Genomic DNA, 56,558 nt, shown 5'->3' with positions numbered 1-56,558 from the left:
ATCACGCCGACGTTGCCCTTGCGATAGCGGCCCGCATCGTCAATCAAACCAGCCATTAACACCTGGTGTGCCTGCAATAACTGCTTTTCGTTGGCCGGCTGCCAGCTTTCAAATTGTTCGTAGGCTTTAATGGCATTGCGGGCTTCCTGAATTTCCTTGGGTGGAGCGATAACCCGCTTGCCTTCCAAAATGGCGGTGATCTGATCTTCGCTTAAGGTGTTGCCCTCAATGGCAAGTGAGCCTTGAATGGTGCGAATGCGGTTTATACGGCGAAGGCGGAGGTTTTTTTCACCCTCCAACACTGACAATCGCCCGAGCTGTTCGCTGATGTCGGAGATCAGGCGAATGATGGCTGGGGTGATGGTGTAAGGGGGCTGGTAGCTTTTAGCCATCGCGCGAACCCAAATGCACGATGTTATTTTTGACATTTGCCGAATCAACTCCCCTGCCTGCTTCGGTTAACAGCGCCAGCATCGCTTTCTCAGGCCAGATACAGTCTTTTTGGCCTTTCAGCGTACAGGGTCGATCCGCCAGCCAGACCCCGGTACGGTAGCTGCAAATATCGTCTAGTTTGGTATGGTCAAACCGCAGCATATGCTCAATGTCGCCCGCCATCTGGTTCATGGTGCCTTGTACCGAGCGGTTGCAATCGGTGTCGAACCGGCACGGGGCCAGCAACGCCGACGCGCTATCCATTTGCGTTTGATTCGCGCCCAATTTGAGCAAGGTGTTCATCAGGGTGTCGGCAAACAGTCGGTCGAAGTTGGCAAAATCGGCTTTGACCAAGCCTTTCATAAACAGCGGGAAGCGGGTGGCATCGTGTACCAGCACAACACACAGGCGACGTTGCAGGGTAAGCAGATTGGCATGCCAGCCGCTTAATGGATTGTCAGCGGAATCGGGAGGGGTGGCCGCAGAATCATCGCTTGGAGGTGGATTCATCGTGGCTGCCACTGGCAAATGAGCATAGAGTTTTTTGGTGGCGTGGATCGTAATCATGCGGGTTTGCTCCGCTTGTTCTTAACCGGCGGCTGCGCGTTGCGTTCGGCCTGAATGCGTTTTAGCAATTCGGCGGCGGGTTCGTCGTTGGGGTCTTGCGGCACCAGTTCGCCGCGGAAGGCTTTGGCTAGTAACGACTGGGTTAAACGGTCGAGGCGTTTTTTGGTTTCGAGGTATTGTTTTTCGACCGTGTCGGCCAGGGTGAACAGGGATTCTACACGGCGGACGATTTCTTGTTGCTCTGGGATTGATGGCAATGAAATTGGCATATTTTTCATTGATCCCACATTAAAGTGTTGTTGAGCCACTCCAACCTGATTTGCTATTACATTTTGCTGTGCTACAGATGAATTCATATAGACACATCCATACTCTGGCAAAAGTTGATCGTTTGGCCTAACTATCACGAGGTCAGAACAATTCGCGTCTCCCAATTCTTCGGGAATAACACAGGTTGTTCCTGGAGCCCCAGATCTCACAATGGCTAAATCACCTGCTTCAAGTCTGGATTTATAGATTTCCTTGTGAAAATCTTCTGATATGTAGAGTAAATTCTCAGGGTTAAATCTAAATGCTCTAACATTTTGAGAGCGTAAAAACTTTACTCCCAACTCTTGATATTTGTCGGACATTTTTCCGACAAATCCAACCGTTATTTCCCTGCTTATTTCTGAAAAAATAGTTTGCTTCCAGTCTGTTAGACCTATGCCGTTTTGTACTCGCCACTCCCTCGTCAACTCCCCCGAAGTGGCGGCGGCGAGGACGGATTGGCGGAAGCGCTTGAGCAGGGTGGGGATTTTTTCCAGGCGCGCCTGGGCCGCATCGACTTTGGCGAGCACGCTGTCGAGTTTGTCGGCGATGCGGATTTGTTCGTTTAGGGGCGCAATTGGAACTGTGTATTTTTCGACCTTTTTTGGCTGCGCTCTGGTTAATGAGCCTCCAACACCAGCAACTTCCGAACAAAGAAGTTCTCTAAAATCCTTTTTCGAAAAAGCGTATTTCAAATAATTCGCGCATATCAGCGGATTCCTAATATTAATCCATTCTGATGAAGCAATTTGGCGCAGATTTGCTTTTTCGCCAACAGTCCAAACTCGGTTTATTCTGGGATTGATTTTGCAAAGCAAAACATCACCCGGGGAAACTACTTGTTTTGAAGAGCCAATATCTTTGCCCAATAAATTTTCCGGCTTCCCTGTCGGAAAAATAGGGACTGAAAAAAGCTCAAACTCTTCTTCTGGGAAGTCGCTTGGCGTTATGTTCTGAGATTTATGAAGATTGATTTCATTAATCGTGGCTTCAATCCAACCTTGAGGTAATTCATTGCTCACTGAATCAACTCCTCACCCTCTTCCGCCGCCCCCAGCTCAACCAAAATTGCCTGCAATTCCTGCATCGCCCCGGCCATTTCTTCCAGTGCTTCGGTAATCAACACATCCGGCTCCGGCAGCTTGGCGCTGTCTTCGACGCTGTCGTCGCGAATCCAGGACAAGTCCAGCGAGTCGTCTTTCTGGCGGATTTGCTCGCGGCTAAAACAGCGCAGGCGGCAGTCTCCTGGATTGCCGTTGTTGCGGGTATGACGCTCGATAAAGGCCTGACGGGCGGCTTCGTCCACCGTGGTCAGGTCGCGGCCGACCGCGTCGTAAAATTCCTGCAAATGCTGAGCAGTGAACAAGGTGCGTTTGCCGAATTGCGGCATGTTGGCGCGCAAGTCGTAGACCCAGACGTTTTGGGTGTTGCCTTTGTCCTTATTCGCGTCTTTGGATTTGCTGAAAAACAGCACGTTGGTTTTAACCCCGGCGGCGTAAAAAATGCCGGTGGGCAGGCGCAGGATGGTGTGCAGGTTGCACTTTTCCATCAGGTCCTGGCGGATGGTTCTGCCGGTGCTGCCTTCGAACAAGACGTTATCCGGCAACACCACGGCAGCACGGCCGCCGGGTTTGAGCATGACGTGGTACATCAAATGCAGAAAAGCCAGTTGTTTGTTGCTGGTGTAGTGCACCAGATCGTCGCGGGTGGGAATGCCGCCGCCCTGCTTGGTGCCGAACGGCGGGTTGGCCAGAATCAGCGTGGCGGGCGGCAGTTGTTTGCCTTCGTTGCTGAGGGTATCGCCGAACAGAATGCCGGCGTTCCGGTCGTCGATAGCCAGATCGTGCAGCATCAGGTTCATCATCGCCAGACGGCGGGTATCGGGCACCAGCTCCATGCCGTAGAAGGTTTTATGCTGGTATTTGTCGTAGGCCGCTTCGTTGAGGGCGTTGATGTCGTTGTGTTGCTTGATATAGTGGTGAGCGCTGATCAAAAAGCCGCCGGTGCCCGCAGTCGGGTCGACGATGACGTCGTCCAACGTGGGTTTCATCAATTCCACCATGGCGTTAATCAGTACCCGCGGCGTGAAGTACTGGCCGGCGCCGGATTTTTTCTCGGTGGCGTTGATTTCCAGCAGGCCTTCGTACATGTCGCCGAGGCCTTCGGTTTTGGCGTTGTACCAGTCCAGCTTGTCGATCTCGGTGACCAGTTTGTTGAGGGTGGCGGGTTTGCGGATCACGGTGCTGGCGTTGTTGTAAATGGCCTGGGTAATCAGCGAGCCGTGGGAGCCTAAATCCACCAGCATTTTTTTGTAGGCTTCCAGGCGCGTGGCAGAATTCATGGCTTCCAGATCGGCCCAGCGGCAGCCAGAGGGAATCAGTTCATCCTGGCCGGTTTCTTCGACCATTTTCAGGAACACCAGAAAGGTCAGCTCGTTGATGTATTCGTGATAGGTGACGCCGTCATCCCGTAACAAGTTGCAGAGGTTCCAGAGTTTGGCGACGAGGTCTTGGGTGCTCATAAGTAGTTAGGTTTAGTTAAAGTTTTCGTAGGTCGGGTTAGGCGCAGCCGTAACCCGACATTTCGATGCGACTGGTCATCCGATACGTCGGGTTACGGCTGCGCCTAACCCGACCTACGCTTAAATTATTGCCATAGGATAATTGTTCGATTTTAACATAGGCCTGGCTTCATCCCGGCACGGGATGCCGGGATACAGTTTTTGTAGGTCGGGTTAGGCGCAGCCGTAACCCGACATTTCGATGCGGATTGGTCATCCGATACGTCGGGTTACGGCTACGCCTAACCCGACCTACGCTTTGAATTATTGCCATAACGCTCGATTGAATCGCTCCAATACGTCGGTCACCGGCTGTTCAAATAATTTGTCGGCGCGCTTAATGCCGCCCTGATGCTTGAAAATGCCCTGGTTTAGCGCCGCTTCGTCGACGATGGTAGCGGCTTTCATTTGTTGGGCAATCAGTTGCAGCCATTCCCGTTGCGGGGTTTTCCACGGCTGGCTATTGAGGATTTTTTCCAGGGCTTTATCAACACGCTGCTCCCACGGAATCAGCGCTTCGCCCAGCGCGGCCTGGCGGATAAAGCCGATAATGCGGGCGGCGATTTCTTCCTGTTTGACTTCACGCCAGGCGGTTTGCAGGTCTTGCTCGCGAAAGCGGTTGCGATCCAGCTCGACGGCCAGTTCCTTCAGGCTTTGCCGGCTTAAGGCCCAGGGCTTGTTGATGACGGTCTGTATCGCCAGCAGACGGTTGCTGTTGGCGTTGATAAAGTCTTTAAAGGCATTGAGGTAGTCTTGCGGTTTTTGGCCTTCGCCGTAGCCGGTGGTGATTTGGGTGATTTTATCTTCACCCTCATGAATCACGATGGGCGGGAGAAAGCCGTCAGCGCCTGTCAGTTTGGCGTCCAGCAGTTCGCCCAGTCCCGGATGGTTGGTAAACCATTGCGCCACTTGTTGCAGCGGCATGGTTTTCAGGTCTTTGGCAAAGTCGGCGGGCGGCTTGCCGACGAGGGTCTCAAATTTGCTGACCTGTTCGTCGGTTAAGAAATTCTTTTTTACCTGCAGCTTGGCGATAAATTGCTTTTTCGCCAGGTCTTGCAGGTCGGGGGCGGTCGTTTGCGTCATTTCCGCTTCAAGGTCGCTGAAGCTGATATCCACGTTGGTGACCACCGGTTTCATGGTGTTCACTTTTTCCAGTTGTTTGTAGATGTCCACCGCATCGTAAACGCGGAACGGGCCTTTGCCGATTTCCGGGCACAGGCGAGTGGCGCGGCCGAGCATTTGCTCGAACAGAATACGGCTGTTGACCCGGCGCAAAAACACCAGATTGCAGATTTTCGGCACATCGACGCCGGTGGTCAGCAGGTCCACGGTGACGGCGATGTTGGGCAGGCGGTCGTTTTTGTAGCTGCGGATTTTGTCTAATGGCTTGTCGGTGGTGCCGGTGATTTTTTGCACGGCATCGTCTTCCACTTCGCCGTGATAGGTTTCGATGGCGGCTTTAAAGGCTTCCACCACATCGTCGGCGTGTTTGTCGGTCACGCAGAACACCAGGGTTTTCGCCGGCGAATAGGGGTTGATGGCGTCGCTTTCGATCAGCCATTGGGTGACGACTTTGGTGAACTCCGGCGCGATGACTTTGCGGTTGAAGTCGGCAACATCGAAGTTGAGTTCATCCGGCGTGTTGTAGGTTTCGATGCTGTTGTTCTCGGCGTCGTAGACTTTGACCGGCTCGTTGACGGCATATTTGATGCCTTGTTCCGCCAGCTTGGTATGAATGCGGATCGGCGGCAGGTGGTCGTTCAGGTAGCCATCGAGTACCGCTTCGGTATAGCTGTAGGTGAATACCGGCGGGCCGAAGATTTCGGTGGTATGCAGCGCGGGCGTGGCGGTGAGGCCGATTTTGAAGGCGTCAAAATAGTCAATCGCCGCGCGGTATTTGGATTGGTAGTCTTTTTGATCGCGGAACAGGATTTCGGTGTCGCTGAGTTCGCGGTCAAGCAAATAACCCCGGTGGCATTCGTCCACGACGATGCAATCGTACTGGCCGACGCCGGGTTTGTTTTCATTATCGCCGGGGTAAAGGATACGCTTCACCACTCCTTGTACGGTGGCGATGTGCACCTTGGTATCGTCCTCCGGATTAGGTTTGGGGGGCTTGTTTTGCTCCATTCCCATGACATCAAACGTGTCGGCAAAAGTGTTGAGGTTTTCCAGGCGCACTTCGCAGAAATCACCGGTGGCTTGTACGCCGAGCGCCGAGCGGTCGACCAGAAACAGGATGCGGCGAAAGCGTTCGGATTTGAGCAGGCGGTACACCATGGCAATAGCGGTTTTGGTTTTGCCGGTGCCGGTGGCCATGGCGATTAGCGCGGTGTTTTTGCCCTGCTTGATGCTGCTCTCGACGGCTTTGATGGCGTTGACCTGGTAGTCGCGCAGTTTCAGATTGTAGTCGAACGCCATCTCGTCCAGCTCGGCTTCCGCCTGCTGGGGCGTTTGTCTGAGGTAGGTTTTGATTTCCTGCGGTGTGTACCAGCCTTTCAGGACTTTGCGGCGGTTGCTGTTGTCGCGCACATCCAGAAACCAGATGCCGCTTTCCTTTTCCAGTTGTTTTAAATAAGGCCGGCCATTGGTGGCGAAAGTAAGGGGAACTTTGAACTCGCCATAGTTGGTTTCAAGAGTGAATGCACCTTGTTCCTGCAAACCTTTGGCGTAGCGTTTGGCTTGCCCGATATCGTCGTAGACATTCTTCGCGCTCTTTTTGGCTTCAACCACGGCAACGGGGGTTAAGCCCATGAAGAGGACATAGTCGGCGGGGCCAGAATCGGTTGGCCATTCGGCAATGGCGCGGTTGGCGTTGGCTATCGGGCGGGCGCCTTTGGAATATCGGAGATTGACGCTATCGGCTTCCCAGCCTGCTTCGATAAGCTGTTCATCGATCAGAATACGGGTTTCGGCTTCGTTCAGGTGTAGTGTGGATTTTTCGACACGGCGAATTTGCTCGGCCTGTTGTTGTTTTTCGAGTCCGGTAAAAAACTTGAAGTATTCAATGTTGGCCACATCCATTTTGGCGCGGAATTGTGTCAGCTTGGCCTCGTGCTCTGTGGCGATTTGTTCCCAGACCTGGCTCTCGCTCGCCATCTGTTCGGCACGTTGCTTTTCGGCTTCGGCTTTTTGGGCTTCGATTTTTTGCTGTTGTTCGGCGCGGCTTAACCGGTCTTCCGCCGTTTTCGTTTGTTTTTGCAGTTCCTGTAGTGCCTGTTCGAGTTGGCGCACTTTTTCGGAAGGGTCTTGCGGTTTTACAAACGGCTCCAGTTTGAAACCTTTGGCTTTATCGCCACCGAATTGAGTATGAAACCAGGCGCTGAGCGCATGGCCTACCTGTAAAGCTTTAAGGGCATCACGGTGGGAGGATGAGGTAATGTCGTGGGTCGCAGGGTTGCCGAGTTTTCTTAAGGCATGGAAAGCATCTTTGACTTGTTTGTCCAGCCTGAGGGTGTAGTCCAGATCTCTTAACAGGTCGACCTGTTTGACTTCGCAACCGGAGTTTACTCCCACGCGGGAGGCGATGGTTTTGGCAAGTTCCTCGCCCAGTTGACGCATTTTGATCAGCGTGGTGTTGGGGTCGGGCACGAAACAGGCTTCGGCGGTTTGGGCCAATCGCACCAGTAACTCATCATGGTGTTTAAGAAAGTCAAAATTGCTAAGGATTGGATTCAAAATAACATCCCGATGTCGATTTTTTATGAGCCCCTGTGGACATGGGCATCGCTCCCACAGCCGTCCAATCCAGTGTGCAGGCAATCCTTTACGATCAATCCAGAGACATACCGCACGCAGACACCCAGGTGCTCTGCAATCCAATCGACGGATACCCAAGGTTCAAGCATGGTAGAACTCTGTGGATCAGCATAAGTTTCAATCGCCATAATTTAGCAGGTCAGCAAGGGCTTATCAATGTTCGGCAAACACCGCCTAATCTGATATGGCCGCACTAAACCGGACACACCATTTAAAATAATAGGCAAAAATACCGCTCGGGAATATTGAATTGTTATACGGTTAACTTATCCCATAAAATTGCCGAGCGGTAATATCATCTCGGCAAAGGACGCAGGCCGAATCGTTGCCGCCCATAGAAAAGCCCAAACCCTCACCCAAGCCGATCTTGCCGGGCTGGGACAAACCGGTACCCGTTTTATCAGTGACCTGGAAAACGGCAAAGGCACGGTGCAATTCGACAAAGTCATGCATATCTTGGATTTACTCGGCCTCGATGTCGTGATTGTGGATCGTAACCGATGAAGCGCCTGTCCGTTTATGCTGGAGAACATTTAGTCGTCCATAGCACTCAACCCGCGCTCGATAAAAAGCGCCTGATCGAATGGGTGATATTCAATGTCCTGGTCGGCAATATGGATGGCCATGCTAAAAATTTATCACTGATCACCATCGGCAAGCGAACCCGACTGGCCCCGTTTTACGATCTGGTTTGTACCACCGTATATCCCAGCTTAAGTCAGAAGCTGGCGTTCAGGATTGGCGGTGAAAACCGGCCACGATGGCTGATGCCCCGCCATTGGGATCGTTTCGCTGAAGAGATCGCAGCCAAACCGCAGTTTGTCCGCAGAATCATGGCTGACCTGATTCAGCGCGTCGAGTTAGCCTTACCGAATACGGTAACCCTGCTTCGATCGGCAGCCTCAACGCCCGACGAATGGCTGATGATTGAGCAAATCCAAGAACGGGTGCTTTCCTCTGTCGTACAGATGAAAACAAGGCTTGGCGTAAAACACTGAAGCGAGCCGGCATCAAAGATTTTCGCCGATATGATTTGCGCCATACTTGGGCTAGCGGGCCTGTAAAACAGGGGCGCCCGTTACATGGGCTAAAGGAATTAGGCGTTTGGAAGGATGTGAAGATGATAATGCGTTATGCGCATTTGTCTCCTGAACATCTTGCTTAGCATGCCAGTAAGATAGAAAATTTTGTGACAAATTTACTACACTGACATTTCAGGCACAAAAAAACCAGTTGCTCGAAAAAGCTAACTGGTTGATTCATTTAGTTTTGTTGGTGGGTCGTGTGCGATTCGAACGCACGACCATCGCATTAAAAGAGGCTTGGTTTCAGCTTAAAACGGCTGTATTCAGCGTAAATAAAGGGCTGGGAAAAAATCAAAAGCCGTTTAAAGCTAATAAAAACGGGTTAGAGTGGAAAGAAAGTGGAAAGAATGTATTAATTGGCTGCGTTTTCAAAAGCCTTCCTGGCTCTTATGTAATCGTTGGCGCAATCTACCCTTGTTTCGTTGTCTTGTACGTTATAGCACTTTTCCGGTTTTCTATATTGTGCTTTAAATCGTGCTTTTTCCTGTTCTGCTTCCCTGATTTCAGTTTCTCTTATTGCTCTGGCTATTGCTTCTTGTTTCTTTTGATTGATTAATGTTAGTTGTTGCTTTTCTATTCTTTTATTTATTACATCCGTTGTTCGATCTATAAACCATATATATGTTGGGATCATAAATGCTAATGTTATTAATCCCTTTATTGCTGCTTTATACAATTTCCTTTTTAACATTGCTGTTCTGCTCATTCCTAATACTGTCCTTTTCCCTGTTTTTCGCAAATTTGCCATTTTTTTAAAACCTTCCCTGCGGTTAACCAACCTGACCTAGTTTTTTTCTGGCTTCCTCCAGTTCCGGGCTGATTTGTCCGGCTTCTGGAATGGTCTGGCCTGTTGCTAACCAATAAGCGTATTCCTGCCATATTTTGGATATAGCCTGAATTTGCCAGCCATAAACCTTTTGTCTCTTGTTTTCAATATTGCTGATTTGTCCACTTTTTATCCCTGTTTTTAATGAGAAATCATCTACTGTTAACCCTAGATGATTTCTTAAATCCTTAAACCTTATATTTATTTCAAACTCGTCTATCATATATGTAAATAATACTTGTATTTTATTCATGTACATGTATATAATACATGTAATATTTAACCAGCCGTAACCAGCCACAGCAGGCTAAGGGGCCATCATGGAACAACAACAAATAATAGTCAACATAGAATCCGGGGTGCCTCTGATGCATCCAGACAAGTTTGCAGAGCAGATAGGCCGGACTCCGGGCGTTATTGGTGGATGGATAGATGCGGGTTATTTACCGACTGTAAAAGTTGGCCGCTACCAGCTTATCAACCTTGCCTTATTGACAGAAAACTTAAAGAAAGGGTTCGTTCTATGAATGCAATAACAAACACCAATCCTGAACAACTAATTATTGGCGTTATCGTTGATCATGTGTCCCGTAATCTAGTTGATGTTGAATGGCATATCTGCCAATCCGATACCTTGACTGGTGATTATCTCTTGGAACAGATAAAAGCATTTGTTTATCAATCTGAGCTTGCTTATCAGCTTGTATTTCCTTTGGTGGATCAAATATTGGAGTATGTTCGTAGCCTTCTTTTTAGGGCTTCCTTTAACTTTGGTGACGATCATTTTCTACTGGTTCTACGCTACATCCGGTCTGAAATTTCAGCTTTAAATAACCAATCCACTTTATTAGGCGCAGCATAAATGACGGAACAAAACTCAAATCATTCGTTAGGACCAATTTTGCCCAAACGTGGCAGTTCTGGTGATAACTCAGAACGTATTTACCGCACTGCCCTGGGTCCAAAGGATTACCTTCGGCTTGAAATAGAAGCAATGGACCGGGGCTTGAAGCCGTATGGCCTGACTAAATCAGTCATGACCTTATACCTTCATAAACAACTAATTTACATAAGAGACTTGCCTGAAGAACTCCAGAAACAAATAAACGCACACATTAAAGCAACACAACCAACGCGCGTAATTTAAAAAATGAAAGTGTTTGGAAGCGGTTTGAATCAAGCCAGTCGGAGCCGTCGTATGGGGTGCGGCGTCATCGTCACGAGATCCCGAAGCCTGTCAAGGGTTGAGCGTAGCGATCCCTTGACAGGCTTCGGGGCCGTGAAACGATAGCCGCTATCCATACGACGGCTCCGACTGGCGTGGTTGATGCAAGCCGGTTGGTGAGTCGGTGGGGCCATTAAAACAAGCGCGTAGCACATTACAGCAAGCAGAGCGCGCAGGCGAAAGGGATTGTAGTGAAAATCAATGATTAAAGCTGAATTACGGAGACTTAGCTAAAAATCTATGTAGCTTTAGCGGAATAGCATTTTTAGCTTAGTCGGAGTTATCAGCTTTAAACATTGATTGGAACGGAAAGCCCGGCCCGTAGGGTTCGCACATAAACGTAATTCAAAATTAATAACAAACTAATTCAGCCGTTTGAGCAACGGCCTTTAAATGCTCGAAACAATAAACAAAACCATTAAAAGAATAGGAAAAAATATCATGTCACAAGGCTTTTTAGGCGAAATGCAAACAACAGTCATAGGCAAAGTGGAATCACTAACTCGCTATGAAATAGATCCCTCCAGCAAAGGTGGTTCTATCTGGGTAACAAAACCCAACTCCGGTAGAAACCCAAACGTCCTGGGTAATGAAATTATCAAAATCAAAATGCCCTTTGAGATGTTCGACCAACTCAAAGCAAAGCAAGATGCCGGCGAGATCCAGTTCCCTACCATGATGGAAATACTCTGCAACATCGATATGGGCGGTCAAAACCGCGCGGTACTGTCTGCAGTTAGCATCAGAAAATATGTGGCCGATCCGCTGCCGGAACCCTCCAAGAAACCTGATACAAAAACGGCGGCTTAAACCATGAGCTGCGCTGAATTCGGTCCGACTGGTCCAGCTTACGAGCAGATCATCAGACCTAATACCCTGCCAGTGATGGCAACAATGCCGGTCAAGAAAACCGGTTCTTTTAAACAAAATAAAATGGTGTTTACGATGAAAAATCTAATGACAAAAATCCGTTCAAACAAATTTGCCCGTAAAGCTGCCGCTTTGGGTGCTACTGCGGTAGCGGGTATCGATTCGGCCTCTGCAGCGGTTCCTGCTGAAATTACCGCTGCTTTGGATGAAGCGAAGACTGACGGTGCGGCTATTGCCGCCGGATTTCTACTTGTTGTGATCATTATTGCTGTCGCTAAACTGTCTCGCCGCGCGGCTTAATCCCGAAAGGATAAGGGGTCATCAATGGCCCCTTTTTTAATATGTATCTATTTGACGGTTATTGCTACGAAACATTACAGGAAGCTGTAGACGCTGAACTTTCAGCTCCTGTTCGCGCGACGGAAACGGGTGCTGCAGTTCCTGTATCTTATGATTCTGGCAATCTTACCTTTGCCACTTCTAACGGCGGCACTTTCACCGTTGCCCGTCCTTATCCTGTCTGCTCTGCTGTCGGTTACCAACATAACTTCACGGGTATTTCTTTAGCTGATGCTAATGAAACATCATGGCTCGTTGTTGCTGTCTGGTGCGTTGTCTGGGCTGTTAAAAATGTTAAGCGAGGTATTTAAATGATCTCTGATTTTTACATTATTGAATTGGCTATATGTATTTTGGGGGTTGGATGGATACTATTCGGTACGTATTGATTTTCTTTATTATCTTTTCCATACCGACTTACGCCGATACTTATCCGGCAACGCAAACACATCGTTGCGGTTCTTCGCCCGGTTCTTCATATGGAGATGCTTGTCAAGCCGCTGCTGAATCACTAGGTGATAATTACGGAACTGTTAATGGCGAAGTTTGTACAGTTAGGCGAAATTCTGACAATGTTCTTTTGTCGTCGTTTTCGTGTTTTATACTATACACCTGTCCTTATGGCGGCACTTTATCGGGTTCGGAATGTATTAATGCATCTCCTTGTGAATCTGGATTTGAGCGTAATACAACTACGGGTCAGTGTGTACCGCCGCCGCCAACTTGCCCACCGCAAGGCGAAAAGCGTTCTATTGCTGTTTGCAAAACTGAAATTCAAGAAACTGGCGGTATATTGAATATTGATATAGATGGCGGCGGTTATCAGCATACTGCTAATTATAACGGTTGTGTTTATCATTATTCAGATGCCGATTATGTGCCAGAAAACGGCACACAACAGAGCGGTTGTTATGTGCCATCAGGTCAGACGCCGATAAATGGTCAATATAATATTTGCTGCTCTTACGATGCCACATCGTCTGGCGAGTCTACTACTGCGCCAGATAGCGCTCAAGATTCAACTCAAAAGACAGGTTCCACGCCTGTTGATGCAAATTCGGATGCGACATGTAAGACCGATTCAAAAGGTAATCAGGTTTGCAAAGATGCTCCAGTTACACCTACGCAACAATGCGGAAGCGTGAATGGAACCAAGGTCTGCGTTGATTCTGTGGATACAACGAAGCCGCCTACTATTAATGGCAAGCCTATTGATTTGCAGGGTAAGAATTGCGGTTGGGTTAATGGCGTTCTTAAGTGTGTAGGTGATACACCTTCTTCTCCAACGGTCGAGGGTTGCGTTACTGGTACTGATGGCCGTACATATTGCGTTAATCGTGATACCAAAACCACTACTGAAGAAACTACTACCACCAATCCTGACGGTACGATTACAAAGACCGTTACCACTAAAACTAATACGATTGGTGAAGATGACAAAACCACGACGACCACCACCAATCCCGACGGAACTAAAACCACGACCACAACGGGCGGCGACGGATCGGGCGACGGTAAAACGGATTGCGATAAATACCCAAACTCAATAGGCTGTCAGGATATATCAAAGGGCGACGCTCCTAAAGCTGACACTATACCAACTATTGATGTGCCTATTGTTTTTAATCCTGTCTCTTGGGGCGGTTCTGGATCGTGTCCCGCTCCCGGGACTATTAATCTTCACGGTTCTACGGTTGAAATATCCTATCAGCCATACTGTGATATTGCGTCAGCCATAAGGCCTATTGTTATAGCGCTGGCGTTTATGAGTGCAGCTTATATTGTCTTTGGTGGAGTGAAGGAATAATGGGATCTTTAGCAGGATTTTTATTATCAATTACTGGTTCTGTTGCCGCGCGTGTCTTGACCTCTTTAGGGATAGGCATATTCAGTTATGCTGCACTGACAACGTTTGCCTCTAGTTTAATCGCGTCCGCGCAATCTGCTTATGGTGGTCTATCTGGTCCTGCGCTTGAGATTGTGAATTTGTCAGGTGTGGGCGAGGCATTCGGTATCATTGCGGCCGGTTTCACTACCAGGGCTTCTTTATCTGCTATAAAAAGGATGAGGCCATTATGATTACATTAATAACTGGTGGTCCAGGTACTGGTAAAACTGCTTGGTTAATTGCCGAGCTGCTTAAGCATCGAGCAGAAAATCCTTATCGCGATTTTTATATACATGGTGTTCGCAATCTTCGCGGCATAACTCACGAAACAATTTATTGCCGGTCTCAGCATTGCGATATATGCCGTTCTCAGGATGAAAAAATAAATGACAGCCTGAAAGAAGGCAATCAGCCTGTTAAATTCGTTGAGGACTGGATGAAATGGAAAACACCAGGCTGTTTAATTATTGTCGATGAAGTTCAACGGATCTGGCGCCCAAGAACCGGCGGCAATCCTCCGGAATCTGTGGTTTATTTAGAAACTCATAGACATTATGGTCTGGATTTTTGGTTGATTTCTCAGGGGCCGCACCTTTTCGATAATTTCATACGGTTGCTTGTAGGCCGGCATATTCATCTGGTCGCTAAATGGTCAGGCCGCGCTCAGTATGAATGGCCTGAATGTCAACAGAATGTTCAAAGCCGATCTGATGCCGTTGTCAGGCCGTATTCATTGCCTAAACATGTATACAATTTGTATGACAGTGCCGAGATTCATACAAAGCAAAATAAGCGCGTTCCTTTGTCTCTCTATGTCTTGGGTGTCGCGATCCCCGCGGCTCTTTATCTTTTCTGGACTGTTTTTGCTTCTATTTCTGCGCGTATTGATCCTCCTGTGCCTGTTGCGTCTGCAGCATCTGTGACGAGTGCAAAATCTCCATTATTGAGTGATTTAAAACCGTCCAGTTCTTTAAATCTTGTTAATCAAAAAATCCCAGACTTTCCAGACTTCAAACCACGTATAGCCGGCGTTCCTGAATCAGCGCCGGCCTATGCGTCTTTGATTAAAGTCACGACTGTACCTATGTTGTCCGGCTGCATTAAGACTAAAACAGAGTGTAAATGTTACACCCAGCAGGCTACGCCTTATCCTACAACTGCTGAGTATTGTGCCGAAGTGGTAGCTGGTCATCGTTTTAATCCTTATCTTGAGCCTGAGCAAGCTTACCAGGTTAAACACTTTGATAAACCTGAAGCTGAACTTGATATGGTTAAACAGCAAGATAATAAATCGTCTTAATAAGCTGTAACGTCCTTGTATCACGTTACATAGAACAAAATAACAACTCTCATTAAAGCTGATAAAAGATGGAATATTCAGAACGTTACTCAATTGAATCGTTGTCTGCCGGATCTGCCCAAGATCCTCATGGTCGATTATTTATAAACAATCAGGGCATGACTGATTTAACTGATGTTGATATCGTCGGGGCGTCGGTCGATACCGTTAGACAATTGTTTTATGGATTGCCATTGCCGGCAATGGTGGAAAAACTGGAGCGTCATGCTGAAAATAAGGATGAAATTATAACGTTAACGGATAATCCTCTGTCCATGAAATGGCATTTTACCCGTATGGGTAAAGTGGCTCGTTACCGCTACAAGCTGCAGAACAATGATGAAGGCTTGGTGGTCCTGTTTGGTTCATACTTCGGCAAACTTGATGATGAAGGGCAACATCTGAAAGTAGAATTGTCCCCGCACTTTATTTCTCAACGGTCTGTTAAAAAAATATGGCAGCGGTTGCATGGTGAGTATGCTGGTCTTTCCCGTCTGTTTCTTTCTAATCCTGTGCCAAAAGGTGTTGCGGTTCATCTGGCGTGTGACTATCAAGGCTTTGATTTGCCCAGTGATTTTATTCAACACTTTTCCACTTATTCCCGAACGTTCCGGGCTTATGATGGGTTGGCTGAAATAGATCTATCGGATATTTCCGAAGCGATCGCAACCTATGGCGGCAAACACCAGGCGAAAAATTACCTGATCGGCAAAGCGGCCAGTGTGCAAATGTGCTTGTATGATAAAAGCTATGAGATCAAAAAATCCGACAAGGTGGATTATTTCACCCGTGAATGGGGAATCTACAGTCTGGGAACCTTTGATCCAGATAAGGTAGTTCGTCGCGTAGAAGCCCGGCTCCATCATCAGATTATCAGGGAAATCGGTCTGGGCTTAGGTGTTGAGCTGGAATCGTTCGAGCAGGTCGAGCAATATTTAACCGATATCTGGCGTTATGCCCTGGAGCGGAACCGGTTAATGATGGATCAGAAAATCTTACATCCGTTCTGGCAACTGCTCATGCAAGATGTTTATTTCTATGTGCCGGCAAAGGATCTCGCTATCTGCAGAAAAAAAAAGCAAGCCGTTGATCCGATCGCTCGGAATATATCTTCAGTGATCGGTAATCTGGTGTCTATTTATGCTCGTCAGGGATTAAAAACGGGAACCGTGATGGCTCAACTAAAACTGCTGCGCTGTTATCCTGAAATAGTCCGTTACTATCGATCCCGCGGGCTTAATGAGGATGATCTCCGGCAAACGGTAGAACGGGGGCTTAATTTGCGCCGTCTTGTTGGGAAGGCGGCGTAAATGTCGATTAGAAAGACCGATGGCAAATACAAGCTTGATATCCGTCCTAATGGCATAAAAGGCAAACGGATCATTAAACTGTTCGATACTAAAGCCCAAGCCATGCAGTATCAAAATCAGCTTCTTTCAGGTCGATTGGATACCCAGGGCGAACAGCCCTTTGTTGATAATCGACAATTAAATGAATTAATCCATATTTGGTATGACTTGCATGGTAGAAGTCTGAAATCGGCATCCGATACTAAAAACCGGCTTTTGAAGCTGTCGGAACTCTTGGGTAATCCTGCGGCTAGATCGATCAATCCTGAATCACTGGCACAATACAGAAAAACCAGATTGGATGCCGGTATTTCTCCGGCCACTCTGAATCGGGAACTGATTACCTTAAAAGCACTGTTTAGGGAACTTAAAAGGCTGGCCGTGATTGAATACGATTCTCCTCTTCTGGTTGTTCGCAAGCTGCGGGAAGAAAAAACTGAGTTGTCATATCTGACTGATGCCCAGATAAAGGAATTAATGAGCCAGGCTGAATTAAGCAAAAATGAAAGTCTACCCTTTGTTGTTTTGATCTGCCTGGTAACGGGTGCAAGATGGTCTGAAGCTGAAGGCTTGACTGCTGCCAATTGCATTAACCAGGGCTTTCAATTTGTCGATACCAAGAACGGTCAATCCCGGTTTGTTCCGGTTGAAAAATCTGTTTTCCTGCAGGTAAAAAATCGGCTCAGTCAAAAGCCTTTCCAGTCTTGTTACAGTGCCTATCGATCTGCCTTTAAGCGTACCGGTTTTAAAGTCCCTAATGGCCAGCTTGCGCACATCCTCCGCCATACATTCGCGAGTCACTTCGTCATGAAAGGCGGTAATATTGTTGCGCTGCAAAAGATCCTGGGGCACTCAAGTTTGAACATTACCATGAGATATTCCCACTTGGCTCCAGATTATCTTCTTCAGGCGGTTGAACTCAATCCTCTGGCTGAGTCCTTGAATAACCTTGTACCAGGTTAAGGTTATTTAATGGAAAATGATAAAAAGTGGAAAGAATGTGGAAAGTTTTTCGATGGGCATAAAAAAACCAGTTGCCTATTAAAGCTAACTGGTTAATTCATAATGTTTTGTTGGTGGGTCGTGTGCGATTCGAACGCACGACCATCGCATTAAAAGTGCGGTGCTCTACCGGCTGAGCTAACGACCCTCAACAAAGAATGCCTATTATAAGGATTATTTTAGATCTTGCAACTCTTTTTTTAATTTCTTTAATTATTTTTTCTGATATCGCGTTGGATCTGCTATTCCAGCTTCGGCAAAACCGGCTTTTCTTAGGCGGCAGGCATCGCAAACACCGCATGCGCGGCCTTGCTCATCAGCGGAATAACAGGAAACTGTGCGGTAATAATCAACGCCCAATTCGGCGCCCAGCTTGATGATTTCGGCTTTGCTTAACGAGATCAGCGGCGTATGGATAGCAAAATGCTCGCCTTCTACCGCTGCTTTGGTAGCCAGATTCGCCAGTTGTTGGAACGCTTTGATAAATTCAGGCCGGCAGTCGGGATAGCCGGAATAATCGACGGCATTGACTCCGATAAAAATATCGTGGGCATTTAAGACTTCTGCCCAACCCAATGCGAAAGACAGAAAAATGGTATTTCTGGCCGGCACGTAAGTAACCGGAATGCCTTCCTGTGCCGTATCAGGCACAGCGATATGTTCATCGGTAAGGGCCGATCCGCCGATTGAGCTTAAGCCGATATTGATGACTTTATGCTCCTCGACGCTGTAGTCTGCCGCTATCTGCGCAGCCGCTTTTAACTCGGCATTATGCCGCTGACCATAATCAAAACTTAAGGTATGGCACTTGAAACCCTGTTTTTTGGCAAGAGCAAGTACAGTAATTGAATCTAATCCGCCTGACAGCAGAATAACGGCTTTTTTTGACATTTCTGGTTATTTACCTCGGGCATCATCCCAAAGTATTTTATGGAGTTGTATTTGAAAGCGAACAGGCAGCCTGTCGCGCAGGATTTTTTCTGCCAGTTCGGTTGGATTCTGTTGCCCCATGGTCGGCGAGAACAGGATTTCGCAGCGGTCAGGCAAATCATGCTCGGCTAAGATCGCTTTCGACCATTCATAGTCTTCATCACTGCCGATCACAAACTTGACCTGGTCCCTGGGCGTTAGATAGTCGATGTTTTGATAACGATTCCTGCTTAATTCGCCTGAACTTGGGGTTTTGAGATCCATGACTTTGCTCACGCGCGGGTCTACGCCGGAAACGTCAAGCGCACCGCTTGTTTCCAGCGAGACAACATAACCCTTGTCGAGCAATCTCGTCATTAATTCCAGGCATGAAGGCTGAGCCAGAGGTTCTCCGCCCGTGACGGTCACATAGCGGGCCGCATGCTGATCAACCTGGTCAATGATGGCATCAATCGATGTTTTTGTACCGCCGGTAAACGCATAGGCGGTATCACAATAGACGCATCTTAATGGGCAACCGGTGAGCCGGATAAACACGGTAGGCAACCCTACCGTATTCGACTCACCTTGCAGCGAATGGAAAATTTCAGTTATACGTAATGAACTCACAATCAGGGTTTGGCTTCCTCAAGCTGCAGCAATTTCTTTTTTGCTAAATGAGCTGCAGTTGAGCTAGGGAACTCAACAGTAACTCGGGTTAAATATTCTCGCGCTTTGACCCAGTTTTGCTGATCAAATTCAATATACCCCAACTTCAATAAGGCATCCGGCGCTTTGGCGCTGCTCGGATAATTCTGGATGACGGCATTAAAGGCTGCACGCGCCGAATTAATGTCCTGGTTGACTTTATGAGCCTCGCCCAGCCAGTACTGAGCATTGCTTGCCAGGGCGCCGTTAGGATATTGGCTTAGGAAGGTATTGAACTGCGTGATTGACTCGCTAGTGTGCCCTTTCCTCAAAGCTTCATAGGCCTGTTGGTATTGCTGTTTTTCACCGTCTGATACCTGAGGCGCAGCCGGTTGCTGCACCGCAGGCGCAGGCTGCGGTGCTGGAGCATTTTCCGCCGGAGCCGGAGCTGGCGCCGCAGGCGCTGGTGCGGCAGCAGGATCGGCCGCATTGGTAGCCGGAGCAGCCGCTCCTTCTTGACCAGGTGCAGTTTCGGTAGTTGCTGGAGCACCGCCAGCCGCATTATTCTCGATGCTGCTCAGACGCTCATCAAAGTCGGAATACATAGTATCCTGTTGCTTTTTCAGCTCAGCGATCTGATTGGCCTGCTCTTCCAATTTGCCCGTAAGCTGCTGCACTTCAGACTGCAATTGCTCTACACGCGCCATCAGCTCATATACGGCATTAGGCGGAACTGAGCCCTGATTGGCTGCGCCAGCAGGATAGGTTGAATTATCGATGACAGGCGGCAATGCCCTTGGTTCTGCATAAGCAGTGCTGCAGGCACACAGCAGCATGAGTAAACGCTTTTTCATTTATTTGCCTTGGTAGACCAGTTCAACACGACGGTTTAGCTGCCAGGATGACTCATCATGTCCAAATGCTGCCGGTTTTTCTTCACCGTAGCTGACGATTTCCAGCTGGCTTTCATTGACGCCTTGCACTTTCATCATGCTGGCGACCGCTTTTGCACGCTGCTCGCCCAGCGCGATGTTGTATTCGCGGGAGCCACGCTCATCGCCATGGCCTTCCAGTACGATGTGTTGCCCAGGGTTGGCAAGCAGGTATTGTGAGTGAGCGGCAACAACCGGCACATAGTCCTGCTGTACCTGGCTGCTGTCCAGCATGAAGTAAATGGTTTGTTTTGACAGCGGGTTGTTCGGATCGCTGAACTCCGGTCCCAGGCCGCCTCCGCTGCCAAAACCTGAGCCGCTGCCCATCTCCGAACCGGAGATGCCGGACCCGCCATTTAATCCGCTGGTTGAGGCATCATTGATGCCGGCCGCGCCGCTCTGGCTGCCGTCGGTAAAGCCTGCATCCTGCTCATCGGTTGAACTGCAAGCAGTCAAGAGGGTTGCGCTGATTGCCAATGCCAATATTGCTTTATTCAATTTCATTTTAACTTCCATAAATAAATTATTAATTCTATTTTAAAAATAGGGTATCGCCAACAGCTCTAGTATTCAGCCGGTATTGATATGTCGGGTCAATAGGCTTGATGTAAATCCGCTCATCCTTCGACAAAGCCTTTAGTCCTGAGTGCAGTCGAAGAGGCAGGACAAACGGATTTACTTTATCCGTCAAGTCAGGATTGGCTGAGCACTAGGGTGCCCAAGCCGGTTCACGCACTTCACTACTATCAAAGACCAGTTTTTGCTGCATTTTACCATCGATTGATACGGCCGATAAGTAACCGGTGCCGCCTTTCCGTGACGCATATAAAATCAGATTGCCGTTCGGAGCAAAGCTGGGAGACTCGTCCAGACGCCCTTCAGTCAGGACATTGACTGTACGGGTTGCCATGTCCATGACGGCAATACGATAGTCGCCACGGTTGCCATGCACCATCGCTATATTTTTGCCATCCGGTGAAAAACTGGCCCCCGCGTTGTAATCGCCGGTAAACGTCAGCCTTTTTTCCCCGCCGCCGCTGCTGGGCATGATATACAGTTGCGGCTTGCCGCCTCTATCCGATGTAAAGACGATATGGCTGCCGTCAGGCGACCAGGTCGGCTCGGTATCGATCGCATAGCTTTGAGTCAGTTTTGTCAATGAACGCGAAGACAAGTCCAGCACATAAATATCGGGGTTGCCGTCTTTGGACAAGGTCAGCGCCAACTTCTGCCCGTCAGGCGACCAGGCCGGCGCGCCGTTAATACCGGGGAATTCGGCCACTTTTTGCCGCTCACCGGTGGCCAGCGTCTGTACGTAGATGCCCGCCGTTTTTTTCTCAAACGATACATAGGCCACTTTTCTGCCGTCGGGCGACCAGGCTGGCGACATTAATGGCTCAGGCGATGACGCGATGGTTTGAGGATTGAATCCGTCGGCATCGGCGACTTGCAGCCTGTGTATGCGCTGATTGCCGCCTTGCGACTGGCTGGTGATATAGATGATCCGGCCGCTGAAGACGCCCTTAATGCCGGTCAGCTTTTCATAAATGATATCGCTGATCTGGTGTGCCGTCCGGCGCAACTCAGACGGCGGCGAAGCCATTCGGTAGCCCAATACCTGCGTGCCTTTATAGACATCGAACACTTGGAACTCAATATTATATTGTCCCGCGCCCTCTGCCACCTGTCCGATAACCAGATAATTCTGCCCTAAAGACTGCCATTCGTTGAATCTGACCGCATCTGCCGTTGTCGGCCTGCTCAGCATACTCTGTTCGTCCAGCGTTTTAAAATAACCGCTACGCCCCAGATCTGCATTAACAATCGAGCTGATATTAACGGGCATACCGGATGCCCCTTGAAAACCGAAAGGCACGATAGCAATAGGCATGGCGCTCTCAATACCTTCGGTAATTTCAATATTCATTTCGGCATGGGTGATCGGAGCATGAAACCCGATCAGGCCGACTAACAACATTCTTCTAAAAAAACTCACATTATTTCCTCTGTCATTTAATTCAAAAAACCGGTTGACATATCACCTGACCTGCCAATAAACGTCCTTACCTAAATAACAACGGGTAGAACAACACATTTATCCTCTCGGCTCGAATGTGAACGTAAACGATCTAAACTCTTTGTTAAACAATTCCCTATCCGTAGGTACAGGCAGCGGCTGAGCTTTTAAAACGGCATTGACCGCGGAATTATCAAACATTTCATCGCCACTGGATGCAATAACAACGGGCTCACCAATTACCTGACCGCCGGAAGTCAACCTGACTTGGATAGTGCATCTCATGCCGGCTGCGGCGGTAGGCGAACGAATCCAGCTGTGATTTACTTTTCTCTGAATCGCATCTTTCGCGTCTTTTCCGGCTGCAGCTCTTGCTGCTCTTGCCGCTTCGGCATCGGCTTTAGCCTTTGCTATTGCCGCCTGCTCCGCTGCGGCTTTAGCTGCTGCGATTCTTTCCGCTTCAGCCTTTGCAGCCGCGGCCTTTTCCGCGGCGGCTTTCTCGGCCGCTGCTTTTTCGGCAGCAGCTTTTCGGGCAGCTTCGGCTTTCTCAGCCGCCGCTTTTTCAGCAGCGGCTTTTCGGGCAGCTTCGGCTTTCTCGGCCGCTGCTTTTTCGGCAGCGGCTTTTCGCGCAGCTTCGGCTTTCTCGGCCGCCGCTTTTTCAGCGGCAGCTTTTCGGGCAGCTTCGGCTTTCTCGGCTGCCACTTTTTCAGCAGCGGCTTTTCGGGCAGTTTCGGCTTTCTCGGCAGCAGCCTTTTCAGCGGCCGCTTTTCGAACGGCTTCAGCTTTCTCGGCTGCCGCTTTTTCCGCGGCGGCTTTTCGGGCAGCTTCGGCTTTCTCAGCAGCTTTTTCAGCGGCGGCTTTTCGAGCGGCTTCGGCTTTCTCAGCAGCCTTTTCAGCGACGGCTTTTCGAGCAGCTTCGGCTTTCTCGGCAGCAGCCTTTTCAGCGGCTTCTTTTCGGGCAGCTTCGGCTTTCTCAGCTGCTTTTGCTCTTGCTATTTCAGCCTGCTCTGCTGCGGCTTTGGCAGCCGCGGTTTTTTCCGCTTCAGCCTTCGCGGCTGCGGCCTTTTCCGCGGCCGCTTTTTCGGCAGCAGCCTTTTGAGCTGCTTCGGCAACGGCTTTGGCTCTTGCTGCCTCGGCTTTTTCAGCGGCTTCTTTTCGAGCGGCTTCGGCTTTCTCAGCCGCCGCTTTAGCTCGGGCGGCCTCGGCCTTCTCGGCAGCTGCTTTCTCGACTGCCGCCTTTTCAGCAGCCGCTTTGGCTTTAGCGGCTTCCGCAGCTGCTTTTGCTCTTGCTATTTCAGCCTGCTCTGCTGCAGCTTTAGCAGCCGCGGTTCTTTCCGCTTCAGCCTTTGCGGCTGCGGCCTTTTCCGCGGCAACTTTCTCGGCAGCAGCCTTTTCAGCTGCTTCGGCAACGGCTTTTGCTCTTGCAGCCTCGGCTTTTTCAGCAGCTTCTTTTCGGGCAGTTTCGGCTTTCTCGGCTGCAGCCGCTTTTTCCGCGGCGGCTTTGGCGGCTTCGGCTTGTTGCTGCTCGACTAATTGCTGGCGTTTCAATGCAGCGGCTTTCTGCTCAGCCTGCTTCTCAGCTTTAGGATCGGCTTCCTGAGGCGCATCAATTTCTTCCAGCGAAGCCTGGATAATTTCCGGCGCTGGCTCGCTGCTTTGCTTCGGCTTGGTGTCGAAACTTAACGCAAACAGGCTAAAGAGAACAACATGCAAAGCTAAAGCCAGGAGAAATGGCTTTACAAATCGTTTTTGACTATCCATTTACTTTCTATTTATCTTCAGGTTTAGTCATCAACCCTACATTGCTCAGTAAACCGGTTTTTTTCAGCTCAGCCATTAATTTGACCACCTTGCCATAGCCCAGCGTTTCATCGGCATTGATCAGAACCTGGGTTTGCGGCTTTCCGCTCAGGACGGCTGTCACGCGCGCAGTTATTTCTTCCGGCTGTATGGGCTCATCCTTGCCGTCGCCATTGCTGATAAAGTATTGCTCCTGTTTATCGATAGTCACGACAAGCGGCGGATCATCCTTCTGTTCCACGGTTGCCGATTCAGCCTTGGGCAGATCGACTTTCACGCCGGTCTGTAGCATAGGGGTGGTGATCATGAAGATGATCAGCAATACCAGCGTAACGTCAATGTAGGGAACGACATTGATTTCCGCCATGGGTTTTCTTCGGCCGCGGCCGCGTTTGCTGCTTTCTACCGGACTCATTTGTTGTGCGCCTGCCTTTGCAATAATACGACGAACTCTTCAACGAACAGGTCATAGCGTCCTGTCAACCGGTCCAGACGCGTGGAAAACCGGTTATAGGAAACAACGGCCGGGATCGCGGCGAACAAACCGATGGCCGTTGCGATCAAGGCTTCGGCAATACCAGGCGCCACTTGCGCCAATGTCGCCTGCTGGACATTGCCCAACGAGCGGAATGAATTCATGATGCCCCATACCGTACCGAACAAACCGACATAAGGGCTGGTCGAGCCGACGGTCGCCAGAAACGGCAGATGCTCATCAAGCCGGTCCAGTTCGCGCGACAGCTCGATGCGCATGGCGCGCTGGGCACTTTCCACTTGTACAGCGGGCTCGACATTGCCGGTCTGACGCATGCGGGAGAATTCCTTGTAGCCGGCCAGGAATATTTTTTCTATGCCTTCCGGCTCGAAGTCTTTCGATGTCAGTTTTCTATAGAGATCGGCCAGCGGCACGCCGGACCAGAATTGCTCTTCGAATTCGTCGGTAATTTCCAGAGCCCGAATCAGCACTTTGCGTTTGGAAAAGATAAATGTCCATGATACGACTGAAGCGGTCAGCAATATCAGCATGACAAATTGAACGACGAAACTGGCTTCTGTGATCAAATGAAAAATGGATAAATCAGTACTCATTCTTTAACTGCTCTTGTAATTTCTCAGGAATAGCTTTAGGACGCATGGTTTGCGCATCCAGGCAGGCAACTCGAATTATGCCCTTGCATAAAACCTCATCGCCTCGTGTAATTTGTTGCTCAAAATCAAAACTGGCTTTTTTGACAAGGCTCAAGCCGGCGCTGACCTGCAGTTGCTCGTTGAATCGGGCCGGAATCAGGTAATCGACCTGGATAGAGCGCACGACAAAGATAATGCCCTCCGCCATCAACTGATCCTGTTCATACCCCATCGCCCTCAACATTTCGGTCCTTGCCCGCTCGAAGAACTTCAGGTAGTTGGCGTAATACACCACGCCGCCTGCATCAGTGTCTTCGTAATAAACCCGTACTGGCCAGATAAATTTTTTCATTATTCTTTATTCCCTCATTGATGAGTCCTCTAAAACTGCGCTGATATCAAAAATACGCTTTAAAGCGTAAAAAGGGCGACTAAAAAGCCACCCTTTTATGTCCTTGCGTTCCTGATCAAATAAAAAATTATTATGTAAATATATCTTCCGATACGCCCAGCTGTTGCGGCGGCTGCAGGCCAAAATGCAGATAGGCGTGCTGCGTCACCACGCGCCCGCGCGGTGTGCGCATAATGAACCCCTGCTGCAGCAAATACGGCTCCAGCACGTCTTCAATCGTGCCGCGCTCCTCACTGATGGCCGCCGCCAGCGTGTCGAGTCCTACCGGCCCGCCGGCGAAATTTTCAATCATGGTCAGCAGCAGCTTGCGGTCCTGCGCATCGAAACCGTTGTTATCGACTTTCAGCATGGTCAGCGCCTGGTTGGCGATTTCCTGCGTCACGATGCCGTTGCCTTTGACCTCGGCAAAATCGCGCACGCGGCGCAACAGGCGGTTGGCGATACGGGGCGTGCCGCGCGAGCGGCGCGCAATCTCAAAGGCGCCGGTCTGCTCCATGTTGACGCCCAGCATTCTTGCCGAACGCGCGACGATGCTGGCCAGTTCATCGACCGTATAAAACTCCAGTCTTTGCACGATGCCGAAACGGTCGCGCAGCGGCGAAGTCAAGAGGCCTGCGCGGGTCGTCGCGCCCACCAGCGTGAACGGCGGCAGATCCAGTTTGATGGAGCGCGCGGCCGGCCCTTCGCCGATCATGATGTCGATCTGATAATCCTCCATCGCCGGATACAGGATCTCTTCAACCGCCGGGCTCAAGCGATGGATTTCATCGATGAACAGCACATCATGCGCTTCAAGATTGGTCAGCAACGCGGCAAGATCGCCGGCCTTGTCGAGCACAGGCCCTGATGTCTGGCGGATATTGACGCCCATCTCGGCCGCGATGATATTGGCCAGCGTGGTCTTGCCCAAACCCGGCGGCCCAAAAATCAGGACGTGATCCAGCGCTTCCTGACGCGCGGTAGCCGCCTGAATGAAAATCTCCATCTGCGCGCACAACTCTTTCTGGCCGACATAGTCAGCCAAGCGTTTGGGCCTAATGGCCCGATCCTGCCGCTCTTCATCGGAAAGCCTGTGGGCGGTCACTATGCGATCTTTTTCTATCATTTTAAGGCGCCTTGCAATGCCGACCGGATAATATCTTCACAACTTTTATCTTCCGTGCTGATGCCTTGCACCATTTTCGCGGCGTCCTGCGGCTTGTAGCCTAATGCGCATAAAGCGCTGATAGCTTCCTGCCTGGGATTGCCCGTCTGAGCCATTGAAACATCGACCCGCACCGGCGCCGTATCCCCTAAATTCGGCAGCCTGTCGCGCATTTCAATTATCAGCCGTTCGGCGGTTTTCTTGCCTACGCCCGGCAAACGGACCAGTGCCTGTATGTCGCCGTTCAGGATGCTTTGATGAAACTCTTCTGCGCTCTGGCCCGATAAAATCGTCAAAGCCAGCTTGGGGCCGACGCCGTTGACCTTGATCAGATTCCTGAACATCAGGCGATCGGCTTCGGCTGAGAACCCGAACAGAATATGGGCATCTTCACGAACGACGAGATGCGTATGCAGCTGGACTTCCTCGCCGATGGCCGGCAAGTTGTAAAAAGTCGTCATCGGCGCTTCGACTTCATAGCCGACGCCATGCACATCGAGCAACAGCATAGGCGGCGCTTTATGCACCAGCTTGCCGCGTAAAAAACCTATCATTTCAACGCTCTCTGCTGCAAACGCAGCGCAGTCTGCCGGTAGTGGGCGTGACAAAGCGAAATCCCCAGCGCATCGCTGGCATCGATCTGCAGCTCGCCTTGCAGATTCAGCAGAATTTTCACCATGTGCTGAACCTGGAGCTTTTCGGCGCTGCCCTTGCCCACCAGCGCCTGCTTGACCTGGCGGGCGGCGTATTCGAACACCGGCAGGCCCGTTACCTGAACCGCGCAAATGGCCGCGCCGCGGGCTTGCCCGAGCTTAAGCGCGGAATCGGCATTTTTATGCATGAACACCTGTTCTATAGCCATTTGCTCAGGTTGATATAAGTCGACAATTTCCAGAATACCGTCAAAGATTTGTTTGAGCCGGTCAGGGAAATAGTCGGCATTAATGCGGATACTGCCGCTGGCTATATAGCTATAACCACGCGGCGAATGCTCGATAATGCCGTAGCCGGTAATTCTTGAACCAGGATCTATCCCCAAAATACGCGTCACAATGAATGGTGTCTGCCAGTGATAATTTCAAGGCTGAAAAGCCAATATGCCTTATGCCTTTTCAGACAACTGTTCCATGATATCGTTGCTGATATCGGCGTTGGAGTAGACGTTTTGCACGTCGTCCAGGTCTTCCAGCCGCTCTATCAGACGCATCATTTTCTCTGCGGTTTCGGCGTCGAGCTCGGTGTTGGTCGACGCCTGCATCGTGATCTCGGCATTTTCAGGCTGAAAACCTGCTGCAATCAGGGCATCTTTGACTTCCAGATAATTTTCCGGCGCGGTCATGACATCCTTCGAGCCGTCGTCGTTGCTCACGACGTCGTCTGCGCCGGCTTCCAGGGCCGCTTCCATCAGCGCGTCTTCATCGACTGAATCGGCATAAGAGATAATGCCAACCTTGGTAAACATATAACCCACGGAGCCGTCGGTACCCAGATTGCCGCCCGCTTTGCTGAAGGCATGGCGTACTTCGGCAACGGTGCGGTTGCGGTTATCGGTCAGGCAGTCAACCATGACGGCCGTACCGCCTGGACCATAGCCCTCATAACGCACTTCCTCGTAGTGAACGCCTTCCTGCGTACCGGTGGCTTTTTTAATGGCATTTTCAATGGTATCGCGCTTCATATTGGCGCCCAGACCTTTGTCTATTGCTGTCCGCAAAGACGGGTTGGTCGCAGGGTCGCCGCCGCCGGATCTTGCCGCTACTGAAATTTCTCTGAGGATTTTAGTGAAAAGCTTGCCGCGCAAGGCGTCCTGTCCGGCTTTGCGGTGTTTGATATTAGCCCATTTACTATGTCCAGCCATTGTCTCTCTCTAGTAACAGTTTAAAATTTATCAATTTTAACATCCTGCACGGCGCTAATCGATACACTTTATAAAATATACGGCAGAACGTCGGTCAATGAAGGCCCGGAAACAAAAACATCGGCTTGCTCATGCACAATAGCCCGGTCCGTCACGCCGCCGAAACCGATCACATAAGCGCCCGCCCGCTTGGCTTCTATGTCGGTCTTGCCGTCGCCAATCATAACGACAGAGGCTTGCGGCCTGCTTAACTCCCGGCAACAATCCGCCTTGCCGCCTGTCCTGGCTAAAGGCGAAGCCTGGTCGTAGCCGCGATAGCAGCCTTCTTCGTCAAAATAAACATTGACGGCATGCACATGGCTTTCGGCCAGATCCAGATACCGGGCCAAAGGCAACAGCGCCTGCCGGATGCCGCCGCTGATGATATGCAGTTCTTTGCCTTGCGCCGCCAGCGTCTCGAACACCTGCTCGACCCCCTGGACGATTTCCTCAATGTACAAATCCGCCAGCCAGTCGATGCTGGACTGATCCGGCTTTACCAGCGCCAAACGTTGCCCATAAACCGCTTCCAGCGGCACCTCGCCGTTCATGGCCGCCTCGGTCAGCCTAGACATTTCTTCGCCCAGTCCAACGCGTCGGGCCAGTTCGTCTATGCCTTCCACCCAGCTTAAGGTGCTGTCACAATCAAAACAAACGATATTGAAACTCATACTCTGAACTCACAAATTAATCTGTGTCGCTTTATGCACGGCTGCAATGCCACACAGTTGCTGCAATAAGTCATCCGTCAACGGTTTGGAGACGCTGATGACTGCCATGGCCTGATTCTGGTCATCGGCCGTACTAACTTCCATTCTGGAGATATTGATATCAGCATTGCCCAGTACGGCGCTGATAGCCGATATCACGCCCGGCTTGTCATCATGGCGCGTAATCAATACTGTACCTATAGGCACGACTTCAATATCGAACTGATCAATGGAAATGAGGCGCGGATGGCGGCCGCCCAGCAAGACGCCGGCCAGCGTAATGCTTTGATCCGCGTAATGCCCAGCCACCTTGATCAGCGACAGGTAGTCCTGCGTTTCCTGCGTTTTTGACTCAATCAAGGAGATTCCCTGGCGACGGGCGATATTTTCGGCATTGACGCGATTGACAGGCGCCGAAACCTGTCCGCTCAGCACGCCAATCAGTGCTGACACAGAAACCGGGCGCGCCTCGACCTCGGCTGCTTTGCCGAACAGCGCCACCTCGATTTTTTCCAGCGGCTTGGGCGCCAGATTAACCAGCACCTTGCCTAAAATGTTGGCCAGCGTCATAAACTCGCTTGCCCGTTTTAACTCCTCGGCCGACAGTCTGGGCAGATTCAGGGCGTTGACCGCCTCGCCGGTTTTCAGGAAAGTCACGGCCTGCCGGGCGATCTCCACGCTGACTGCAACCTGCGCTTCCGTCGTGGAGGCCCCCAGATGCGGCGTAAACACGATGTTATCCAGTTCCAGCAGGGGCGAATTGACAGGCGGCTCATGTTCATAGACATCGAGCGCCGCGCCGGCGATCTGGCCGTTCTTCAAGGCATCATACAGCGCACCTTCATCGATCAGACCGCCTCGGGCGCAGTTGATCAGCATGGCTTCCTTCTTCATCATGGTCAGCTGACTGCTGCCTATCAGGCCGCGCGTCTTCTCGATCAGCGGGCAATGCAGGGTGACATAGTCGGATTGTCTCAGCAAATCGTCGAGTTCCACGGATTCGACGCCCAGTTCCTCGAAAATCTCCGGCGTTACGAAAGGGTCATGCGCAATCACATGCATTTTCAGGCCCAGCCCGCGCTGGGCGACGATACGGCCAATCGTGCCGAAACCGATGATGCCCAGCGTCTTGTGCGCGACTTCGGAACCCATCAGTCTGGAGCGCTCCCATTTACCGGCACGGATGGAACGGTCGGCGGTTGGCAGGCGCCGGCTCAGCGACATCATGTGCGCGACAGCCAATTCGGCCGTAGTCGTGGCATTGGCATCGGGCGTATTCATGACGATAACGCCCTGCTCGGTGGCCGCGGCCAGGTCGACATTATCGACGCCTATGCCGGCTCGGCCTATCAGCTTCAGGCGTTTGGCGGCCTGTAGGACTTTTTTAGTGACTTTTGTATCGCTGCGTATCAGTAGCGCATCGTAGTCGCCGATAATCTTGCAGAGGCCGTCCTCATTCAATCCTGTCTCGATATGCAACTGTATATCGGATTGATCATGCAAATAATTAATTCCCGCTTCTGCCAACTTGTCTGAAATAAGAATTTTTTTCATAAGACAATCTCCGGAAGACTACGCGCTAAATTGATCTATTGAATAACAGCTTTGTTATAATCCCGATATTACCAATAGTTGACATTTTAGGATAATGAAAATTAAAGACTGGTTCTTAGGGTTATTATTGCTGGCGTTAATTTCGGCAGGAATCTGGATAGGCTTTGGCAAAACCGTGACGCCGGCACCCGATGCGACTTTCACGACCATTACCGGCAAAAAAATCGCTTTAAATGCGCTGCGCGGCAAGCCCGTGCTGGTCACTTTCTGGGCCACCGACTGCCCCGGCTGCATGGAAGAAATCCCGCATCTGGTCGATTTATACAAAAATTTTCATGCGCAGGGACTGGAAATCATCGCCGTTGCCATGTACTACGACCCGCCCAATCACGTCGTCACCATGACCAAAGACAAATCGCTGCCTTATGACGTTGCACTGGATTTGCAGGCCGAGCATGCCCAGGCTTTCGGCGATGTCCGCCTGACGCCGACCACCTTCCTGATCACGCCTGACGGCTCGATTGCGCTGCAGAAAATCGGCGCGTTCGATCCTGACGACATGAAAACCCGCATTGAAGCTTTGCTGAAAGGATAAGCCATGCTCTGGTTAAAAGCATTTCACTTGATTTTCATGGTCACCTGGTTCGCCGGCCTGTTTTACCTGCCGCGTCTGTATGTCTATCACGCCATGAGCGATGACGAAATCAGCAACGAGCGCTTCAAGGTCATGGAACGCAAGCTGTATTACGGCATCACGACGCCGGGCATGGTCCTGACCTTCGTCTTCGGCATCTGGATGCTGATCGACTATGCCTGGGCCCTATACGGGTCGGCCGGCTGGCTGCACGCCAAGCTGGCGCTGCTGGCCTTGATGGTGGTCTATCATGTTTTCTGCGGGCTCTGGCTGCTCGACTTTAAATACGATCGCAACCGGCGCAGTCATGTCTTTTATCGCTGGATGAATGAAGTGCCGGTGCTGTTTCTGCTCGGCATCGTGATTCTGGCCGTCGTTAAGCCGTTCTGATGATGAACCGTCCTGTCGTACTCTGTTTTTCCGGCCACGATCCCAGCGGCGGCGCTGGCGTGCAGGCCGATATCGAAACCCTGGTCAGCCAGCAGTGCCATGCCGCCAGCGTCATTACGGCACTGACCGAACAGGATACGCACAATGTCAAGAAACTGATTCCGCAACGGCCGGACGATATCATCAGCCAGGCTGCCACATTATTGGCCGACCTGCCGGTCAAAGCCATTAAAATCGGCCTGATCGGACACCCTGACACGGCCGCGGCCATTCAGACGATTTTGACCGGTCACCCGCAGATTCCGGTCATACTGGACCCGGTGCTGGCGGCGGGCGGCGGCGCCGAACTGGCGAGCGAAAAGCTCATTGTGGCCATCGCGGACCTGCTGCTGCCCTGCACGACCGTGCTGACGCCCAACAGCGAAGAAGCGCGCCGGCTGACCGGCCTGATCGATCTGCATGACTGCGGCCTGGCGCTGCTGGACAAAGGCTGCGATTATGTATTGATCACTGGCACGCATGAAACTTCGCCCGCAGTCTGCAATCAACTGTTCCATGACGGCCGCCTGCTCGAAACCTTTACCTGGGACCGGCTGCCGGCCAGCTACCACGGCTCCGGCTGCACGCTGGCATCGGCCGTGGCCGGTCTGATCGCGCAAGGCCTCGACCCGTTCCAGGCTGCTACGGAAGCCCAGGATTATACCTGGCATGCCCTGGAAGCCGCCTATCAGCCCGGCCACGGCCAACACAACCCCAACCGCTTTTTCTGGATCGACGACTGATGAAATTTCCGCAGACCGGTCTCTACGCCATCACGCAGACCGACCACAAAGCCATCGATACGATTATCGGCGAAGTCGCAGCGGCCATCCGCGGCGGCGCAGCCGTCGTGCAGTATCGCGACAAGAACCCTATCGACGCTGTCTTGCTGACCCGTGAGCTGGTCAAGCTCTGCCGTCACCACGACGTGCCGCTGATTATCAACGACGATGTCGAACTGGCTGTCCAAACGGGCGCCGACGGCGTTCATCTCGGCAAGGAAGACGGCCATATCGCCGAGGCCAGAAAGCGGCTGGGGCCGGACGCCATTATTGGCGTGTCCTGTTATAACTCAGTCGAACGCGCTGTCGAAGCCGAAAAAGGAGGTGCAACCTATGTGGCTTTTGGACGATTTTTCCCGTCTTCGTCGAAGCCGCTGGCTGCGCCTGCGCAGATCGAAACACTCAGTCAGGCTAAATCCATGCTGCGCATCCCTATCGTGGCTATAGGCGGCATCCTGCCCGGTAACGGCGCGCCCTTACTGGAAGCCGGCGCCGACCTGCTGGCCGTCATCGGCGGCGTTTTCGATCATCAGCCTGAACAATCGGCCCGCGCGTATCTGCCTTTGTTCGAAGGTGAACCCGTACTGCCATGAAACCTGGCCTCATTGCCCTTATTCTGCTGCTGCCCTGCGCCGGCATGGCCGACACCCCGAAACAGCGGCTGGACGAAGGCAGGCAAATTGCATTTGACCGCACCAAGGGCAACTGCCTGGCTTGTCATGTCATTGCGGACGGCGAATCGCCGGGCAATATCGGCCCTGTGCTGGCGGCTATTCCAGGCCGATTTAAGGACAAGCAGCAACTGCGCGAGCAGATCTGGGATGCGACGCGCTTCAATCCTGAAACCAGCATGCCGCCGTTCGGCAAGAACCACATCCTCGACGCGGAAGAAATCGACAAGGTCGTCGATTATCTCTGGAGTCTGGAGTAACTTATCAGCAATAAAGACTGGAGTCCCCATGCCCGTCAATCGTAGAGAATTCCTGAAAAAATCCGTATCGCTCGGCGTTTACTCAATGGCTCTGGCCAGCGGTCTTGTTAAATCCGGTCCGGCCAGCGCCGAATGGGTCGCCGAGCAGTTTGCCCAGGGCAAACTGGAAGAAACGCTGAAAACACTGTTCAAGGACGCGAAAATCGCCGAAAGCGATAAGATCGAGATCCAGATACCGCAGATTGCAGAAAACGGCGCCGTGGTGCCGATCACTGTGACCAGTCATCTCGACGGCGTCGACACCATCTCCATCCTGGTCGAAAAAAACCCTGTGCCGCTGGCCGCCCGGTTCGATCTATCGCCCGAGCTTGAGCCTTTTGTCTCGGCCCGCTTGAAAATGGCTGAAACGTCCGACGTCATTGTCATCGCACAGGCCGGCGGCAACCTGTACAGCGCCAGACAGACCGTCAAAGTCACCATCGGCGGCTGTGGAGGCTAAGATGAGCAGCATCAGGATCCGCACCAAACGCATCGACGGCAAGCTTCAGATCAGAACCCTGATCACGCATCCGATGGAGCACGGCCGCAATATCGACAAGAGCACAAACCAGCCTATCCCCGCGCACTTCATTCAGGAGCTGACCGTCAAACATAACGACAAGGTGATCGCCAATTGCGCAATAGGCGGCGGCGTTTCCAAGGACCCGTATTTCGCCTTCATGCTGAAAGGCGGCGAGCCGGGCGATAAAATCACGATCAGTTGGGTGGACAATCTTGGCCGGCAGGATTCTGAAGAGCATATTATCAAGTAGCGTTGGCGGTTTTATCGGCCTGCTGTTGGCTCTCCCTTCGCAGGCCGATCCGCTGCAGGATCAGCAGAAGTTCCGGCAGTATTACCAGCAACTGTTCCCAAAGCTCACACTGTCGGACTATGCCGACGGCGTCTATGCGATCGATCCGATCGCGCGCCAGTCCTGGCAGGCGATCGAAGAGTTTCCGCCTTATGAGAGCGCCATAGAACAGGGCGCAACCTTGTTCAGCACGCCTTTTAAAAACGGCCGCCGCTATGCCGACTGTTTTCCCAATCAAGGCATCGCCATTGCCCACGAATATCCGAAATGGAACCGCGATAAGAGCGAAGTCATCACCCTGGAGAAAGCCATCAATGACTGCCGTGCCGACAACCAGGAAGCGCCCCTGCCGTATGAAAAAGGCGACATCGCCAGACTGCTCGCCTACATGGCATTCACCTCGCGCGGCAAGCCGATTACGATCACAATACCGGCCGACGACCCGCGCCCCCTGGTCGCCTATCAGCAAGGCAAGGATTTTTACTACCAGCGCCGCGGCCAGTTGAATTTCGCCTGCGCCACCTGCCATGTGCAAAACGCCGGCAAGCAGCTGCGCTCCGAAATCCTGAGCCCTTCACTCGGGCATACCAGCCACTGGCCGGTTTATCGGTTAAAATGGGGCGAAATGGGCACACTGCATCGGCGTTTCAAAGAATGCCTGGAACAGATCAAAGCCCCGCCCATCCCTGCCCAAAGCCCGGAGTTCCGGAATCTGGAGTATTTTCTAAGCTTTATGGGCAACGGTATTCCCAGCAACGGACCCAGCACGCGAAAATGATTACAACTCAACCCAGCTGCAACGATATCTATGAGCACGGACTGATCCCCGTCAAAGATGCATTGGCCCGAATATTGGCCGCCGTGCCCGTAATCAGCGGCCACGAGCGCCTTGCTATCGAACATGCCAGAGACCGTACGCTCTGCGAACCGGTTGTTTCGTCCCTTAATGTACCGGCGCACACCAATGCCGCCGTCGACGGCTACGCGCTGCATGCCGAAGATTTGCCCGACCAGGGCACGCGCCGGCTGGAAATCATCGGTCAGGCGTTTGCCGGTCAGCCTTATACGGGCAGCACGGAACACGGCCAGTGCATCCGCATCATGACCGGCGCGCCCATGCCGGAAGGATTGGACACTGTGGTCATGCAGGAACAGGTACAGTTAGTTGATAATTTCATCGAACTGGACAACCGGCATAAAGCCGGCCAAAACGTTCGCCAGGCTGGCGAAGACATTCAGCAGGGGCAAACCATCCTGCAACCGGGCAAATACCTGACGCCACCCGACATCGGCCTGTGCGCCTCGCTCGGCATTGCCGAAATCAGCGTGCGCCGGAAACTCAGAATCGCTATCGCCTCGACCGGCAATGAGGTGTTCGGCATCGGCCAGACGCCCGGCGCAGGCGGCATTTATGACAGCAATCGTTACAGCCTGCTGGCGGCGCTGGACCGGCCCGATATCGAAATCATCAATTTAGGGATACTGGAAGATGACCCCGACTCGCTGCTGAATAGTTTTGAAGAAGCCGGCGCCTATGCCGACGTGATCATTTCTTCCGGCGGCGTTTCGGCCGGTGAAGCCGATTACACGAAAACAGCGCTGCAGGCATCCGGCCAGGTCGACTTCTGGAAAGTCGCCCTCAAACCGGGGCGGCCTCTGGCTTTCGGCCGGATCGGCAGGGCCGCGTTTTTCGGCCTGCCCGGCAATCCCGTCGCGGTCATGGTGACGTTTTATCAATTTGTGCTGCCCGCCTTGGAAAAAATGCTGGGCATCAATAACAAGCCGATCGTACCGGCCTTCCTGGCCAAAACCACTGAGAACCTGCGCAAGAAACCCGGCCGCACCGAAATCTATCGCGGCATCATCGAACAGAATGAAAAAGGCGAGTGGACCGTGAAAACGGCCGGCAAGCAGGGATCGGGGATTTTGCGCTCGATGAGCCTGGCGAACGCGTTTATTATTCTTGACCATGACAGCGCCGATATCAAAGCCGGCGAATGGGTGACGGTGCAGCCTTTTTCTGGGCTGTTTTAACAAGCTGAGTCGCCTTTGCTCGGTTTCCGCTGAAGCTCCAACCCAGCCTACACGTGCTTTAATTAGGCTTAAAATTGGAGACCAACAACCCCGCTAATTCTTAATCCCCACACCTTTATGCAGCAAAAACAGACTGAACAGAATAAGCAGAACGCTGAAACCGCCGGTCATGGCAAAGGCAATCCCGATATCCACATCTGTCACGCCAATCAAGCCATAGCGAAACGCATTGACCATATACAGGATCGGATTGCCCTGGGAAATCGTCTGCCAGACGCCCGGCAGCATATCGACCGAGTAAAATACGCCGCCCAGATAGCTTAACGGCGTCAATATAAAGTTCGGGATAATGGAAATATCGTCAAAACTGTCCGCGAACACGGCATTGATAAAGCCGGCCAGCGAGAATACCGTGGCCGTCAGCACGGCTATCGATAAGGCAATCAAGACATTGTTGACGGCAATATCGGCAAAGACGAGCGATATCAGCGCCACGACGACCCCCACCAATAAACCGCGGATAATGCCGCCGCTGACATAGCCGGCCAGGATGACCCAATTGGCTACCGGCGAAACCAGCAGTTCTTCAATATTATGCTGAAACTTGGTCGAATAAAACGAGGACACGACATTGGCGTAAGAATGGCTGATCACGGACATCAGGATGACGCCCGGCACGATATAGTCCATATAACTGGCTCCACCGACAGTGCCTATCCGGTCGCCGATCAGCTTGCCGAAAATTAGAAAATAAAGCGCAGTCGTAATGGCCGGCGGCAGCAAAGTCTGCGGCCAGATGCGGATAAAGCGCTGTACTTCCTTCTTGATAATGGTTCTAAGGGCTATGGCATGATTCATAGCGGCAACTCGTCAGGTTCTTGGTCAATCAAATCCATGAATAATTGTTCGAGCCGGTTGGTCCTGTTTTTCAGGCTGATCACTTTGATATTTCTTTCCGTCAACAAATTGAACAAGGTGTTCAATCCGTTCTCTTTGGGTACGGCCACGTTCAACACTTTATCCGAAACGCGCTCTATCTGATAGCCCTCGATGACCGGCACCGTATCGATCGGTTCGGCCAGATCGAGCACAAAATAATCGATGTTGAGCCGGGCCAATAAACCCGCCATGTCGGAATTCTCGACGATCTGGCCGTGGTTGATAATGGCGATATTGCGGCACAAGCTTTCGGCCTCTTCAAGGTAATGCGTGGTCAGGATAATGGTCGTGCCCTGCCGGTTGACTTCCTGCATCAATTTCCACATCGAGCGGCGGATTTCGATATCGACGCCGGCCGTCGGCTCGTCCAGAATCAATAATTTAGGCGCATGAACCAGCGCGCGGGCAATCATGACCCGGCGTTTCATGCCGCCCGACAGGCGCCTCGATACCGTATCGCGCTTATCCCACAGATCCATTTGCTTGAGGCAGAGCTCGGTCCGCTGCAGGGCGATTTTGCGTGGTATGCCGTAATAGCCGGCCTGATTGAGCAGAATGTTTTTGACGGTTTCGAACTGGTTGAAATTGACTTCCTGAGGAACCAGGCCGATGCAGCTTTTCGCCCGGGCGCTATCGTGCTGCAGGTCATGACCGAAGATACTGACCGAACCGCTGGTGGCATTAACCAGAGAGCTGATAATGCCGATCGTCGTCGATTTGCCGGCGCCGTTAGGGCCCAGCAAGGCAAAGAAATCACCGGCTTCGACATCGAGATCAATGCCCTTTAAGGCTACGAATCCATTACTATAGATTTTTTTGAGATTGCGGATTGATAATGCCTTCATGCTGAAACTAACACTTAACGGGAGCCTTCAAATAAGTTAAATTAAGCGCCGCATCCATTAGAAAGTACGAGATGGATAGCTAAAAAATTTGTAATTCTATCAGATCTTTAAAAGTTTCGTAGACAAAACCGGATAGCCCGTGCCAAAGAAACCGCCTGAAACCGTCGCTGCTGTGGACTTGGGTTCCAATAGCTTTCACATGATCGTTTGCAGCCTGACCGACGGCAAATTGCAAACGATCGACCGTCTCAAGGAAACAGTCAGACTGGCGTCCGGACTGGACAAGAAACACAATCTGGATATCGCCACGCAAAACAGAGCGCTGGAGTGCCTGCAGCGATTCGGCCAGCGAATCCGCAACTTTCCGCCCGGCAGCGTCCGCGCCGTCGGCACCAGCACCCTGCGCATGGCTAAAAACGCCGAACAATTTCTGGCCAGAGCCGAAAAAGCGCTGAATCAGCCCATCGACATCATTTCCGGCATAGAAGAAGCGCGCCTGATTTATCTGGGCGTCTCGCACAGCCTGGGCAGCAATGCCAACCTCCGCTTCGTGATGGACATTGGCGGCGGCAGCACCGAATACATCATCGGCCAGGACGCCACGCCCAAGAAAAAAGAGAGCCTGCCCATGGGCTGCGTCTCTGTCAGCAATGCCTTTTTCAAGAACGGCCGATTGTCAAAAAGCGCAATGACTCAAGCCGTCCTTTTTGCAGCCCAGCAGTTGGAACCTTTCGAAAAGAAATTCCAGCGTAAAAACTGGGACGAAGCCATCGGCGCCTCGGGCACGCTGCGCGCCATCGACAAGGTTCTGATGGCCAAAAACTGGAGCAACAACGGTATTACCCTGGAAGGTCTGGAGCAATTGATCGTCCATATCAATCGTTGCGATCATGTCAGTGAACTGGACCTGCCGGGACTGGACCCGGAACGCCTGCCGGTGTTTTCGGGCGGCGTCGCGATCGTCTACGCCACCTTCAGAAGCCTTGGCATCGAGCAGATGACCGTCTCCGACGGTGCGCTCAGAGAGGGCCTGATACAGGATTTACTGGGCCGTATCTACGACCGCGACATTCGCTCGGCGACCGTACAGACGTTGGCCGAACGCTATCATACCGATAAGGAACATGCCGAGCGCGTCAGGCAGACCATCCACTCTATGCTGGCGCAACTGAACAGCGAGACCTGCCTTTACAACAACGAAAACAGTGAACAATTTCTGGACTGGGCGGCCTATCTGCATGAGATAGGTCATGATATCGCGCATAACCAGTACCATAAGCACAGCGCCTACATTATCGAGAATGGCGATCTGGCCGGTTTTTCCAGACAGGACCAGATCTTATTGGCCACGCTTGTCAGATCGCACCGGCGTAAGTTTTCGCGCGCCCGTTTTAGCGATTTGCCGTATCCCTGGGACATCGATGCCCCTTATCTGGCCATCATCCTGCGGCTGGCCGTACTGCTGCGCCGCAACCGCCACGAGCATCAACTGCCGGAGTTCCAAATAGCCATTGTAAAATCCAAAATATGTTTGCAGTTTCCGGATAACTGGCTGGCGCAGTCGCCGCTGACCTATGCCGATTTAATTCAGGAAGCCGACTATTTGAAATCTTCAGGCTTCAAACTGGAGTTTGTATAAGTCATCTTTATGAAAACCTTATTACGAACCTTGGGCTATTGTCTTAGTGCATCAGTTATTTTCAGCATCATGCTCGTCCTGTTCGCTATCGGCGATACGCCGGAAACCGAACCGGGCTGGTCGCTGACCCATGATGACGTGGTCAGGGCGAAACAGATTCTGCATGAAGGCGCCAAAACCCGGCCGGACGAAATCAACACGATCGTGCTGACCGAAGCCGACCTCAATCTCGCCGGCAATTACCTGCTGAACCGCTACAGTAAAAGCGCCGTCAAAATAGAACTGAAGCACAACAGAGTCAGATTCAATGTCACCATGACTTTGCCTCAGAACAACCTGGGCAAATACCTGAATATCAGCTTCAGGTTAGGCCATGAAGACAATGAAAGCCAAAATGCGCTGCCCGGCATCACCAAATTCAAGGCGGGAAAGCTATTGTTGCCGGCCAAGCTCGCGGCTTTCGTCATCGATACCTTTATTCGGCATACGTCATTAAATGACTATTTCATCTTGGCGACACGTCCCATCAAAGCCGTTCAGATAGACGGCAAACAACTGACCATTACCTACAATTCCGATGCCGAAACATTGCGGCAGGCCAAAAACTTCCTGACTCAAGGCCACAGCAGTGATACCCAGGCGCAGAATATCTATGAACAAAAACTGGCCGAGATCATCGCGCATCATGACCCGGCCTGGCGCCTGTCGCTGGCCGAACTGCTAAAACCGTTGTTTGAACTGGCTTACCAGCGTTCGAACCTAGAGAATGCCATCGAAGAAAACAGAATCGTGATTTTTACTGTTAATGATTACGTCAACAAACTGGAAACACAAAAACTCCTGCCGGCGGCAGAGGCAAAATCGGTTGCCAAACAACACTATTCCGCTTTTCTGTATAAAAGAGTGGATCTGGCCCAACATTTCATCGGCTCCGCCGCGCTAACGGCATCGGCCAATGGCCAGGTCGCCAAGATCATGGGGGAGGAAAAAGAATTAAGCGATGCCCAAGGAGGCAGCGGCTTCAGCTTTATCGATCTGGCCGCCGACAAAGCCGGCACGCGCTTTGGTGAAATAGCCACCTCATCGCCTGAAAATGCCCGTAAAATTCAACAAGCCATGTCAAAAATAAAAGATTACAGCGATTTCATGCCAGACCCTCGCGATCTGCCTGAAAATATGGATGAGGCTGAATTCAAAAGGCGCTTCGAATCCATCAACAGCCCAGCCTATCTGGAAGTAGTCAGGCAGATTGATGCTCGCATCGCGGCAGCATCCATTTATAACGACATATAGCTGACAATAAAAAAGGGAGCTAAAAGCTCCCTTTCCGGATAAAGCCAAGTGCCGGGGATCGCCCCAGCTGTAAAAGGCTTAGTTCAAAGTAGTGCCGTGCGTACCTGGCAGAACCGGCATTTTCTGTCTGGGGAATTCGCCAGTCAGCGCTTGCAGGAAGGCCACGATATCAGCGGTTTCTTCTTTGGACAATTCCTTGCTCAATTGCAGTTTTGCCATTATTTCTACGGCTGAATCCAGCGTTTTAACCGAACCGTTGTGGAAATAAGGCGCGGTCAGGGCGATATTGCGCAAAGTAGGCACTTTCCACAAATGCTCATCGGCAGGATTTTGGCTGACTTCGGCCAGACCTTTATCTTTCGTGAAATGATGTTTTGCTTCGAAACTGCTGTTTTTAGCCACAGGGAACCGTTGGAACGCTCCCTCGCCGTTGAAGGCGGGACCGCTGTGACAGCTCGTGCAGCCTACTTCTTCGAATTTCTTCATGCCGCGGACCTGTTGAGCCGTCAAAGCAGTTTCATCGCCTCTGACATATTGGTCATAAGGGCTGTTAGGCGTAATCAAAGTTCTCTCGTAAGCGGCAATCGCTTTGGTCGCGTTGTCCTTGGAAATTGAATTTTTGCCGAACGCTTTCTCGAATAGCTCTTGATAGCCATCAATGGATTTCAGCCGTGCTACGACTTCATCCCAGTTTTTCATGCCCATTTCGATAGGATTGGTCACAGGACCTGCAGCCTGGGCTTCCAGAGTGGGCGCCCGGCCATCCCAGAACTGGACTTTGCTGAATGCGGCATTCCAGACGGTCGGCGCACTGCGGCCGCCGGTTTTGCCATGGACACCCATCGCATTCGGCCGGTTATCTTCACCGCCTAACATAGTGTTGTGGCAAGATGCGCAGGAAACAGTACCGGTCGAAGACAAACGCGGATCGTGATACAGGATTTGACCCAGCTCGATTTTAGCTTCCGAGGAGGGGTTATCAGCCGGTTCAGGCGCTGCTGTAGGCAAAGCTTCCCAGGCTGAAGCGACAGAAATGCTGCCAGCGAGCATTATCGCTGAAACCAGCGAACGAATTTTAAACATACCATACTCCAAAATGATTACTAACCTTAAGGGCGACTTTTGGGGCGACCAGAATCACCCGACGACTTTTTTTATATTCACCCAGTCAAATTGTAAGGTATCAGGCAAACAAGGCACAATCAATTCTTAAGGTCTTCCTCATCAATATGGAGCGACCGGGGCATGTCTTTCGCGGGAAATGCATCTTTTACGCAGAAAAATACCAGAAAAGCGCATGAAGACTTGCCGGCCGATTTATTGCATGGCAAGCCTATCTTGATAAAAGCGACTTGAATCGACTCTAAGGTTCAAAAGAGCCTTGATTAAGAGATCGGTACACGGACGTTTGTCCCGGGTCGAATGAATTCGACCCTACAGTTGCGTAACATCAGTTGATCATCTCGGCTCTTTTTCAGGAGGAATTGGTATGACTATTCTACAAACACTAGGGATTGCCTCTTGCCTGGGCGGCCCCATGCGGCTATGCGGCTACGCGGCCGAATTACTGCGCGACGGCCTGGCGAGGCAACCTATGCGGAACGGCGGCCTGCAACTGCAATGGCATATCGTGCATCCTGACAACAAAGGCACAAAAGATGACAGGCTGCGCCGCCTCAACCGGCAAGCCAGCGAATTCACCCGGCACTGGGCCGAAGCCCGCCGGCCTTTCCTGGTGGTCGGCGGCGACCATTCCTGCGCCATGGGCACGTGGCCGGGCGTTTTGAAGGCGCTGCCGGAAAATGAAGAGCTGGGGCTGATCTGGATCGATGCGCACATGGATGCCCATACCTTTGAAACATCCCCTTCCGGCAACATCCACGGCATGCCCGTATCGGCTCTGCTGGGCAGGGCCGATGCCCGCCTGTCGGGCCTGTATCCGGCCGACCGTTTCATCAAGCCGCAAAACCTGATCCAGATCGGTATCCGCAGCTATGAACAGGAGGAATACGCTTTATTGCAAGAAGCGGGCGTCCGGATTATTTTCGCCGACCAGATCACCAGTCTCGCGCAGACATTGCAGGGGGCAATGGAACAGCTAAGCCGGACCTGCCTCATGATCGGCATCAGCATCGATCTGGATTTCATCGATCCCATCGATGCGCCCGGCGTCGAAACGCCGGCGCCGGGCGGCTTCAGAGCGGCTGAACTCATGGCCGCGCTCAGGTCGGTAAACCGGAACGATAAAATATGCGGCCTGGAAATCAGCGAATACAATCCGGAAAACGATCAGGACAACAAAACGCTGGACCTGATCAGACCCATCATCGAAGCCTTTTATGCCGACAACAGCCCAAACAAGTCCTTGGGATCGTCCAGTTCCGGAATCAGCGGCATATCCGTGCCCAAATGATGCTCACAGGCCAGTTCGTACACCAGGCGCAGAACCGAGAAATCCTCCAGCGCGAACCCGACCGAATCGAACACGGTAATCTCCTGCGTGTTCTCCCGCCCCGGCTTATGCCCGCCGACCAGCTCCCACAGCTCGGCATGAACATGGCTTGCGTCGCACTGCTGCACTTCACCTTCCACCAGGGCCTGCGGCATATATTCGACAACCAGCTTGGCCGCCGACAGTAAAGCATGGCTCAATTCGGTCTTGCCGGGGCAATCGCCGCCCACTGCCTGAATATGAGCGCCGGGCGCGACATCTTCCAGTGCAAACAGCGACTGGCGCTTTTTTGCCGCCGTAGCCGTGACAATGATGCCGGCACCCCGCACAGCCTCTTTAATGCTGCGGCACGGCACAAGCTCAAACGGATAAGCCAGTAGATTCCTGGCAAATTTGCGCATGGCTCCGATATCCAAATCGAAGAAGCGTATCTGCCGTAGCGGGAAAACGCCGTTGAAACCCAACACCTGAAATTCCGATTGCGCTCCGGTGCCGATAACGGCTAAAACATCGGAGTCCGGCCGGGCCAGATAGCTCGCCGCCAGCACGCCGGCAGCGGCCGTCCGGAAAGCGGTCAGCAGCGTCATCTCGCAGATCATAAGCGGATACCCCGAAGCCACTTCGCTTAACTGGCCGATGGCGATGACGCTGAGTTTGCCTTCCGCCGTATTGCCGGGATGACCGTTCACATATTTGAACGCGTATAACCTGTCATCCGAACAGGGCATCAGTTCGATAACGCCGTGCGCATAATGCGTGGCATGGCGGGCCGACTTGTAAAACGCGGGCCAGCGGGCAAAATCTTGCTTTAATGCAATGAGCAGCCGGCTGAAAAACGATTCAATGCCGACTATGTCTATCAGTCTCTGTATGTCGTTTACGGTCAGAATTTTCATGAACCAGCCCGTCTGTTTTTGGTCTGATGGCAGTGGGACTATCAACATCATCACGTAGTTCAGGTTGAGTTCAGGCAATTAGGCCACATTTAACTAAACTTAAAGCTATATGAATAAAAAATTAACGTAAAAATGAGGACTAAAAAAGAATGAAGACGCCTGCGGTGTCACCAGCCGTTAAAAAAATCAGAACTTATCTGGCTGCCAAAGACCAATTAAATGACACGATCATCCGGTTGCGCCTGTACCTTCCCGAAGAAGGTTATGACTATTATGCCGGCCAATGCCTGACGCTCTATAACAATGAAGGCGTCGGGCGCATGTATTGTCTGTCCAGCGTACCGGGACTCGATGATTTTCTTGAATTACAGATCAGCCTGACATCGCACGGCGCGCTGATTCCCTGGATTTATGGCGAACTCCAGGTCGGCGATCAGGTAAGAATCAGTCCCGCATCGGGCGATTGTTTCTATCTGCCCGGCGATCTCAGCCAGCCCATTATGCTGATTGGCACGGGCATTGCACTGGCGCCTCTATACGGCATATTGCGCGATGCGCTGATAAAACACGGGCACAAGGGCGACATACGCTTGTTTCATCAGACGCACAGCCCCGACGAATACTATCTGATTCCGGAGTTGATGGCGCTGCAGACGGAATACCCGAATTTCAGCTACACCCATTTCATCCACGGCAAAAGTCCCGTTAACGTAGCGCTCGATGTGCCTGAAAAGTCAACCAGCGAAATGGCCTTCGGCACGATTGAGGACTTGTCCCTTTGGCAGTTATTTCTCTGCGGTGATCCGTCTGTCATTAAGGAGGTCAAACAGGATGCCATTCTTTTGGGCGCTAAAGAAAACAACATTTTTGAAACGCCTTTTGCCATGCCGGGCGACTAAAAACCGCTCCGGCATCAGGAATCGGATGCATAAGCGCACGATGGCGATAATGGCTATTCCTTTTGTATCCGGAAGACATGCACTTTCTTCCGGCCAGCCTTAGCATAATAATGCATCGACTCATAGACAGCCTCAACTTCAATCTCATTATTATTGAGCTGGATCGCTCTGCAGCGGCATTTATGCCGCGCATCAAAAAAATCAATCTTTCCGCAGCGGCTCTTTTAGGCTACAGCGAACAAGAACTGATTGATAAGCCCTTGAATATCGTCTATTCCGCCGAAGCCCTCCCGGAATTGGAGCAAACTGTCCAGGCCTGTTTGACCGGCGCAACCCCGGCCAAGAATCTGGAATGCGACATCATCACGAAAGACCACAACAGCATTCAGGCATTGGTTTCGCTGTCCGTCCTGCCCGACCAGGATGCAAAAGACATCAATATCGTGCTTCTGATTCACGATATCAGCGACAGAAAGCGCATCGACAAGGAACTGTTCATGATGCACCGGGCCTTGGAGCAAAGCGCCAGCGCTGTCGTCATCACGGACACGAGCGGCCGCATTGAATACATCAACCCGAAGTTCGGCGAACTTACCGGCTACGCGCCGGACGAAGTGCTGGGCCAGAATCCCAGAATACTGCAATCCGGCGAGACCTCTCCGGAGCAATATCAGGCCATGTGGGAAATGCTTTTTGTCAAGGGCGAATGGCGCGGCGAAATCAAAAACAAAAAGAAAAACGGCGAGGTTTACTGGGCCTATGAAAACATCAGCGCCATCAGAAACATGCAAGGAGAAATCACGCATTTCATCTCCGTGGCGGAAGACATCACGCTACGCAAGGAAGCCGAACTGGCGCTAAGCGAAAGCGAGGAGCGTTTCCGGCAAATGGCGGAAATAGCCGGCGAATGGCTGTGGGAGCAGGACCCCGGCGGTTATTACATCTACAGCAGCACGGCCGTCAACCAGATTCTCGGCTTTAAGCCCGAGGAAGTCATCGGCAAACACTATACCGAACTGCTAACGGACCGGGACAAAACCGACCTGCAGATCTACGTTGCCGTGCGCGAGCCTTTCCGCGCCTTGACCAACCATTACCGGCATAAAGACGGTCATGAGGTGCTGACCGAATCGACAGGCCTGCCGCTTTTCAATGCCCAAGGAAAACTGATCAAATGGCGCGGCGTCGACCGCGACATTACCGCCCAGAAACATTTTCATGATGCCCTGATCGACAGCGAGAAGCGCACGCGCCTGATCATCGACAGCTCCATCAACGCCATCGTGATCATGGATGACAGAGGCCTCATTACGGACTGGAATCACCGCGCCGAAAAAATGCTCGGCTGGACTCATGATGAAGCGGTAGGCCAGCCGGTTAAAGACCTGATTATCCCGCCGCGGTTCCGCAATGCGCATCAGAAAGGCCTGGAGCATTTTTTACAGACCGGCGTCGGCCCCTTGCTGAATCGCCAGTTCGAACATGTGGCCCTGCGCCGCGACGGCTCCGAATTTCCTGTCGAGCTCAGCATTTCTCCCCTGAAACTGGGCAATACCTGTATTTTCAGCGGCTTCATACACGACATCACGGACCGCAAAGCCGCGGAACAGCAGATCCGCCAGACCCAGGTCAAACTGGCGATCGCCCAGAGCGAAATCAAAATCGCCCGCCAGATACAGGCGTCCTTGCTGCCGACGTCATCGATCAAATCGGAGCATTTTGAAGTGACCGGTTTCTGCCTGCCCGCCAATCAGGTCGGCGGCGACTATTTCGACTATTTCATCCGCAATGAAAACCGCCTGGACATGATCATCGCCGATGTTTCGGGCCATTCCATCGGCCCCGCCCTGTTCATGGTCGAAGCCCGCAGCGCGATCAGGACGCGCGCCGCCGGGCTGGAAACGCCGGCCGAGACGCTAAGGCTCCTCAATAAATTCCTTTACGAAGACCTGGAAAATTCGGACTACTTCATCACCCTGTTTTACCTGCAATACGATATTCGCAGCCACCAGCTGCGCTTTGCCAATGCCGGACACCCGCCGCCCTTGCTGTTCAATCCCTCCGAATCCGAATGCCGGGAGCTTGACGCCGACGGACTGATACTGGGCATACGGGAACATGTCGATTTCGAGGAAAAGACCACGACGCTTGCGCAAGGCGATCTGATCCTGCTGTATACGGACGGAATAACCGAAGCCGAAAACATCCAGGGCGAATTTTTCGGCCTGAAACGCGTCAACGACATTCTGATTCAATACGCAGAGCAATCGCCTCAAATGATTATCGAAGCCCTGCTCGAACAGCTGAAACAATTCAGCCAGACCGAATCGTTCCAAGATGACATTACCTTGATGATTTTCAGGCGCAGTTAGCCCTGATATTCCATAAAAACGCAGAGATCACGAACGACCGCACGGGTAGATATTTGCTCCTCGGCAACTGCTCCTACGTCGCCTAAAGCGCCTACTGTTGGTGCTCTACCGCCTGCATCCCGGCAGTCTTTCGAGATCTTCGTGGTGGAATATTCAGTAAGCATCCAAACGCTCCACCTGTTCTAACGGCGCCATACCGTTCATGCCTGTCCTTTTTGACGAGGCTGAACAATGGCATTATCGAAACAGTGGCTGACCATATTGAAGCTTGGCAACATAGCGGTCTAAAGCAATCGGCATACGGTCGGCAGCACGGTATTAACACCCATCCGTTTGCGGCCCGCGGTAGTGTCGCTCGCACGGATCTGTCCGGGGCAGGGACAACATCTATCCCTGCCGGAGACGTTTCCATGATCATCCGGCTTAATTGAGAACGCTTCCTGGCCTTTCATAGGTAATAATCAAGGAGAAGAAAAGAGGCTAGAAGCCATATAGAGAAGAACTTGTCCGTCTATTGCGGGTGACAAGCTGATATATCTTCCCTGCGGAAGCTCATGAATAGCCATTACCCCCTTGGAACGCTGTAGCTCAGGATTACCTGCAGCAGAAGCCAGTCGTAGCGTACGTAAGTCGCCCAGACCTCGTATATCCCATGCCCCATCCTGATGGCGCGCTATGGTGACATTTTGAAAAGCTTTTACTTTACGGATGTATTCGCTCATCAAAATTGGCCATGTTTCCTGCTTGGCCGTCCAATCGTAAACTTCTTTAAGCGCTTTAATAGCGGCCGTCTTACTGCCTGAGTAAAAATGATAATGGATATGTATTGGTTTGAGGCGTAAAGGCGAATCCGTAAGCTGAAAAGTTTCAATCGCTCTTCGCATGCCGGAGAAAGGCCCCCGCCACCAGCCTGTATAGACATGATCGCTGGCAATAGGCGCATAAACCTGAAAATTTTCGTTGCTCGGATATCCCAGAGGGGGGACACGGGTTATCGTTGATTCGCTCCGGGTAACGCTCGCTCCGCCCCCGCCGTTTATATTTTCCAATCCAAGCGTTTTTGTCAGCGCCAGCGCATCGTCCGCCGCTAAAGCGTCGCCTGACCAGAGAAAGACGCGCACCTGCTTATGCCCAGGAGCCAGCTGTCTGTTGACATAGTCCACGGAACCGACAATTTCCCTGTTTAAATCAAACTGATAGTCAGCAATAGCAAGCCGATAGTCATCGCCGCCAGTATCGACATTGGCTTTCTCGACCCATGCCGATGGATGGCTGTAAGAGTGGCTGGCTATTTCAACATGCTTGAGAGTAAAAATATCCCGCGCCACTTTTTCCAGTTGCGCGGCTTTGCCGGGAAACGCCCCTTTCGATCCAATTTCGCCTTCAATGACGGAAACCGTCGTTGGCCATGGGTAGACTTGCAGGATTTGATCGCGAATCACTTCCATCGCCAGCGGCGAACCGGGCATTTCCGCCACGGAAGCGGCGCCGTCGCCATCGATCTGTATCAAAAGCAGCCTTTTGCCTTTTTCCGTAGTGACATCGGGCACTGGCATAGGCGGCAAATCGAGCGCCTGTGTCAAAAATTTAAAGGGATCGATGAGCCAACGCTGCCGCCCCTGAAAGCCGGTTTCAATAACATAAGGATGCAAGGCCGCGCCGCCCCATTTGCCCGTCAGCACCGCCGCCAGCCGCCGCCCTTTTTGATCGGCAAGACTCAAGTGCTGTTTGAGGGCAGGATCGACGCCTTCCCACGGTGTCAACTCTCGCAGTTTTATATGGGGTTTTGCTTCATAGCCGATAAGATCATCGCTGTGAGCGATCTTCAACGGTTTTTTTAGTTTGCCCTGTATGGTTCTAAGGCCCAAAGATTGCAGGAACATGTCGTCTGCCTTAAAACCTAGCCTGCCAAATACGCCGACTTTCATGCCATCGTCCAACTGGCGTATCAGCCATGATTTATAGGATTCTGATTGCGGCCATTCATCACTGTTAAACCAGGTCACTATGCCTGCATATCGCCCTGCCAGGCAGTAACTCGGCAGTCCTTTACGGACATCCGCGTACTCCAGTGTATAACCCAGGTATTCCAAGGGCATCGCCAATAATTTATGCACTTCGGAATTCTGCAGTCCATCCGACTGATCCCGCCCATCATAAAGGGCCAGAATCCGCCTCGGAAAAACTTCCACACTGCCTATCCCCAGCATGTCCATTGGCGGGTTTGAGACCCAAGGGGTAAATCCCAATGCCGCTATCCGGTTAGCCACGTCCCGCGCCAATGTTTTCTGTTTGGGTGGTACATAATCGATAACAATAACCTGAAGGCCGTACTGGTCATGCGCTTCATTCAGTTTTTTCAGCAACCAGGCGCGGTCCGATTCCGGCACTTCACTGTAACTGTTCGATACGGCGTTCCAGCGTTGAAATAGCGATTCCGCCGCAACAGCCACGGCATATTTGCCTATATGGGGCAATAAATCAAAACCTCTGTTAAGGATCAATTGAATGCCTGGAAAGCGGCGATGTATGGTTCGAATAAGATCGATTAGGGCTTGCTGTTGAACCAGACGATGCCTGGGATCTTTGATTATCAGTTGATAGCTATCCAGCGTGTCTAAAAAAAAACCGCGATATCCGCGCTGCCACAGCGGCGCGATCTGTTTGTTGATGAGATGGTCGCGCCACTCTTTCTTGCTTAAATCGACAATACTGCTCCCCCAGTCGGTATTTTTCCCCAACAGCCAATGCTTAGGAATTTCTGCGTGCCAGGTACGGCTTGGATTAATCTCACCGACGCTCAGGTAGGCAAAAACCTGAATGCCTTTAGCGGTAAGCGGATCAATATTATCGATATTTTCCGGTTCAACCACGACTTGTTCAAAATGCGATAGCAGATCGACAGGCATGGGTTTACCGTAAAAAAAGGCGGTACTTGGATTGGCGTAAATATCCGAGCCGGCGAGACAAGCCAATAAATAAACCATGATTCTAGCGCTGGTGTTTGTTGCAGACTTGGCGTAATGGCAGAAGGTTTTGGGGATTGAAGACATATCGATGCCACTCTTTATTTCTAATGAAAAAACAACGTCAACACGTATCAACGCAGCATAAATGTTGCATACATCAGCTTATCGAGCCGCCGGGATATAACGATCAGGCCGGCCAGCGCCGTTAATACCACGCTTCCCGCAAAGCCATAGCCATAAAATGCCGGCCCGAGATATTGAGTCAGTACGGTAAAAAATATATTCGACAGCGCAAATAACAGGCTCAAATAGAGAGCGTCTAGACGATAATCGAAATAAAACAGCAGGTTCAATACGGCCAGCAACAAGACCTGAACGCCTACCGCCACTAAATCAATGCTGAGCAACATTTGATAATTTGGGGAGATGTGCACCCAGTTCAAGAGTCCCTCGCCGACTGCCAGCAGTATGATGACCGTCATGCCTTGCACTTTAAAAATTTCAAAAAAACCGCGGCGGATCACCCAAGTCATGTCACCGTAGATCTGGAAAATACGATGCAATGGCGCACCTTCAGCAATAGAGCGGTAGAACTTTTCATAGCGTTCGGCAAAATCCGTCTCCATGCGGAGCAAAAATACCGCCATGCCAGGCAAAATAGAAAGATAGGCCAGGAAAATCGGCAGGTCATAAAGCTCGGAGCCTCGCAACGGCGCAATGATCACGATGCTGGTCCGGGTATTGAACCAGAAAAGCAGCTTATCCGCCCAAATTGCCAAGTTATAAAAAAAACCGGTCGCGGCCAAGCTCAGGAAGATCTGGTCTCGTTTCAGAAAATCAAAAGCAATCAATTGCTTGCTGGAGTATGTTCGCAAGACTAAATATAAGAGAATGAAGAGCAGCATGCCTTGCCCGATGATAAAACCGCCCAACAAGCCTACCAATCCAAACGCTTTCAATTTAAGGGAAACCGCTAACGTAAAGCCATACCCCGCCAGAAAGGCTAACAAGACGCCGCCGTAAGCTTTCAGCCCCGATAAAATTATCATGACTATCCAGCTTACAGAAAGAATGACAAAACCGGTCAGCATCAGCAGCCGGTACAATACGGACCCCTTGAAAAAAATGCTCAGCAGTACTACGGCCAATGATCCGCTGACAATAGTCACCACCAGAATGACCCCCAACAGGTTGGGCAGTATCAGGTCTTCCTTTTTTTCGTAGGTTCTGTCTGCAACAAAACGCGCAAATATTAATTGCAGCGGACTGGTCAGCAACAGCGAAAATGCCATCAGGTAAGTAACCGATATCTGAAATTCGCCGATAAATGGCTGCGCGGATGGATTTTCCGCATTCAATACGCCAATTAGCAGGATGCCAAGAATAGAGAGCACCCATGGCCCTGAACTGATAATGCCGGCAAAGCCATAGGCCTGTATCAGCCCGGTAAAACTCTCGTTATTCATTAAAGCGCGTAGCCTGAACCCGATGCCCGCCATTATGACTCCAGCGCCTCAGTGTAAAGCTTCATATAATCGGATAACACGATATCCTCCGTGTAATAGCGTTCAACCCGGCTTATGCCGGCGCGCTGGGCCGCATACCACTTCGCCTCATCCGTCAACAAGGCGATGCAGGCTCGGGCAACGGCTTCCGGATCAGCGATTGGCACCACAATTCCGGCCGCGCCTAACGCGCGATCCTCTTCACTGTTCCCCTCTATCACTTCGCGGCATCCCCCTACGTCGGTGGTCACGACAGGAATGCCGCTGGCGAAGGCTTCCAGCAGCACTAGCGGGAAAGCCTCGCTGATCGACGTGAGGACCAGCAAGCCTACTTGCGGAAGAATATCGCTTATTTTTTGAAACCCCAGAAAGCGCACATTTCGTTCCAGACCAAGGTTATGCACCAGACTTTTGCATTCGTACGCATATTCCGGATCTTCTTCCTCAGGACCGATTATCCAACCTTCCATGTCGGGAAATTGGGAGACAACAGACCGCATGGCCCGGATAAAGGTTTTTATATCCTTTATCGGTACGATGCGACCGAGCAATCCGATGACAGGAGGAATTTTGTCTGGGCGCCGCTCGCGCAGCGCGACAAATTGGGCGACATTCATGCCATTGGGTATTACCTTGGTACGCGCGGCATCTGCGCCATCGGCAATCTGCCGTTGCCGGTTTCTTTCATAGAGGCTGATGATGGGGTTTGCATTGCAGTAGGTCAGGCGTCCTAAGGACTCGAAATAGTGAATCCAGAGCTGGTCGTAATATTTCATCCCCTTATCGGGCGCATCGCTTAAATAATCGCGATGTTCTCTAATAAAAATGGATTGGAGGTCTATTTTTCGCTCTTTAGTATAAATCCCGTGTTCCGTCAGAATCAGAGGCCTTCCGGTCGTATGGCGCAGGATGGTCCCGAGGAAACCGGCGTAACCTGTCGAGACAGAATGAAAGAGACCTGTCGTTACTGTTAGGTTTTGGGCAATAGACGCCAGTTTAAACAGCGGCGCATGCATGGCCCGAACAGTCCAAATATAATTAATGAATGAACTCTCGGCGCAAAAGCGTTGGTGACTTGCACAAAGCTGCTCCCACGCCGCTTCACTGTAGAAAAAATCTTCGGCAGTGCAACCTGAGTCTTGCCCAAGCCCCGTCAAAACCTGCCGCGCCAACTCGTCATCGTAACCAATGCGGGGATTCCTGAACCATTCATGAAATTTTTCAGCCTTCAGAAAATAGGCGTTATTGCCTGGGCGGGCTTTGGGCCTGGAGGCGAATGCACCATCCCACAAATAATGGCACTCCAGATGCACTACATTGCTGGGAAGCGCATATTTGGGTTCTTCGTAGTCGCTGGATTTTGAGCCTAAAAATATCAATGAGAATTTGAATTGCGGCAAGCCCTGAATGATCTGATGGACCCATCCCGACACCCCGCCTCTAACCAAAGGATATGTGCCTTCCAACAAAAGCGTGATATCAGCGTCGCGATTAGCCATGCAGTTCTCTTTTCCCTTGCCAGAAACACATGGCCGCCTGGATCTGTGGACGAGCCGTAACCCAATCGACCGCCCGCATATGCCGCTTCACTTCACCGTATCGCCGGCGTAAAAAATCTATCTCCGCGTAATAGAGCAACAACCGCTTCCGCTCAACGCCCAGAGCCTCCGCCGCTTTAAATTCATCATAGGCCAGCTGATGCTCTCCCAATCGCAACAATAACTTGGCGTATTGAAGGTGCAATCCTCGGTCTCTTGGATAGTGTTGCAGGCCGCTTTCAAGATATTCACGCGCTTTATTCAACACGTAAACCAGTGTCTCGCCTTCCACTAAACCCAGATGCGCCAGTTCCCAGTAATCCTTGACTATGCTTTTGTATAGATGCCGAACATTACGGGTTTTATTGTTCTCCAGGCTTTGCCTGGCCCGTTCAATGCGTTCACTGATCCGCTGTTCCTTGCGGTCTATTAACGCATAAGCGAGCAGACGTATATCGTCAACCGGGTCCCGCAGCGCCATTTTCAGCAAAGGAATGGCATCTTTGTCTTCAAGCTTGAGGGTTGCATAGACTGCGCTCAAACGTTTACAAGGATTTTGTGAGCGCAATAAGCCTTCCAGACTGGCAGTCATATTCTTAGAATGTAAGCCATGGCTGGCCGGCGCATCAGAAAATTCCCGAACACCGCTAAAACGTAGCGGCAATTCCTGAGCTGTCGCTTTACTGAAATGTAACCCAGGGACCAGCGAGAGAACCAGTCCCAACATACCTAGCGCCGGCATGTAAAAAGCGATCATAAAAAAGAACAGGACTGTTATCAGTCTGGATGCTGGGTGGAAAAATCTCAATAGCGTAGGCAACGCTATAGCAATTACGATACAGGCGCTCAGATGCAAAAGCAGCATAATAAGCAAGTCGCTTTCCGGCAAACGATCACTCATTATCATCATCCCTATGCTGGTCATTTCCAATCCCAATGCCGCGATTAAAAAGAATACTTTAAGCAGGAAAGCCGGCATGAGAATAATCTCCGTTTCTATGGATCGATATATCATGCTGACAAAGCTGCTCGATTTTTGACAACACCTTTTCGGGCGAGTGTTTATCACTTAATATCCAGCTATAAATAGCAACATTGGAATCCAGGATTTGGAACGCCTTATCTTCTTCAAAGCTTGTCAAGGAAGTCTTTTTATCCAGGACATCTCTCAAATTGAGGCGGGAAAGAAAACCCTTTAGGCCATTTTCATCCGTTAGCGGCAAGAGTTGAATAATTACCTGCCGGCCTAAGTTATCCCGAAAAGTCAATACCTTATCAAGTCCTCGGCATTCAGCGCGAAAGATAGACATAAGCGCATCATATAACGCCTCAGAGTTAACAATACTGACAACCATTGCCGCGGCAACTTCAAAACTTCTCACCTCTTCCAGAGTGCGCCGCAATTCGCACTCGAATTCCAGCTCTACGTCTTGGTCTAACAAATTGCCTCCGGCGCGACGCTTGATCAGGTCGCCTATATGCCCCCCCAACAGCGAAAGCAGGTCCAGGGTATTTTTCTGCAAGGCGAACATTGACATTTCATTGACAATTACCACGCCCCAGATTCTCTGAAAGACATCTATCAGAGGAATAACGACCAGAATCTCATGCTCCATCTCCTCATCAAAGGTCTGAATGCTGGTGACATGCCCTGTTTTCAGGGCTTCTTTTATTAAGCGATTGGCAGGCCAGAGAGCCGGTGGTTTTCCCAGGCAAGCGGCAGGGTGTGAGTTTATCTTGCGATCTTCCGAGACAGCGTAAAGAGAGGCGGTCAGAATGCTGCCATATTCACTGAAGAGGTTCAGTATAGGATCGCCTATACCACTGAGCGGCTCACCGTCATTCTTTGCTAAAGACAGAACCTGCCTTTGAAGATCCAGCAGTACATTGCGCATGCTTTTTTTATGGTTGCCTGCCTGCTGCTCCAGCAAACTGTGAGACCCTTTAAGCACATGATAAGTACGGGAAAACTCATCCATTCTCAGCTTGAGGTAGTGATATTTATGCTGCAGTTGCTGCAATTTTTGCCGGGAGATATCCTGAAACTCTGCTGCGATCATTGTGATCAGTATCATGCCGACCGCTCTCTCTACCGGAAAGACTGGCACAATTGGCCAGTCCAGATACCGGCCGAGAGCCAATACGCTTATCAGTGAAACAGCACTGCTCATGCCGAAGATAAATCCATACCTCAAGCTGATCAGTAAAGGCGCAAGCATCAACCATGGAAAACGATTATTCAGATAGAATGGATCTGCGGCATTTACTTCATAACCAACAGCAGGCAATATCCCTGTCAAAACCAGCGTTTCCAGCCAAGCCGTCTTTAATACCAACAATCTAGAAGCCGCTAAAGTCAATTTCATATGTACCCCACACTCTGGTTTTTAGAAATCATCAAAACTTATTGATTTCCAGATTCGACAATAAACTATCAAGCAACTTTTGCGCTGTACCGCTAACCGTTTCCGCCCCCCAGCCGGATTTAGCGCCGGTGGCTGACCATACCACCCTGCCCGAAGGAATTTCGATAATGCGGAGGCTTAAACCAACGGCAGGTTCTCCGCCAACGCCGGTTTTATAATGCCATTCCTCAATATTTCCGGTGATGCCATAAGAAAAATTATCCTGCCGCGCCCACCTCAAGGCAGCTTCCTGATGACGTTTATCATCCAGTATCGGCCATGCTTCTGTTTTTTCATTGTGATCCTGATAAACCTGAAGATTATCTGGTAGTGGGTTAAATCTGTAATTTGGCATGAATATCCAAGCCAAATTCAACCTTGTTAATCAGTAATCCGATGACCGTATCATGCAGGGTTTCCAACTTTGAGAAGCAGATTGTTTTT

60 protein-coding genes and 1 tRNA gene (1 of these 61 running past the window's edge) are annotated in these 56,558 nt (G+C 51.2%); 28 read left to right on the top strand and 33 right to left on the bottom strand.

What is annotated here, in order from left to right:
* The 5 genes from V2P20_RS07690 to hsdR form a co-directional block, all read right to left on the bottom strand.
* Positions 1–392, bottom strand: partial view of a Fic family protein gene (locus V2P20_RS07690; RefSeq protein WP_331817644.1) — the beginning only. 634 nt of this gene lie to the left of the window's left edge; only the first 392 of its 1,026 coding nucleotides appear in the window; it begins with the start codon at positions 390–392; its stop codon lies beyond the left edge, outside the window.
* Entirely contained in the window at positions 385–999 is a 615-nt protein-coding gene (locus tag V2P20_RS07685; protein ID WP_331817643.1) for a hypothetical protein, read from the bottom strand. The genes V2P20_RS07690 and V2P20_RS07685 overlap by 8 nt, the downstream gene beginning before the upstream one ends.
* The gene (locus V2P20_RS07680) at positions 996–2,330 is read right to left on the bottom strand and encodes a restriction endonuclease subunit S (protein ID WP_331817642.1); all 1,335 of its coding nucleotides are present in this window, start codon (positions 2,328–2,330) and stop codon (positions 996–998) included. Before V2P20_RS07680 ends, V2P20_RS07685 begins: the two co-directional genes overlap by 4 nt.
* Positions 2,327–3,829 carry an N-6 DNA methylase gene (locus V2P20_RS07675; protein WP_331817641.1) on the bottom strand — a complete coding sequence of 501 codons (1,503 nt, stop codon included), beginning with the start codon at positions 3,827–3,829 and terminating at the stop codon, positions 2,327–2,329. The genes V2P20_RS07680 and V2P20_RS07675 overlap by 4 nt, the downstream gene beginning before the upstream one ends.
* Before the next feature lie 303 nt (positions 3,830–4,132).
* Positions 4,133–7,546 carry a type I restriction-modification system endonuclease gene (gene hsdR / locus V2P20_RS07670; protein ID WP_331817640.1) on the bottom strand — a complete coding sequence of 1,138 codons (3,414 nt, stop codon included), beginning with the start codon at positions 7,544–7,546 and terminating at the stop codon, positions 4,133–4,135.
* Positions 7,547–7,906: 360 nt separating this feature from the next.
* Here hsdR and V2P20_RS07665 point away from each other — a divergent pair, with 360 nt between their 5' ends.
* Genes V2P20_RS07665 through V2P20_RS07655 form a run of 3 tightly spaced genes read left to right on the top strand, consistent with a single transcriptional unit; the run spans position 7,907 to position 8,792 of the window.
* Positions 7,907–8,131, top strand: a complete 225-nt coding sequence (locus V2P20_RS07665) for a helix-turn-helix transcriptional regulator (protein WP_331817639.1) — start codon at positions 7,907–7,909, stop codon at positions 8,129–8,131.
* Positions 8,128–8,625 (top strand): HipA domain-containing protein, encoded by a 498-nt coding sequence (locus V2P20_RS07660; RefSeq protein WP_331817638.1) that lies wholly within the window; start codon positions 8,128–8,130, stop codon positions 8,623–8,625. The genes V2P20_RS07665 and V2P20_RS07660 overlap by 4 nt, the downstream gene beginning before the upstream one ends.
* Positions 8,622–8,792 (top strand): tyrosine-type recombinase/integrase, encoded by a 171-nt coding sequence (locus tag V2P20_RS07655; protein WP_331817658.1) that lies wholly within the window; start codon positions 8,622–8,624, stop codon positions 8,790–8,792. The genes V2P20_RS07660 and V2P20_RS07655 overlap by 4 nt, the downstream gene beginning before the upstream one ends.
* A gap of 272 nt (positions 8,793–9,064) precedes the next feature.
* Here the strand turns inward: V2P20_RS07655 and V2P20_RS07650 are convergent, their stop codons facing one another.
* Positions 9,065–9,418, bottom strand: a complete 354-nt coding sequence (locus V2P20_RS07650) for a hypothetical protein (RefSeq protein ID WP_331817637.1) — start codon at positions 9,416–9,418, stop codon at positions 9,065–9,067.
* Positions 9,419–9,482: 64 nt separating this feature from the next.
* The gene (locus tag V2P20_RS07645; protein ID WP_331817636.1) at positions 9,483–9,791 is read right to left on the bottom strand and encodes a helix-turn-helix transcriptional regulator; all 309 of its coding nucleotides are present in this window, start codon (positions 9,789–9,791) and stop codon (positions 9,483–9,485) included.
* Positions 9,792–9,858: 67 nt separating this feature from the next.
* Between V2P20_RS07645 and V2P20_RS07640 the strand changes: the two genes are divergently transcribed.
* From V2P20_RS07640 to V2P20_RS07590, 11 genes are all read left to right on the top strand, one after another.
* A complete protein-coding gene (locus tag V2P20_RS07640; RefSeq protein WP_331817635.1) occupies positions 9,859–10,065 on the top strand; it encodes a hypothetical protein in 207 nt (68 codons plus the stop codon).
* A complete protein-coding gene (locus V2P20_RS07635; protein WP_331817634.1) occupies positions 10,062–10,400 on the top strand; it encodes a hypothetical protein in 339 nt (112 codons plus the stop codon). Before V2P20_RS07640 ends, V2P20_RS07635 begins: the two co-directional genes overlap by 4 nt.
* Positions 10,401–10,685 (top strand): hypothetical protein, encoded by a 285-nt coding sequence (locus tag V2P20_RS07630; RefSeq protein WP_331817633.1) that lies wholly within the window; start codon positions 10,401–10,403, stop codon positions 10,683–10,685.
* A gap of 471 nt (positions 10,686–11,156) precedes the next feature.
* Entirely contained in the window at positions 11,157–11,573 is a 417-nt protein-coding gene (locus tag V2P20_RS07625) for a hypothetical protein (protein WP_331817632.1), read from the top strand.
* A 3-nt stretch (positions 11,574–11,576) separates the two neighbouring features.
* Positions 11,577–11,933, top strand: a complete 357-nt coding sequence (locus V2P20_RS07620) for a major capsid protein (RefSeq protein ID WP_331817631.1) — start codon at positions 11,577–11,579, stop codon at positions 11,931–11,933.
* Positions 11,934–11,974: 41 nt separating this feature from the next.
* Positions 11,975–12,283 (top strand): hypothetical protein, encoded by a 309-nt coding sequence (locus tag V2P20_RS07615; protein WP_331817630.1) that lies wholly within the window; start codon positions 11,975–11,977, stop codon positions 12,281–12,283.
* A gap of 53 nt (positions 12,284–12,336) precedes the next feature.
* The gene (locus tag V2P20_RS07610) at positions 12,337–13,779 is read left to right on the top strand and encodes a virulence factor TspB C-terminal domain-related protein (protein ID WP_331817629.1); all 1,443 of its coding nucleotides are present in this window, start codon (positions 12,337–12,339) and stop codon (positions 13,777–13,779) included.
* Positions 13,779–14,051 (top strand): DUF2523 domain-containing protein, encoded by a 273-nt coding sequence (locus V2P20_RS07605; protein WP_331817628.1) that lies wholly within the window; start codon positions 13,779–13,781, stop codon positions 14,049–14,051. Before V2P20_RS07610 ends, V2P20_RS07605 begins: the two co-directional genes overlap by 1 nt.
* Entirely contained in the window at positions 14,048–15,160 is a 1,113-nt protein-coding gene (locus V2P20_RS07600) for a zonular occludens toxin domain-containing protein (RefSeq protein ID WP_331817627.1), read from the top strand. The genes V2P20_RS07605 and V2P20_RS07600 overlap by 4 nt, the downstream gene beginning before the upstream one ends.
* A 68-nt stretch (positions 15,161–15,228) precedes the next feature.
* Entirely contained in the window at positions 15,229–16,509 is a 1,281-nt protein-coding gene (locus V2P20_RS07595) for a hypothetical protein (RefSeq protein WP_331817626.1), read from the top strand.
* The gene (locus V2P20_RS07590; RefSeq protein ID WP_331817625.1) at positions 16,510–17,511 is read left to right on the top strand and encodes a tyrosine-type recombinase/integrase; all 1,002 of its coding nucleotides are present in this window, start codon (positions 16,510–16,512) and stop codon (positions 17,509–17,511) included. It abuts the gene before it with no gap.
* A gap of 111 nt (positions 17,512–17,622) precedes the next feature.
* Here the strand turns inward: V2P20_RS07590 and V2P20_RS07585 are convergent.
* The 16 genes from V2P20_RS07585 to serA form a co-directional block, all read right to left on the bottom strand.
* Positions 17,623–17,698: transfer RNA gene (locus tag V2P20_RS07585), tRNA-Lys, on the bottom strand.
* 65 nt (positions 17,699–17,763) lie between these two features.
* Entirely contained in the window at positions 17,764–18,441 is a 678-nt protein-coding gene (queC, locus tag V2P20_RS07580) for a 7-cyano-7-deazaguanine synthase QueC (RefSeq protein WP_331817624.1), read from the bottom strand.
* A gap of 6 nt (positions 18,442–18,447) precedes the next feature.
* A complete protein-coding gene (gene queE / locus V2P20_RS07575) occupies positions 18,448–19,092 on the bottom strand; it encodes a 7-carboxy-7-deazaguanine synthase QueE (RefSeq protein WP_331817657.1) in 645 nt (214 codons plus the stop codon).
* Complete coding sequence (gene ybgF, locus V2P20_RS07570) at positions 19,092–19,961, bottom strand: tol-pal system protein YbgF (RefSeq protein ID WP_331817623.1); 870 nt, start codon at positions 19,959–19,961, stop codon at positions 19,092–19,094. Before ybgF ends, queE begins: the two co-directional genes overlap by 1 nt.
* Positions 19,962–20,543, bottom strand: a complete 582-nt coding sequence (gene pal / locus V2P20_RS07565) for a peptidoglycan-associated lipoprotein Pal (protein ID WP_194971174.1) — start codon at positions 20,541–20,543, stop codon at positions 19,962–19,964.
* Between the two features lie 205 nt (positions 20,544–20,748).
* The gene (gene tolB, locus V2P20_RS07560) at positions 20,749–22,017 is read right to left on the bottom strand and encodes a Tol-Pal system beta propeller repeat protein TolB (RefSeq protein ID WP_194971203.1); all 1,269 of its coding nucleotides are present in this window, start codon (positions 22,015–22,017) and stop codon (positions 20,749–20,751) included.
* A gap of 117 nt (positions 22,018–22,134) precedes the next feature.
* A complete protein-coding gene (gene tolA, locus V2P20_RS07555; RefSeq protein ID WP_331817622.1) occupies positions 22,135–23,817 on the bottom strand; it encodes a cell envelope integrity protein TolA in 1,683 nt (560 codons plus the stop codon).
* Positions 23,818–23,824: 7 nt separating this feature from the next.
* Positions 23,825–24,271 carry a protein TolR gene (tolR, locus tag V2P20_RS07550; protein ID WP_194971176.1) on the bottom strand — a complete coding sequence of 149 codons (447 nt, stop codon included), beginning with the start codon at positions 24,269–24,271 and terminating at the stop codon, positions 23,825–23,827.
* Complete coding sequence (gene tolQ / locus V2P20_RS07545; protein WP_331817621.1) at positions 24,268–24,945, bottom strand: protein TolQ; 678 nt, start codon at positions 24,943–24,945, stop codon at positions 24,268–24,270. Before tolQ ends, tolR begins: the two co-directional genes overlap by 4 nt.
* Positions 24,935–25,336, bottom strand: coding sequence for a tol-pal system-associated acyl-CoA thioesterase (gene ybgC / locus V2P20_RS07540; RefSeq protein ID WP_331817620.1), 402 nt, complete (start codon positions 25,334–25,336; stop codon positions 24,935–24,937). The genes tolQ and ybgC overlap by 11 nt, the downstream gene beginning before the upstream one ends.
* 130 nt (positions 25,337–25,466) lie before the next feature.
* On the bottom strand, positions 25,467–26,498 hold the full coding sequence (gene ruvB, locus V2P20_RS07535; RefSeq protein ID WP_331817656.1) for a Holliday junction branch migration DNA helicase RuvB: 1,032 nt from the start codon (positions 26,496–26,498) through the stop codon (positions 25,467–25,469).
* The gene (gene ruvA / locus V2P20_RS07530) at positions 26,498–27,094 is read right to left on the bottom strand and encodes a Holliday junction branch migration protein RuvA (RefSeq protein ID WP_331817619.1); all 597 of its coding nucleotides are present in this window, start codon (positions 27,092–27,094) and stop codon (positions 26,498–26,500) included. Before ruvA ends, ruvB begins: the two co-directional genes overlap by 1 nt.
* Complete coding sequence (gene ruvC, locus V2P20_RS07525) at positions 27,091–27,591, bottom strand: crossover junction endodeoxyribonuclease RuvC (protein ID WP_331817618.1); 501 nt, start codon at positions 27,589–27,591, stop codon at positions 27,091–27,093. Before ruvC ends, ruvA begins: the two co-directional genes overlap by 4 nt.
* Before the next feature lie 51 nt (positions 27,592–27,642).
* Positions 27,643–28,398, bottom strand: a complete 756-nt coding sequence (locus V2P20_RS07520; protein ID WP_331817617.1) for a YebC/PmpR family DNA-binding transcriptional regulator — start codon at positions 28,396–28,398, stop codon at positions 27,643–27,645.
* Positions 28,399–28,466: 68 nt separating this feature from the next.
* Entirely contained in the window at positions 28,467–29,108 is a 642-nt protein-coding gene (locus V2P20_RS07515) for an HAD-IB family phosphatase (protein WP_331817616.1), read from the bottom strand.
* Positions 29,109–29,117: 9 nt separating this feature from the next.
* Entirely contained in the window at positions 29,118–30,701 is a 1,584-nt protein-coding gene (gene serA, locus V2P20_RS07510; RefSeq protein ID WP_331817615.1) for a phosphoglycerate dehydrogenase, read from the bottom strand.
* Positions 30,702–30,795: 94 nt separating this feature from the next.
* Between serA and V2P20_RS07505 the strand changes: the two genes are divergently transcribed.
* Genes V2P20_RS07505 through glp form a run of 9 tightly spaced genes read left to right on the top strand, consistent with a single transcriptional unit; the run spans position 30,796 to position 36,362 of the window.
* Complete coding sequence (locus tag V2P20_RS07505; protein ID WP_331817614.1) at positions 30,796–31,296, top strand: TlpA disulfide reductase family protein; 501 nt, start codon at positions 30,796–30,798, stop codon at positions 31,294–31,296.
* Positions 31,297–31,299: 3 nt separating this feature from the next.
* On the top strand, positions 31,300–31,725 hold the full coding sequence (hemJ, locus tag V2P20_RS07500) for a protoporphyrinogen oxidase HemJ (protein WP_331817613.1): 426 nt from the start codon (positions 31,300–31,302) through the stop codon (positions 31,723–31,725).
* The gene (locus V2P20_RS07495) at positions 31,722–32,507 is read left to right on the top strand and encodes a hydroxymethylpyrimidine/phosphomethylpyrimidine kinase (protein WP_331817655.1); all 786 of its coding nucleotides are present in this window, start codon (positions 31,722–31,724) and stop codon (positions 32,505–32,507) included. The genes hemJ and V2P20_RS07495 overlap by 4 nt, the downstream gene beginning before the upstream one ends.
* Positions 32,507–33,139 (top strand): thiamine phosphate synthase, encoded by a 633-nt coding sequence (gene thiE, locus V2P20_RS07490; RefSeq protein WP_331817612.1) that lies wholly within the window; start codon positions 32,507–32,509, stop codon positions 33,137–33,139. The genes V2P20_RS07495 and thiE overlap by 1 nt, the downstream gene beginning before the upstream one ends.
* The gene (gene soxX / locus V2P20_RS07485; protein ID WP_331817611.1) at positions 33,136–33,477 is read left to right on the top strand and encodes a sulfur oxidation c-type cytochrome SoxX; all 342 of its coding nucleotides are present in this window, start codon (positions 33,136–33,138) and stop codon (positions 33,475–33,477) included. The genes thiE and soxX overlap by 4 nt, the downstream gene beginning before the upstream one ends.
* Positions 33,478–33,505: 28 nt before the next feature.
* The gene (gene soxY / locus V2P20_RS07480; protein ID WP_331817610.1) at positions 33,506–33,976 is read left to right on the top strand and encodes a thiosulfate oxidation carrier protein SoxY; all 471 of its coding nucleotides are present in this window, start codon (positions 33,506–33,508) and stop codon (positions 33,974–33,976) included.
* A gap of 1 nt (position 33,977) precedes the next feature.
* Positions 33,978–34,289, top strand: a complete 312-nt coding sequence (gene soxZ, locus V2P20_RS07475) for a thiosulfate oxidation carrier complex protein SoxZ (protein ID WP_331817609.1) — start codon at positions 33,978–33,980, stop codon at positions 34,287–34,289.
* Entirely contained in the window at positions 34,252–35,106 is an 855-nt protein-coding gene (gene soxA / locus V2P20_RS07470; protein WP_331817608.1) for a sulfur oxidation c-type cytochrome SoxA, read from the top strand. Before soxZ ends, soxA begins: the two co-directional genes overlap by 38 nt.
* On the top strand, positions 35,103–36,362 hold the full coding sequence (gene glp, locus V2P20_RS07465) for a gephyrin-like molybdotransferase Glp (protein ID WP_331817607.1): 1,260 nt from the start codon (positions 35,103–35,105) through the stop codon (positions 36,360–36,362). The genes soxA and glp overlap by 4 nt, the downstream gene beginning before the upstream one ends.
* A gap of 93 nt (positions 36,363–36,455) precedes the next feature.
* Here the strand turns inward: glp and V2P20_RS07460 are convergent, their stop codons facing one another.
* Together V2P20_RS07460 and V2P20_RS07455 are read right to left on the bottom strand one after the other, a co-directional pair.
* The gene (locus tag V2P20_RS07460; RefSeq protein WP_331817606.1) at positions 36,456–37,220 is read right to left on the bottom strand and encodes an ABC transporter permease; all 765 of its coding nucleotides are present in this window, start codon (positions 37,218–37,220) and stop codon (positions 36,456–36,458) included.
* Positions 37,217–38,146, bottom strand: a complete 930-nt coding sequence (locus V2P20_RS07455; RefSeq protein WP_331817605.1) for an ABC transporter ATP-binding protein — start codon at positions 38,144–38,146, stop codon at positions 37,217–37,219. The genes V2P20_RS07460 and V2P20_RS07455 overlap by 4 nt, the downstream gene beginning before the upstream one ends.
* A 139-nt stretch (positions 38,147–38,285) precedes the next feature.
* Between V2P20_RS07455 and ppx the strand changes: the two genes are divergently transcribed.
* A complete protein-coding gene (gene ppx / locus V2P20_RS07450) occupies positions 38,286–39,785 on the top strand; it encodes an exopolyphosphatase (protein ID WP_331817604.1) in 1,500 nt (499 codons plus the stop codon).
* Between the two features lie 9 nt (positions 39,786–39,794).
* Positions 39,795–41,078, top strand: coding sequence for a hypothetical protein (locus V2P20_RS07445; protein WP_331817603.1), 1,284 nt, complete (start codon positions 39,795–39,797; stop codon positions 41,076–41,078).
* 78 nt (positions 41,079–41,156) lie between these two features.
* Here V2P20_RS07445 and V2P20_RS07440 read toward each other — a convergent pair whose 3' ends face one another.
* Complete coding sequence (locus V2P20_RS07440; protein WP_331817602.1) at positions 41,157–42,161, bottom strand: cytochrome-c peroxidase; 1,005 nt, start codon at positions 42,159–42,161, stop codon at positions 41,157–41,159.
* A 406-nt stretch (positions 42,162–42,567) separates the two neighbouring features.
* On the opposite strand from V2P20_RS07440, the gene V2P20_RS07435 reads away from it, so the two are divergent.
* Positions 42,568–43,491, top strand: coding sequence for an arginase (locus tag V2P20_RS07435; RefSeq protein WP_331817601.1), 924 nt, complete (start codon positions 42,568–42,570; stop codon positions 43,489–43,491).
* On the opposite strand, the gene V2P20_RS07430 is transcribed toward V2P20_RS07435, so the two are convergent.
* Entirely contained in the window at positions 43,416–44,426 is a 1,011-nt protein-coding gene (locus tag V2P20_RS07430; RefSeq protein ID WP_331817600.1) for an ornithine cyclodeaminase, read from the bottom strand. The two genes, V2P20_RS07435 and V2P20_RS07430, sit on opposite strands and share 76 nt — an antisense overlap.
* Before the next feature lie 149 nt (positions 44,427–44,575).
* Here V2P20_RS07430 and V2P20_RS07425 point away from each other — a divergent pair, with 149 nt between their 5' ends.
* A complete protein-coding gene (locus tag V2P20_RS07425) occupies positions 44,576–45,325 on the top strand; it encodes an oxygenase (RefSeq protein WP_194971198.1) in 750 nt (249 codons plus the stop codon).
* A 110-nt stretch (positions 45,326–45,435) separates the two neighbouring features.
* Positions 45,436–47,697, top strand: a complete 2,262-nt coding sequence (locus tag V2P20_RS07420) for a PAS domain S-box protein (RefSeq protein ID WP_331817599.1) — start codon at positions 45,436–45,438, stop codon at positions 47,695–47,697.
* 461 nt (positions 47,698–48,158) lie between these two features.
* On the opposite strand, the gene V2P20_RS07415 is transcribed toward V2P20_RS07420, so the two are convergent.
* From V2P20_RS07415 to V2P20_RS07390, 6 genes are read right to left on the bottom strand one after another with little or no spacing between them, the layout of a single operon-like run.
* Complete coding sequence (locus tag V2P20_RS07415; RefSeq protein WP_331817598.1) at positions 48,159–50,750, bottom strand: endo alpha-1,4 polygalactosaminidase; 2,592 nt, start codon at positions 50,748–50,750, stop codon at positions 48,159–48,161.
* A 47-nt stretch (positions 50,751–50,797) separates the two neighbouring features.
* A complete protein-coding gene (gene pelG / locus V2P20_RS07410) occupies positions 50,798–52,165 on the bottom strand; it encodes an exopolysaccharide Pel transporter PelG (RefSeq protein ID WP_331817597.1) in 1,368 nt (455 codons plus the stop codon).
* Positions 52,165–53,670, bottom strand: a complete 1,506-nt coding sequence (gene pelF, locus V2P20_RS07405) for a GT4 family glycosyltransferase PelF (protein WP_331817596.1) — start codon at positions 53,668–53,670, stop codon at positions 52,165–52,167. The genes pelG and pelF overlap by 1 nt, the downstream gene beginning before the upstream one ends.
* The gene (locus tag V2P20_RS07400; protein WP_331817595.1) at positions 53,663–54,688 is read right to left on the bottom strand and encodes a hypothetical protein; all 1,026 of its coding nucleotides are present in this window, start codon (positions 54,686–54,688) and stop codon (positions 53,663–53,665) included. Before V2P20_RS07400 ends, pelF begins: the two co-directional genes overlap by 8 nt.
* Positions 54,669–56,075, bottom strand: a complete 1,407-nt coding sequence (locus tag V2P20_RS07395; protein WP_331817594.1) for a PelD GGDEF domain-containing protein — start codon at positions 56,073–56,075, stop codon at positions 54,669–54,671. The genes V2P20_RS07400 and V2P20_RS07395 overlap by 20 nt, the downstream gene beginning before the upstream one ends.
* A 31-nt stretch (positions 56,076–56,106) precedes the next feature.
* Positions 56,107–56,469: a hypothetical protein gene (locus V2P20_RS07390; protein WP_331817593.1), complete on the bottom strand. Its 363-nt coding sequence runs from the start codon at positions 56,467–56,469 to the stop codon at positions 56,107–56,109.
* Between the last annotated feature and the right edge of the window lie 89 nt (positions 56,470–56,558).

Source organism: Methylobacter sp. Wu1, from assembly GCF_036553575.1.
Classification (GTDB): Bacteria; Pseudomonadota; Gammaproteobacteria; order Methylococcales; family Methylomonadaceae; genus Methylobacter.
This window is presented reverse-complemented; position numbering and strand designations above follow the sequence as displayed.

Bases quoted from the DNA above. Each gene is read 5' to 3' on its own strand.
- V2P20_RS07685 (WP_331817643.1), bottom strand. From the start codon at position 999: ATGATTACGATCCACGCCACCAAAAAACTCTATGCTCATTTGCCAGTG.
- V2P20_RS07675 (WP_331817641.1), bottom strand. From the start codon at position 3,829: ATGAGCACCCAAGACCTCGTCGCCAAACTCTGGAACCTCTGCAACTTG.
- V2P20_RS07660 (WP_331817638.1), top strand. From the start codon at position 8,128: ATGAAGCGCCTGTCCGTTTATGCTGGAGAACATTTAGTCGTCCATAGC.
- V2P20_RS07650 (WP_331817637.1), bottom strand. From the start codon at position 9,418: ATGAGCAGAACAGCAATGTTAAAAAGGAAATTGTATAAAGCAGCAATA.
- V2P20_RS07645 (WP_331817636.1), bottom strand. From the start codon at position 9,791: ATGAATAAAATACAAGTATTATTTACATATATGATAGACGAGTTTGAA.
- V2P20_RS07640 (WP_331817635.1), top strand. From the start codon at position 9,859: ATGGAACAACAACAAATAATAGTCAACATAGAATCCGGGGTGCCTCTG.
- V2P20_RS07635 (WP_331817634.1), top strand. From the start codon at position 10,062: ATGAATGCAATAACAAACACCAATCCTGAACAACTAATTATTGGCGTT.
- V2P20_RS07630 (WP_331817633.1), top strand. From the start codon at position 10,401: ATGACGGAACAAAACTCAAATCATTCGTTAGGACCAATTTTGCCCAAA.
- V2P20_RS07625 (WP_331817632.1), top strand. From the start codon at position 11,157: ATGCTCGAAACAATAAACAAAACCATTAAAAGAATAGGAAAAAATATC.
- V2P20_RS07620 (WP_331817631.1), top strand. From the start codon at position 11,577: ATGAGCTGCGCTGAATTCGGTCCGACTGGTCCAGCTTACGAGCAGATC.
- V2P20_RS07615 (WP_331817630.1), top strand. From the start codon at position 11,975: ATGTATCTATTTGACGGTTATTGCTACGAAACATTACAGGAAGCTGTA.
- V2P20_RS07610 (WP_331817629.1), top strand. From the start codon at position 12,337: ATGGATACTATTCGGTACGTATTGATTTTCTTTATTATCTTTTCCATA.
- V2P20_RS07605 (WP_331817628.1), top strand. From the start codon at position 13,779: ATGGGATCTTTAGCAGGATTTTTATTATCAATTACTGGTTCTGTTGCC.
- V2P20_RS07600 (WP_331817627.1), top strand. From the start codon at position 14,048: ATGATTACATTAATAACTGGTGGTCCAGGTACTGGTAAAACTGCTTGG.
- V2P20_RS07595 (WP_331817626.1), top strand. From the start codon at position 15,229: ATGGAATATTCAGAACGTTACTCAATTGAATCGTTGTCTGCCGGATCT.
- V2P20_RS07590 (WP_331817625.1), top strand. From the start codon at position 16,510: ATGTCGATTAGAAAGACCGATGGCAAATACAAGCTTGATATCCGTCCT.
- queC (WP_331817624.1), bottom strand. From the start codon at position 18,441: ATGTCAAAAAAAGCCGTTATTCTGCTGTCAGGCGGATTAGATTCAATT.
- ybgF (WP_331817623.1), bottom strand. From the start codon at position 19,961: ATGAAAAAGCGTTTACTCATGCTGCTGTGTGCCTGCAGCACTGCTTAT.
- pal (WP_194971174.1), bottom strand. From the start codon at position 20,543: ATGAAATTGAATAAAGCAATATTGGCATTGGCAATCAGCGCAACCCTC.
- tolB (WP_194971203.1), bottom strand. From the start codon at position 22,017: ATGTTGTTAGTCGGCCTGATCGGGTTTCATGCTCCGATCACCCATGCC.
- tolA (WP_331817622.1), bottom strand. From the start codon at position 23,817: ATGGATAGTCAAAAACGATTTGTAAAGCCATTTCTCCTGGCTTTAGCT.
- tolR (WP_194971176.1), bottom strand. From the start codon at position 24,271: ATGAGTCCGGTAGAAAGCAGCAAACGCGGCCGCGGCCGAAGAAAACCC.
- tolQ (WP_331817621.1), bottom strand. From the start codon at position 24,945: ATGAGTACTGATTTATCCATTTTTCATTTGATCACAGAAGCCAGTTTC.
- ybgC (WP_331817620.1), bottom strand. From the start codon at position 25,336: ATGAAAAAATTTATCTGGCCAGTACGGGTTTATTACGAAGACACTGAT.
- ruvA (WP_331817619.1), bottom strand. From the start codon at position 27,094: ATGATAGGTTTTTTACGCGGCAAGCTGGTGCATAAAGCGCCGCCTATG.
- V2P20_RS07520 (WP_331817617.1), bottom strand. From the start codon at position 28,398: ATGGCTGGACATAGTAAATGGGCTAATATCAAACACCGCAAAGCCGGA.
- V2P20_RS07515 (WP_331817616.1), bottom strand. From the start codon at position 29,108: ATGAGTTTCAATATCGTTTGTTTTGATTGTGACAGCACCTTAAGCTGG.
- serA (WP_331817615.1), bottom strand. From the start codon at position 30,701: ATGAAAAAAATTCTTATTTCAGACAAGTTGGCAGAAGCGGGAATTAAT.
- V2P20_RS07505 (WP_331817614.1), top strand. From the start codon at position 30,796: ATGAAAATTAAAGACTGGTTCTTAGGGTTATTATTGCTGGCGTTAATT.
- hemJ (WP_331817613.1), top strand. From the start codon at position 31,300: ATGCTCTGGTTAAAAGCATTTCACTTGATTTTCATGGTCACCTGGTTC.
- thiE (WP_331817612.1), top strand. From the start codon at position 32,507: ATGAAATTTCCGCAGACCGGTCTCTACGCCATCACGCAGACCGACCAC.
- soxX (WP_331817611.1), top strand. From the start codon at position 33,136: ATGAAACCTGGCCTCATTGCCCTTATTCTGCTGCTGCCCTGCGCCGGC.
- soxY (WP_331817610.1), top strand. From the start codon at position 33,506: ATGCCCGTCAATCGTAGAGAATTCCTGAAAAAATCCGTATCGCTCGGC.
- soxZ (WP_331817609.1), top strand. From the start codon at position 33,978: ATGAGCAGCATCAGGATCCGCACCAAACGCATCGACGGCAAGCTTCAG.
- glp (WP_331817607.1), top strand. From the start codon at position 35,103: ATGATTACAACTCAACCCAGCTGCAACGATATCTATGAGCACGGACTG.
- V2P20_RS07460 (WP_331817606.1), bottom strand. From the start codon at position 37,220: ATGAATCATGCCATAGCCCTTAGAACCATTATCAAGAAGGAAGTACAG.
- V2P20_RS07455 (WP_331817605.1), bottom strand. From the start codon at position 38,146: ATGAAGGCATTATCAATCCGCAATCTCAAAAAAATCTATAGTAATGGA.
- V2P20_RS07445 (WP_331817603.1), top strand. From the start codon at position 39,795: ATGAAAACCTTATTACGAACCTTGGGCTATTGTCTTAGTGCATCAGTT.
- V2P20_RS07440 (WP_331817602.1), bottom strand. From the start codon at position 42,161: ATGTTTAAAATTCGTTCGCTGGTTTCAGCGATAATGCTCGCTGGCAGC.
- V2P20_RS07435 (WP_331817601.1), top strand. From the start codon at position 42,568: ATGACTATTCTACAAACACTAGGGATTGCCTCTTGCCTGGGCGGCCCC.
- V2P20_RS07430 (WP_331817600.1), bottom strand. From the start codon at position 44,426: ATGAAAATTCTGACCGTAAACGACATACAGAGACTGATAGACATAGTC.
- V2P20_RS07425 (WP_194971198.1), top strand. From the start codon at position 44,576: ATGAAGACGCCTGCGGTGTCACCAGCCGTTAAAAAAATCAGAACTTAT.
- V2P20_RS07420 (WP_331817599.1), top strand. From the start codon at position 45,436: ATGCATCGACTCATAGACAGCCTCAACTTCAATCTCATTATTATTGAG.
- V2P20_RS07415 (WP_331817598.1), bottom strand. From the start codon at position 50,750: ATGTCTTCAATCCCCAAAACCTTCTGCCATTACGCCAAGTCTGCAACA.
- pelG (WP_331817597.1), bottom strand. From the start codon at position 52,165: ATGGCGGGCATCGGGTTCAGGCTACGCGCTTTAATGAATAACGAGAGT.
- pelF (WP_331817596.1), bottom strand. From the start codon at position 53,670: ATGGCTAATCGCGACGCTGATATCACGCTTTTGTTGGAAGGCACATAT.
- V2P20_RS07400 (WP_331817595.1), bottom strand. From the start codon at position 54,688: ATGCCGGCTTTCCTGCTTAAAGTATTCTTTTTAATCGCGGCATTGGGA.
- V2P20_RS07395 (WP_331817594.1), bottom strand. From the start codon at position 56,075: ATGAAATTGACTTTAGCGGCTTCTAGATTGTTGGTATTAAAGACGGCT.
- V2P20_RS07390 (WP_331817593.1), bottom strand. From the start codon at position 56,469: ATGCCAAATTACAGATTTAACCCACTACCAGATAATCTTCAGGTTTAT.